General features: G+C 62.7%; 54 protein-coding genes, 1 tRNA gene and 2 pseudogenes (1 of these 57 only partly in view). 38 read left to right on the top strand and 19 right to left on the bottom strand.

Annotated elements, in window-relative coordinates; genetic code table 11:
* The 9 genes from LB535_RS20555 to LB535_RS20515 all read left to right on the top strand — a co-directional run.
* Positions 1-268, top strand: the final stretch of a protein-coding gene (locus tag LB535_RS20555) for a TetR/AcrR family transcriptional regulator (RefSeq protein ID WP_224633480.1). Its footprint begins 341 nt before the window's first position; only the last 268 of its 609 coding nucleotides appear in the window; the start codon falls outside the window, past its left edge; the stop codon is at positions 266-268.
* A gap of 43 nt (positions 269-311) precedes the next feature.
* Positions 312-902: a hypothetical protein gene (locus LB535_RS20550; protein WP_224633479.1), complete on the top strand. Its 591-nt coding sequence runs from the start codon at positions 312-314 to the stop codon at positions 900-902.
* A gap of 102 nt (positions 903-1,004) precedes the next feature.
* Entirely contained in the window at positions 1,005-3,080 is a 2,076-nt protein-coding gene (locus LB535_RS20545; RefSeq protein WP_224633478.1) for a 3-hydroxyacyl-CoA dehydrogenase NAD-binding domain-containing protein, read from the top strand.
* A 322-nt stretch (positions 3,081-3,402) separates the two neighbouring features.
* Complete coding sequence (locus tag LB535_RS20540) at positions 3,403-4,428, top strand: BMP family protein (RefSeq protein WP_224633477.1); 1,026 nt, start codon at positions 3,403-3,405, stop codon at positions 4,426-4,428.
* A gap of 264 nt (positions 4,429-4,692) precedes the next feature.
* The gene (locus LB535_RS20535; RefSeq protein ID WP_224633476.1) at positions 4,693-6,204 is read left to right on the top strand and encodes an ABC transporter ATP-binding protein; all 1,512 of its coding nucleotides are present in this window, start codon (positions 4,693-4,695) and stop codon (positions 6,202-6,204) included.
* Positions 6,204-7,259 (top strand): ABC transporter permease, encoded by a 1,056-nt coding sequence (locus LB535_RS20530; RefSeq protein ID WP_224633475.1) that lies wholly within the window; start codon positions 6,204-6,206, stop codon positions 7,257-7,259. The genes LB535_RS20535 and LB535_RS20530 overlap by 1 nt, the downstream gene beginning before the upstream one ends.
* On the top strand, positions 7,256-8,200 hold the full coding sequence (locus LB535_RS20525; protein WP_224633474.1) for an ABC transporter permease: 945 nt from the start codon (positions 7,256-7,258) through the stop codon (positions 8,198-8,200). The genes LB535_RS20530 and LB535_RS20525 overlap by 4 nt, the downstream gene beginning before the upstream one ends.
* A 365-nt stretch (positions 8,201-8,565) precedes the next feature.
* Positions 8,566-8,715, top strand: a complete 150-nt coding sequence (locus LB535_RS20520) for a hypothetical protein (RefSeq protein WP_140544253.1) — start codon at positions 8,566-8,568, stop codon at positions 8,713-8,715.
* A gap of 201 nt (positions 8,716-8,916) precedes the next feature.
* Positions 8,917-9,855 (top strand): LLM class flavin-dependent oxidoreductase, encoded by a 939-nt coding sequence (locus tag LB535_RS20515; RefSeq protein WP_224633473.1) that lies wholly within the window; start codon positions 8,917-8,919, stop codon positions 9,853-9,855.
* Position 9,856: 1 nt separating this feature from the next.
* Here the strand turns inward: LB535_RS20515 and LB535_RS20510 are convergent, their stop codons facing one another.
* The 3 genes from LB535_RS20510 to LB535_RS20495 all read right to left on the bottom strand — a co-directional run bounded on the left by LB535_RS20510 (position 9,857) and on the right by LB535_RS20495 (position 12,286).
* Complete coding sequence (locus LB535_RS20510) at positions 9,857-10,777, bottom strand: sigma-70 family RNA polymerase sigma factor (RefSeq protein WP_224633472.1); 921 nt, start codon at positions 10,775-10,777, stop codon at positions 9,857-9,859.
* 91 nt (positions 10,778-10,868) lie between these two features.
* The gene (locus LB535_RS20505; RefSeq protein WP_095770057.1) at positions 10,869-11,183 is read right to left on the bottom strand and encodes a putative quinol monooxygenase; all 315 of its coding nucleotides are present in this window, start codon (positions 11,181-11,183) and stop codon (positions 10,869-10,871) included.
* 428 nt (positions 11,184-11,611) lie between these two features.
* Positions 11,612-12,286 carry a cysteine hydrolase family protein gene (locus tag LB535_RS20495; protein WP_224633471.1) on the bottom strand — a complete coding sequence of 225 codons (675 nt, stop codon included), beginning with the start codon at positions 12,284-12,286 and terminating at the stop codon, positions 11,612-11,614.
* Between the two features lie 226 nt (positions 12,287-12,512).
* On the opposite strand from LB535_RS20495, the gene exbB reads away from it, so the two are divergent.
* The 15 genes and pseudogenes from exbB (at position 12,513) to LB535_RS20420 (ending at position 29,176) form a co-directional block, all read left to right on the top strand.
* Positions 12,513-13,439: a tonB-system energizer ExbB gene (gene exbB, locus LB535_RS20490; RefSeq protein WP_224633470.1), complete on the top strand. Its 927-nt coding sequence runs from the start codon at positions 12,513-12,515 to the stop codon at positions 13,437-13,439.
* 5 nt (positions 13,440-13,444) lie between these two features.
* Positions 13,445-13,951, top strand: coding sequence for a TonB system transport protein ExbD (exbD, locus tag LB535_RS20485; RefSeq protein ID WP_224633469.1), 507 nt, complete (start codon positions 13,445-13,447; stop codon positions 13,949-13,951).
* Entirely contained in the window at positions 13,948-14,940 is a 993-nt protein-coding gene (locus LB535_RS20480) for an energy transducer TonB (RefSeq protein ID WP_224633468.1), read from the top strand. The genes exbD and LB535_RS20480 overlap by 4 nt, the downstream gene beginning before the upstream one ends.
* A gap of 152 nt (positions 14,941-15,092) precedes the next feature.
* Positions 15,093-16,187, top strand: a complete 1,095-nt coding sequence (locus LB535_RS20475) for a transporter substrate-binding protein (RefSeq protein WP_224633467.1) — start codon at positions 15,093-15,095, stop codon at positions 16,185-16,187.
* Entirely contained in the window at positions 16,184-16,786 is a 603-nt protein-coding gene (locus LB535_RS20470; protein WP_224531974.1) for an ANTAR domain-containing response regulator, read from the top strand. Before LB535_RS20475 ends, LB535_RS20470 begins: the two co-directional genes overlap by 4 nt.
* Positions 16,787-16,805: 19 nt before the next feature.
* Positions 16,806-17,672 carry an ABC transporter permease gene (locus tag LB535_RS20465; RefSeq protein WP_224602406.1) on the top strand — a complete coding sequence of 289 codons (867 nt, stop codon included), beginning with the start codon at positions 16,806-16,808 and terminating at the stop codon, positions 17,670-17,672.
* A 13-nt stretch (positions 17,673-17,685) separates the two neighbouring features.
* Positions 17,686-18,606 carry an ABC transporter permease gene (locus LB535_RS20460; RefSeq protein WP_224531972.1) on the top strand — a complete coding sequence of 307 codons (921 nt, stop codon included), beginning with the start codon at positions 17,686-17,688 and terminating at the stop codon, positions 18,604-18,606.
* 33 nt (positions 18,607-18,639) lie between these two features.
* Positions 18,640-20,283: an ABC transporter substrate-binding protein gene (locus tag LB535_RS20455; RefSeq protein WP_224633466.1), complete on the top strand. Its 1,644-nt coding sequence runs from the start codon at positions 18,640-18,642 to the stop codon at positions 20,281-20,283.
* Positions 20,273-21,217: an acetamidase/formamidase family protein gene (locus LB535_RS20450; protein WP_224633465.1), complete on the top strand. Its 945-nt coding sequence runs from the start codon at positions 20,273-20,275 to the stop codon at positions 21,215-21,217. The genes LB535_RS20455 and LB535_RS20450 overlap by 11 nt, the downstream gene beginning before the upstream one ends.
* Positions 21,214-23,034, top strand: a complete 1,821-nt coding sequence (locus LB535_RS20445; RefSeq protein ID WP_411969593.1) for an ABC transporter ATP-binding protein — start codon at positions 21,214-21,216, stop codon at positions 23,032-23,034. Before LB535_RS20450 ends, LB535_RS20445 begins: the two co-directional genes overlap by 4 nt.
* An 88-nt stretch (positions 23,035-23,122) precedes the next feature.
* On the top strand, positions 23,123-24,517 hold the full coding sequence (locus tag LB535_RS20440; RefSeq protein WP_224633463.1) for a multicopper oxidase family protein: 1,395 nt from the start codon (positions 23,123-23,125) through the stop codon (positions 24,515-24,517).
* A gap of 106 nt (positions 24,518-24,623) precedes the next feature.
* Entirely contained in the window at positions 24,624-25,487 is an 864-nt protein-coding gene (locus tag LB535_RS20435; protein WP_224633462.1) for a hypothetical protein, read from the top strand.
* A gap of 144 nt (positions 25,488-25,631) precedes the next feature.
* Positions 25,632-25,913 (top strand): annotated as a pseudogene (locus LB535_RS29095) (AsmA family protein); the annotation flags it as partial.
* Positions 25,914-26,186: 273 nt separating this feature from the next.
* Entirely contained in the window at positions 26,187-28,667 is a 2,481-nt protein-coding gene (locus tag LB535_RS20425) for an AsmA family protein (RefSeq protein ID WP_224633603.1), read from the top strand.
* Between the two features lie 194 nt (positions 28,668-28,861).
* On the top strand, positions 28,862-29,176 hold the full coding sequence (locus LB535_RS20420) for a hypothetical protein (RefSeq protein ID WP_224633461.1): 315 nt from the start codon (positions 28,862-28,864) through the stop codon (positions 29,174-29,176).
* A gap of 205 nt (positions 29,177-29,381) precedes the next feature.
* On the opposite strand, the gene LB535_RS20415 is transcribed toward LB535_RS20420, so the two are convergent.
* The 3 genes from LB535_RS20415 to LB535_RS20405 form a co-directional block, all read right to left on the bottom strand.
* Positions 29,382-29,825 (bottom strand): hypothetical protein, encoded by a 444-nt coding sequence (locus LB535_RS20415; protein WP_224633460.1) that lies wholly within the window; start codon positions 29,823-29,825, stop codon positions 29,382-29,384.
* A 435-nt stretch (positions 29,826-30,260) separates the two neighbouring features.
* Positions 30,261-31,157 (bottom strand): hypothetical protein, encoded by an 897-nt coding sequence (locus LB535_RS20410; protein WP_224633459.1) that lies wholly within the window; start codon positions 31,155-31,157, stop codon positions 30,261-30,263.
* Positions 31,158-31,503: 346 nt separating this feature from the next.
* Positions 31,504-32,379, bottom strand: coding sequence for a hypothetical protein (locus LB535_RS20405; protein WP_224633458.1), 876 nt, complete (start codon positions 32,377-32,379; stop codon positions 31,504-31,506).
* 242 nt (positions 32,380-32,621) lie between these two features.
* Here LB535_RS20405 and LB535_RS29090 point away from each other — a divergent pair, with 242 nt between their 5' ends.
* The 5 genes from LB535_RS29090 (at position 32,622) to LB535_RS20380 (ending at position 37,551) form a co-directional block, all read left to right on the top strand.
* Complete coding sequence (locus LB535_RS29090; RefSeq protein ID WP_411969592.1) at positions 32,622-33,254, top strand: thermonuclease family protein; 633 nt, start codon at positions 32,622-32,624, stop codon at positions 33,252-33,254.
* A 57-nt stretch (positions 33,255-33,311) separates the two neighbouring features.
* Entirely contained in the window at positions 33,312-33,764 is a 453-nt protein-coding gene (locus tag LB535_RS20395; protein ID WP_224633457.1) for a hypothetical protein, read from the top strand.
* Between the two features lie 300 nt (positions 33,765-34,064).
* The gene (locus LB535_RS20390) at positions 34,065-34,895 is read left to right on the top strand and encodes a hypothetical protein (protein ID WP_224633456.1); all 831 of its coding nucleotides are present in this window, start codon (positions 34,065-34,067) and stop codon (positions 34,893-34,895) included.
* Between the two features lie 426 nt (positions 34,896-35,321).
* Positions 35,322-36,086 (top strand): HNH endonuclease, encoded by a 765-nt coding sequence (locus LB535_RS20385; protein ID WP_224633455.1) that lies wholly within the window; start codon positions 35,322-35,324, stop codon positions 36,084-36,086.
* A gap of 829 nt (positions 36,087-36,915) precedes the next feature.
* The gene (locus LB535_RS20380; RefSeq protein WP_224633454.1) at positions 36,916-37,551 is read left to right on the top strand and encodes a recombinase family protein; all 636 of its coding nucleotides are present in this window, start codon (positions 36,916-36,918) and stop codon (positions 37,549-37,551) included.
* A 112-nt stretch (positions 37,552-37,663) separates the two neighbouring features.
* On the opposite strand, the gene LB535_RS20375 is transcribed toward LB535_RS20380, so the two are convergent.
* Positions 37,664-38,254, bottom strand: a complete 591-nt coding sequence (locus tag LB535_RS20375) for a hypothetical protein (RefSeq protein ID WP_224633453.1) — start codon at positions 38,252-38,254, stop codon at positions 37,664-37,666.
* Positions 38,255-38,368: 114 nt separating this feature from the next.
* Here LB535_RS20375 and LB535_RS20370 point away from each other — a divergent pair, with 114 nt between their 5' ends.
* Positions 38,369-38,617, top strand: coding sequence for a helix-turn-helix transcriptional regulator (locus LB535_RS20370; protein WP_318012322.1), 249 nt, complete (start codon positions 38,369-38,371; stop codon positions 38,615-38,617).
* A 4-nt stretch (positions 38,618-38,621) separates the two neighbouring features.
* Here the strand turns inward: LB535_RS20370 and LB535_RS20365 are convergent, their stop codons facing one another.
* The 3 genes and pseudogenes from LB535_RS20365 to LB535_RS20360 form a co-directional block, all read right to left on the bottom strand.
* Complete coding sequence (locus LB535_RS20365; RefSeq protein ID WP_224633451.1) at positions 38,622-40,034, bottom strand: site-specific integrase; 1,413 nt, start codon at positions 40,032-40,034, stop codon at positions 38,622-38,624.
* A gap of 57 nt (positions 40,035-40,091) precedes the next feature.
* A pseudogene (locus tag LB535_RS29085) lies at positions 40,092-40,238 on the bottom strand (DUF6538 domain-containing protein); the annotation flags it as partial.
* 67 nt (positions 40,239-40,305) lie between these two features.
* Positions 40,306-40,381 (bottom strand) — tRNA-Ala (locus tag LB535_RS20360).
* A 218-nt stretch (positions 40,382-40,599) separates the two neighbouring features.
* Here LB535_RS20360 and LB535_RS20355 point away from each other — a divergent pair.
* Both LB535_RS20355 and LB535_RS20350 read left to right on the top strand, forming a co-directional pair.
* Positions 40,600-40,899, top strand: coding sequence for a YggT family protein (locus LB535_RS20355; RefSeq protein ID WP_095770068.1), 300 nt, complete (start codon positions 40,600-40,602; stop codon positions 40,897-40,899).
* Complete coding sequence (locus tag LB535_RS20350; RefSeq protein WP_224633450.1) at positions 40,899-41,222, top strand: DUF167 family protein; 324 nt, start codon at positions 40,899-40,901, stop codon at positions 41,220-41,222. The genes LB535_RS20355 and LB535_RS20350 overlap by 1 nt, the downstream gene beginning before the upstream one ends.
* Positions 41,223-41,618: 396 nt before the next feature.
* Here the strand turns inward: LB535_RS20350 and LB535_RS20345 are convergent, their stop codons facing one another.
* The 3 genes from LB535_RS20345 to LB535_RS20335 are packed head-to-tail and all read right to left on the bottom strand — an operon-like array spanning position 41,619 to position 44,350.
* Positions 41,619-42,500: a MurR/RpiR family transcriptional regulator gene (locus tag LB535_RS20345; protein WP_224601983.1), complete on the bottom strand. Its 882-nt coding sequence runs from the start codon at positions 42,498-42,500 to the stop codon at positions 41,619-41,621.
* Positions 42,501-42,509: 9 nt separating this feature from the next.
* Positions 42,510-43,577: an ABC transporter ATP-binding protein gene (locus tag LB535_RS20340; RefSeq protein WP_224633449.1), complete on the bottom strand. Its 1,068-nt coding sequence runs from the start codon at positions 43,575-43,577 to the stop codon at positions 42,510-42,512.
* 2 nt (positions 43,578-43,579) lie between these two features.
* Complete coding sequence (locus LB535_RS20335) at positions 43,580-44,350, bottom strand: SDR family NAD(P)-dependent oxidoreductase (protein WP_224531951.1); 771 nt, start codon at positions 44,348-44,350, stop codon at positions 43,580-43,582.
* Between the two features lie 172 nt (positions 44,351-44,522).
* Between LB535_RS20335 and LB535_RS20330 the strand changes: the two genes are divergently transcribed.
* The 4 genes from LB535_RS20330 to LB535_RS20315 all read left to right on the top strand — a co-directional run bounded on the left by LB535_RS20330 (position 44,523) and on the right by LB535_RS20315 (position 49,453).
* Positions 44,523-45,755 carry an ABC transporter substrate-binding protein gene (locus LB535_RS20330; RefSeq protein WP_140846457.1) on the top strand — a complete coding sequence of 411 codons (1,233 nt, stop codon included), beginning with the start codon at positions 44,523-44,525 and terminating at the stop codon, positions 45,753-45,755.
* Between the two features lie 405 nt (positions 45,756-46,160).
* Positions 46,161-47,030, top strand: a complete 870-nt coding sequence (locus tag LB535_RS20325) for a carbohydrate ABC transporter permease (protein ID WP_224633448.1) — start codon at positions 46,161-46,163, stop codon at positions 47,028-47,030.
* Positions 47,027-47,851, top strand: coding sequence for a carbohydrate ABC transporter permease (locus LB535_RS20320; RefSeq protein ID WP_224633447.1), 825 nt, complete (start codon positions 47,027-47,029; stop codon positions 47,849-47,851). Before LB535_RS20325 ends, LB535_RS20320 begins: the two co-directional genes overlap by 4 nt.
* A gap of 81 nt (positions 47,852-47,932) precedes the next feature.
* Positions 47,933-49,453: a M81 family metallopeptidase gene (locus tag LB535_RS20315; RefSeq protein ID WP_224633446.1), complete on the top strand. Its 1,521-nt coding sequence runs from the start codon at positions 47,933-47,935 to the stop codon at positions 49,451-49,453.
* A 109-nt stretch (positions 49,454-49,562) separates the two neighbouring features.
* On the opposite strand, the gene LB535_RS20310 is transcribed toward LB535_RS20315, so the two are convergent.
* The 6 genes from LB535_RS20310 to LB535_RS20285 form a co-directional block, all read right to left on the bottom strand.
* The gene (locus LB535_RS20310; protein ID WP_224633445.1) at positions 49,563-51,617 is read right to left on the bottom strand and encodes a M3 family metallopeptidase; all 2,055 of its coding nucleotides are present in this window, start codon (positions 51,615-51,617) and stop codon (positions 49,563-49,565) included.
* A gap of 76 nt (positions 51,618-51,693) precedes the next feature.
* A complete protein-coding gene (locus tag LB535_RS20305) occupies positions 51,694-52,065 on the bottom strand; it encodes a nuclear transport factor 2 family protein (protein ID WP_224633444.1) in 372 nt (123 codons plus the stop codon).
* A gap of 55 nt (positions 52,066-52,120) precedes the next feature.
* A complete protein-coding gene (locus tag LB535_RS20300) occupies positions 52,121-52,762 on the bottom strand; it encodes a carbonic anhydrase (RefSeq protein ID WP_095769607.1) in 642 nt (213 codons plus the stop codon).
* Positions 52,763-52,926: 164 nt separating this feature from the next.
* Positions 52,927-53,679: a DUF429 domain-containing protein gene (locus LB535_RS20295; protein WP_224633443.1), complete on the bottom strand. Its 753-nt coding sequence runs from the start codon at positions 53,677-53,679 to the stop codon at positions 52,927-52,929.
* Positions 53,676-54,560, bottom strand: coding sequence for a pyridoxal kinase PdxY (gene pdxY / locus LB535_RS20290; RefSeq protein ID WP_224633442.1), 885 nt, complete (start codon positions 54,558-54,560; stop codon positions 53,676-53,678). The genes LB535_RS20295 and pdxY overlap by 4 nt, the downstream gene beginning before the upstream one ends.
* A 12-nt stretch (positions 54,561-54,572) precedes the next feature.
* On the bottom strand, positions 54,573-54,824 hold the full coding sequence (locus LB535_RS20285; protein WP_224633441.1) for a hypothetical protein: 252 nt from the start codon (positions 54,822-54,824) through the stop codon (positions 54,573-54,575).
* 242 nt (positions 54,825-55,066) lie between these two features.
* Between LB535_RS20285 and LB535_RS20280 the strand changes: the two genes are divergently transcribed.
* Positions 55,067-55,711 carry a LemA family protein gene (locus LB535_RS20280; RefSeq protein WP_224611045.1) on the top strand — a complete coding sequence of 215 codons (645 nt, stop codon included), beginning with the start codon at positions 55,067-55,069 and terminating at the stop codon, positions 55,709-55,711.
* A gap of 162 nt (positions 55,712-55,873) precedes the next feature.
* On the top strand, positions 55,874-56,646 hold a 773-nt coding region (locus tag LB535_RS20275), incomplete at its 3' end, for a TPM domain-containing protein (protein ID WP_263490853.1).

The following is a 56,646-nucleotide window of genomic DNA, read 5'->3' as shown; positions in this document are numbered from 1 at the left end:
CTGCGGCATGACCAACGCTGCGGTGGAATATCCCGAGCGCGGCCATCCGGCGCGGGTAGTGAGCGAGAACAACAAAATCGAATTGCGCCGACGCCTGCGCGCCATGGCCGCCGCAATGGGCGCCGCCGATTCCGATACGCTGGGTGACGGCCTGCTGCTGCTCATCGAAGGCGCCTATATCAGCGGCCAGCTGTTTGGCTTGGGCGGACCGGCGGCGGCGGTTGCCCGCAACGCCGATCTCTTGATCGAAGCCAGCTTGAAGAAATAGCGATTGACGTTACGCTCGGGCAGCTCGAACGGAGTTGTCAGCGATGCGCGCTCTTCTGGTCCCGCTTGCCCTCGCCGGTTTCTGCCAGGCGGCCCAGGCCGGCGACATCTCCAGCGCCTATACCGAGCTCGACTGGAAGAAGGACTGCGTGACCTATGCGCAGGCCGCGGAAGGCGACGGCGACTGGGCGAGCCTCGCTTGCTCCGGCTATCGCGGCTACCCGGTGCTGATCGGCTACGACGACGCGCGCGAATCCGTCTATTACGGCTTTCCGTCCGACGACATGACTGCGGTCTGGGAGAGTTTTACCGCGTTCAACGGCTCCGGACCGAAAGTCGAATGGCGCATCGAGACCAATGGCGACGTCGCAATCCCCTTCGCCGCCATCCACCGCCGCTCCGTCAGCAACCCTGAGGACGAAAAGAAATCGACCGAGGTGCTGGTCGTCGCCAAGGTGGCGCAACCGGAAGAGCACCAAGGCTGCACGATCGGCCTGGTATTAGCCACTGGCAATCCGCAGGCCAACGACCAGGCGCGCAAGCTCGCCGATGACAAGGCAAAGACCTTCGCCTGCGGCAAGGACAAGCGCGAGGTGATCGGCGACGTGCCGCCCTTCGGCCGCGTGGACAACTAACCGGGCCTCGCCAACAATTGGGCCAGGGCCGGATCGGGTTCCCATTCACCTCGCTGCCTAGTAAACCCTTGCGCGGTTGCAGCCGGTCTCGGGAGGTTCCGCTTGTCCAGTTCTGTCAGTGTCACGAACGAGAACGGCGTGGCAGTGGTCACCATCGACAACCCGCCGGTCAATGCGCTGAGCTTTCATGTCCGCAAGCCGCTTTACGAGGTGCTCACCGCTTTGCGCGACGATCCCGCCGCGAGCGCGATCGTCATCGCCTGCGCCGGCCGCACCTTTGTCGCCGGCGCCGACATCACTGAATTCGGCAAGCCGGTCGAGCAACCGGAATTGCGCGCCATCGTTGCCTTGCTGGAAACCATCGCCAAGCCGACGGTGGCCGCCATCCATGGCACGGCGCTCGGCGGTGGGCTGGAACTGGCGTTGGGTTGCCATTTTCGCGTCGCGGACGCCGGCGCCAAGCTCGGCCTGCCGGAGGTAAAGCTCGGCCTGTTGCCGGGTGGCGGCGGGACCGTGCGTTTGCCACGCCTGATCGGCGCCGCGAAAGCGCTTGCCATGATCGTCTCGGGCACGCCGATCTCGGCCGGCGAGGCAAAGGCCGCCGGTCTTGCCGATGCGGTTGTTGATCGCGATCTATTGGCTGAGGCGGTTCGTTTCGCCCGCGAAATGGCTGATCGAGGCGGACCTTTCGTGTCCGTGCGTGAGCGCAATGACCGCCTTGCCGGGACCGATCTTGCTGCCTTCGACGGCCTAGCCGCCGATCTGACCAAAAAAACCCGCGGACTGGACGCGCCGCTGGCCTGCGCCGAAGCCGTGCGCAACGCGATTACCTTGCCGTTTGACGCGGCCCTTGCGGCCGAGCGGCAAATTTTCCTGAAACTCGTTTCCGGCGATCAGTCGCGCGCGCAGCGGCATTTGTTCTTTGCCGAGCGCGAGGCGGCGAAGCTGCCCGGCAAGGATCTGCGGAAACGCCGGATCGAACGCGTCGGCATCATCGGCGCCGGCACGATGGGCGGCGGCATCGCCATGGCCTTCGCCAATGGCGGTCTCCCGGTGACCTTGCTCGAGGCCAGCGAGGAAGTGCTGCGCCGCGGCCTGGCGACGATCGAGAAGAACTATGCCGTCTCCGTCAGCCGCGGCTCGTTGAGCGAAGAGGCGAAGCAGCAGCGGCTCGGACTTTTCAAGGGCAGCACCGACTATGCCGACCTCGCCGATTGCGATTTGATCATCGAGGCCGTGTTCGAGGACATGGCGGTGAAGAAGGAGGTGTTCGGCAAGGTCGACGCCATCGCCAGGCCCGGCGCCATCCTCGCCACCAACACCTCCTATCTGGACGTGAACGAAATCGCCGCCTCGACTTCGCGTCCGGGGGACGTGCTCGGCATGCATTTCTTTTCGCCGGCAAACGTCATGAAACTCCTGGAGATCGTGCGCGCCGAGAAGACCGCGCCCGAAGTGCTGGCGACGATCACCGACCTCGCCCGGCGCATCGGCAAGGTGGCGGTCGTCGTCGGCGTCTGCCACGGTTTCGTCGGCAACCGGATGCTTTCGGCGCGAGGCGCCGAGAACGAGGCGCTGTTGCTGGAAGGCGCGACGCCGAGCCAGGTCGACAAGGCGTTCACCGATTTCGGCTGGCCGATGGGGCCGTTCCAGATGGGCGACCTCGCCGGCCTCGACATTGGCTGGCGCAACCGCAAGGCGCGGGGCCAGAAGGCTGTGATCGCCGATACGCTGTGCGAGCAGGGCCATTTCGGCCAGAAGACCGGGCGCGGCTGGTACCACTATGAGGCTGGCTCACGTGAGCCGATTCCCGATCCGGAAATCGAGGCGCTGATCCGGGCGAAGGCGGCGGAGCTTGGAATTGCGCGGCGCGAGATCGGCGCCGAAGAGATTCTCGAACGCACGCTTTATCCCTTGGTCAACGAGGGTGCGAAGATACTCGAGGAAGGCATCGCCGCGCGCGCGTCCGATATCGATGTCGTCTGGGTCAATGGCTACGGCTTCCCGATCGGCAAGGGTGGGCCGATGTTCTGGGTCGGCCTTGCGGGCGCTGCGAAGATCGTCGAGCGGCTGGAGCATTGGCACCGGCAGACCGGCCGGCCGATATTCGAGCCGGCGCCGGCGTTGAGGCGGTTTGCCGAGACGGGATCGTGGGAAGGTGCGGGCGGCGCCCCATAACTTCGTCATTCCAGGGCGAAGCGAAGCGTAGACCCTGGAATCCATGCCGTTCCATCAGACAAAGAATGCAACGGTGCAGAACGAGCGATGGCACAGCCGTCGATTATTCTGCACCGTCGCCGCGCTCAGACGTCGCGGCATGGATCCTCGGGTCTGCGCTGCGTCGCTACGCTCCTTGCTCCGCCCGTGGATGACGAACGCGGAGGCGACAACACCCAAATTTGACCATGTGGACAAATCTCAGGCGCCGTTCCATAGTCCCGGGTGTCTGACATTTTGGAACGGCCGGCTCGACACGGCTGTCGAACAGAGGGGCACTTCAATGGAAAACGAACGTAGCAAAACGCAACGCGCCGGCCTGTCGCGGCGCAGCGTGCTGGAACTCGGCGCGCTCGGCCTAGCGGCGGCTGCACTGCCCGGCGCGGCCTTCGCCAAGGACAAGAAGCTGAAGGTGGCGGCGATCTTCGCCACGCCGATCGAGGAGCCGTGGGACAACCAGATCCACGTCGCCCTGCAGAAGGCCGAGAAGGAGCTGGGCATCGAATACAAATGGTCGGAAAAGGTGCAGACCGCCGACTTCAGCCGCGTGATGCGCGAATATGCTCAAGGGGGCTACGAGCTGGTGCTGGGCGACGCCTTCGCCGCCGAGCGCGAGTCGCGCCGCACGGCCAAACAATTCCCGAAGACCGCGTGGCTGTTCGGCTCCGGCGCCGGTCCGGCCGAGCCCAATTTCGGTGTCTTCGACAACTGGATTCACGAGCCCGCCTATCTCTCCGGCATGATCGCCGGAAAGATGTCGAAATCGGGCACGGTCGGCGCCGTCGCGGCGATGGGCATCCCGGAAGTGAACCGGCTGGTCAACGCTTTCTTCGCCGGCGCCAAGGAGGTCAACCCGAACGTCAAGAAGAAGGTCGCCTTCATCGGCTCCTTCTTCGATCCGCCCAAGGCCAAGGAAGCGGCCGTGGCACAGATTGATGCCGGCGTCGATGTCATCTATGCCGAGCGCTTCGGCGTCATCGAAGCGGCGGTCGAGAAGAAGATTTTTGCCATCTCCAACATGTCCGACCAGTCCAGCCTCGGGCCGGATACCGTCATCACCGGCCCGGTGTGGGACATGTACCCGACGGTCGAGCAGGCGATCAAGCTGGTCAAGGCCGGCGTCTTCACCGCGCAGGACTATGGCGATTTCTCGCGCATGGCCAAGGGCGGCTCGTATCTGGCGCCCTTCCACAAGTTCGACAAGACGCTGCCGGCGGACGTCAAGGACCTGGTCGAGAAGAAGAAGGCCGAGATCCTCGAAGGCAATTTCCGCGTCGACGTCGACGAGAACACGCCGGTTTCGGATTGACGCCAGGGGCGGCGCGGCCCCCTCCCTGTCCTGCCCATCCTTCGCAGCAGCTGCGCTGGAGCTCCGGAGGGTGGACCGGATATCTCCCCCTCAAGGGGGGAGATTGGCAGTTCCGTCGACGGTGTTCGATGCTTTCAACGTTGAAAGTTGGCGAAGGCCGCCGTGACATCTGATCTCCCCCCTAGAGGGGGAGATGGCCGGCAGGCCAGAGGGGGGTGCGCCGGGCACGCCCTTTCAAGTTAAGCCAATCCTGCAGGAGCATCCTTGTCCGCCCCACTCATCGAAATGCGCGGCATCACCAAGAGCTTCGGCGCCGTCAAGGCGAACGAGGCCGTCGACCTCAGCGTGGCCCCTGGCGAGATCCTCGGCCTGCTCGGCGAGAACGGCGCCGGCAAGACGACGCTGATGAACGTGCTGTTCGGCGCCTATGCGCCGGATGCAGGCGAGATCCTGGTCGAGGGCAGGCCCGTTGCTATCCACAACTCCGCCGACGCCCTGGCCGCCGGCATCGGGATGGTGCACCAACATTTTCACCTAGCGCCGCGCCTCACGGTGCTGGAGAACCTCCTGATCGGCATTCCCGGCAAGTCCGGCCGCATCGACCGTGCTCGCGGGCTTGCCCGCCTGGACGAAATCAGCCGGCAATATGGCTTGAGCCTCGACCCGAACCTGCCGGTCTCGGCGTTGTCGGTCGGCGAGCAGCAGCGGCTGGAAATCATCAAGGCGCTGTTTCGCGGCGCCAGGCTTTTGATCCTCGATGAGCCGACGGCGGTGCTGGCGCCGAGCGAAGTCGACGGCCTGTTCGCCGCCCTGCGCTCGATGGCGGCGCAAGGGCTCGGCATCATCTTCATCTCGCACAAGCTCAACGAAGTGCGGGCCCTCACCCATCGCTGCGTCGTGCTGCGCCACGGCAAGGTCGCCGGCCGCGTCGACCATCCGGCAAGCACCACGTCGGCGGAAATGGCCAAGCTGATGTGCGGCCACGAGATCGTGCCGCCGGTCAAGCAGGCTTCGACGCCCGGCGCTGCCGTGCTGACGCTCGACGGCATATCCACTTCCGCTCATGCCGGCACGCCGCTGCGCGAGGTTTCGCTTTTCGTCCGTGCGGGCGAGATCCTCGGCATCGCCGGCGTTTCCGGCAACGGCCAGCGTGCGCTCGCCGACGTCATTTCCGGCATGCTGCCGCCGAAGGCTGGCACCATGATGATAGCCGGCAAAGCGGTGATGCAATTTTCGCCGCGCGAGCTGCAGGCGCTCGGCCTCGGCCGCATCCCGGAAGACCGGATGACCACCGGCCTCGTCACAAACCTGCCTTTAGCCGATTCCATGGTGCTGCCGCGTATCGGCACCGAGGCCTTCAGCCGCAAGGGCCTGCTCAACCCGGCCGCCATCCGCGCCTTCGCCGAGCAACAGATCAAGGCCTATGACATCCGCTGCCCCGGACCGATGGTGCGCGCCGGAGCGTTGTCCGGCGGCAATCTGCAGAAGGCGCTTCTTGCGCGCGAGCTCGCCTTCGACCCCAAGGTGCTGATCGTCTCGCAGCCGACGCGCGGCCTCGACATCGGCGCTGCCCGCTTCGTCCACGAGAAATTCCTCGCCATGCGCGCCAAGGGCTGCGGCATCATCGTCATCGGCGAGGACCTCGAGGAATTGCTGATGCTCTCGGACCGCATAGCCGTGATGTATGAGGGCCGCATCGCAGGCACGCTTCCCAGCGCGGATGCCACCGTCGCAAGGCTCGGCCTGATGATGACCGGCGCGGAGGGGCACGCCTGATGTTCCGCCTCGAAGCCCGCACGTCAACGCCCGCCTGGTTCAACCTCGCGCTGCCGCTGGTCGCCATCGCCGCCACACTGATCCTGTGCAGCGGCCTGATCGCGATTGCAGGCGCCGGCGTGATCGAGGCCTATGGCGTGATGCTGTCTGCATCGCTCGGCGACAGCTACGCCATCACCGAGACGCTGGTGCGCGCCGCCCCGATGATCTTCACCGGCCTTGCGGTGGCAATCGCCTTCCGCGCCAAATTCTGGAACATCGGCGCCGAGGGCCAGCTGCTCGCCGGCGCGGTGGCAAGCTGCTTCATCGGCGCCATCCCGATGCCGGGCTATCTCGCCATGCTGCTGATGGCGCTTGTAGGCGCGGCTGCGGGCGCTCTCGTCGCGCTGGTGCCGGCGACATTGCGCGTCAAATTCAAGGTCGACGACGTGGTCAGCTCGCTGCTGCTCAACTCGGTCATCTATTACGCGCTGATGGCACTGATCGAAGGGCCGTGGAAGGACACCTTCTCCGGCTACCCGATCTCCCCGCCGATCGAGGACTCGGCCAATTTCCCGGTGCTGATCGAGGGCACAAGGCTGCATCTCGGCGTGGTCGTGGCGCTGATCGCCGCACCCCTTTGCTGGTTCCTGATCGCGCGCACCACGCTCGGCTTTAGGATCCGTGTCACCGGCGAGAACCCGGAAGCCGCCCGCTATGGCGGCATCAACGTCCAGCGCGTGCTGCTTTCCACTGCGCTGCTCTCCGGCGCGCTGGCCGGGCTGGCCGGCGTCGGCGAGGTCGGCGGCGTGCACTTCCAGGTGATGAGCGACATCTCGCCGGGCTATGGTTATTCGGGCATCGTCGTCGCCATGCTCGCCCGGCTCAACCCGCTCGGCGTGGTACCGGCGGCGATCTTCCTGGCCGCCGTCATGACCGGCGCCGAGGCGATGTCGCGCGCGACCGGCGTGCCGGCTTTCTTAAGCGACGTCATTCAGGGCACGGCGCTGCTGGCCATGCTGGTGGCGCTGCTGTTCACCGCCTACCGCGTCCGCCGCGTGGGAGCGCAGACATGAGCGCGGTGTTCGAGCAGATCTTCCAGGTCGGCTTTCTCGCCGCCATCATCCGCATCGCCACGCCGCTCGCCTTCGCCACCCTTGGCGAAATGTTCTCCGAGCGCGCCGGCGTGCTCAATCTCGGCATCGAAGGCATCATGCTGCTGTCGGCGATGGCCGGATTCACCGCCGCGAGCCTTAGCGGCAGCCTGTGGCTGGGCGTACTGGTGGCCGTGCTGGTCGGGGCGCTGATGGGCGCGCTGCATGCGCTGTTCACCGTGGCGCTGGGCCTCAGCCAGCATGTCTGCGGCATCGGCGTGACGCTGTTCTCATCCGGCCTTGCCTATTTCCTCTACCGGCTGATTTTCGGCCAGCAATCGGTGCCGCCGAGCATCGATGGCTTCAAGACGGTGCCGATTCCGCTGCTTTCGGATATCCCGATCCTCGGCCCGGCGGTGTTCAACCAGTTCACGCTGGTCTATCTGGCGATCATCGCCATCCCGCTCGCCGCCTTCGTGCTCTACCGCACGCCCTGGGGGCTGTCGGTGCGCATGGTCGGCGAGAATCCGCGCGCGGCGGACTCGGCCGGCGTCAGCGTGATTGCCACGCGCTTCCAGGCGGTGATCCTCGGCGGCGCGCTGATGGGCCTTGCCGGAGCCTTCCTCACCATGGCGCAGTTCAACGCCTTCACCTTCGGCGTCGTATCCGGGCGCGGCTGGGTGGCGATCGCGCTGGTCGTGTTCGGCCGCTGGGATCCCTGGCGCTCGGCGGGCGCGGCGCTGCTCTTTGCCTTCGTCGATGCGCTGCAACTCAGGATGCAGGCGAGCGGCCTCGGCCACATCCCCTACGAAGCCTTCCTGATGCTGCCCTTCATCTTCACCATCGTCGCCATGGCCTTCATGTCGCGCAACGCGGTCGCGCCTTCGGCCCTGCTGAAGCCGTTCCGCCGGGAGGAGCGGTAGGCGGGTGGCGCCCTTTCCTCTCCCTCCGGAGGGGAGAGGTGGCGCTGCGAAGCAGCGGCGGAGTGGGGGAACCACCTCGCTACCGCCGCGAGACTCGGCGCACGAATCTCCTTGCACCGCGCCAAGGGTCGACCCCCACTCCGTCGAGCTGCGCTCGACACGTCTCCCCCGATCGACGGGGTAGAGGAAACGCGCCAAGCCGTTCCGGGGCGAAGAACCTGGAACCGGCTACAACCGCAACGGGACGAGAATGAAAAACCACAGATTGCATCCTCCCCAAAAATTTGTTCCAGAAACCGCCCAAAAATAACAATCGACAAAGTCTACTAGTTTTATAGATTAATGGTCGCGACGGAGGATCGACCATGTCCTACATTCAGAACGCCCAACGCAAAGGCCAGAGGCTTGCCGCCGACCAGAGCTGGAGGCCCGCCTATGGCGGCACGTTCGCCTACCTCGTCTTTGCGCTTGCCTTCGTGTTCACCGGCGCCGTCGTTTTCGGGATCATCCCCTGACTGAGCCGGGGGCCAGAGCAATTCCAGGAAAGTGCGATCTGTTTTCCGTCCGGAATTGCGTAAAAACAAAGGCCCCGCCGTCCAAAAATCTGAGTTGTGTAATCGGAGCCGAAGAAGGCCGGCGCGCTGTCGCGCGCCGACGAGATGGATTTGACTCGGGGGTTCGGAGCGGGGCGGCCCAACGTGATGGAGGAGATGGCAATGCCAATCGAGTTCACGCATGTTCCAGACAAGCCTGCCAATGGCAGCTTTTTCTATGATTTCGCCGAGACGGCGACCAAATTGTCGCTGATCGAGGATTCCGGTTTCCGCAAGCTGGTGGTGGACGATCCGGCCGGCCTGCTCACCAACATGGACATCGCCGCGCTGACGCTCGACCGCACCGGCTCGCTGGAGGTGGTGCTGACGCATTGGGCCGGCGTTATCGAGCCGACGGTGGCGGCAGGGCAGCTCGCAGCGCTCGACCGCAGAGGCGGGGGGCGTCTGTCGCTTCGCATGCTGAGCGAGCCGCTTGAAGACAGCGATGCCGAGGCGCGGCCGGTCGGCCACAGCGTCGTGTGGCAGCGCATCGACGAATATCTGGTGCTGCTGAAGCGGCTGTGGTCGAACGACAGGGCGTTCGACCATGAGGGCGCCTTCTACAGCGTGCGCGACGGCTTCGTGCCCCGCAAGGGTCCGCACGGCGCCGATCTCGTCATCCGGCTCGGCGGTCAGTCGGGCACCGCGCTGAAGGTCGCCGGCAAGCATGCCGATGTCTTCGAGCTGGCCGCCGGTTCGCCCGACGAGGTGAGGCAATTGATGGAGCGCGCGCGCAGCGCCGCCGCCGAGCACGGCCGCGGCGGCAGGCTGCGCTTCGCGCTTCCGGTGCGCATCCGCCCGGACGGCTGGACGGGCGCCTCGGATCACAAGGCGGTCGAGATTGCCGGGCCGCCGGCGCGGCTCGCCTTGGCGCTGTTGCCCTATGCGGCGCTGGGCGTCGAGGAGTTCATGATCGGCGGCATCGACCGCCTGGGCGAGATCGCCCGCATCGGGCGCGAGACGATCGCGCTGGTCGCGAATTCGCTGGCGCGACGCGAGACGGAGGTCCCGCAGCCGGGCGCGTTTGCCTCGCACCCTTTTCCGCAACGCTGCGCGTCCTAGACTAAGGTCGCTCCGCGTCGGAATAGTCCAGGCCGTCCATCACGTAATCCGCGAACAGGAAGTCGCGGATGCCGGCGATCCGGCCGTTCTCCCAATCGATGAGGATGAAATAGCGCGGCGGTCCGTCCGGACGCTCCGGGCTGGTGACCAGGATGGCGGGCCGGCCTTCGACGAGGCCGGCCGTGAAATGCCAATGCGTCTCGTCGGCATAGCGGCCGAAATAATTGCCGACATATTCCTTGCCGTCGGCGCGCAGGCGGTTGACCAGCTCCAGCTTGACGTCCTCGGCCAACAGGCCGCGCAAGGTATCGAAGTCCCTGGCGTTGAAGGCGGCCACATAATCGCCGAGGCGCCGCATGTCGTGTTGGTCGAGCGCCGGGCGGGGCGGCGCGATGCGCGGCGCGGCCGCCAGCTTGCGCAGGCTCTCGCGACCCCGCTGCAGCGCGCCCTTGATCGCGGTCTCGGAAGTTTCGAGGATTTCGCCGATCTCTTCCAGGCTGTGTCCAAGCACATCCTTCAGCACGACCGTGCATCGTTGCGCCGGCGGCAGTTGCATCAGTTCGGCCAGGCTCGCCTCGGCGGCAATGCGAGCATCCAGCGCCGAGTTCTGGTCGGCGATCGTGTCGAGCTCGACTTCGCTTTCGCGCCCCCGCAGGCGGGCGCGCTTGCGCAGGAAATCGAGGGCAGAGTTATGCGCGATGCGAAACAACCAAGGCTCGGTCTTGTCGGGCATGTCGCCATTCCTGATCGCCACGAAGCCTTTTGCCAAAGCCTCCTGGACGATGTCTTCGCCATCGATGACCGATCCGACCATGCGCGACGCGTAGCGGTGCAGCTTGGCTCTCAGCAAGGCGGCATCGCGCTCGAAGGCGCGAAGCCTGGTTTCGGCCGCCGCAACGGACTGATCGTGCGAACCGGTCACGCGTGCTCTACCTCTTTGTTTGACGCAATTCCGGACAGAAGGTCGGCGAAGGCGCCGAACCTAACCGTTTCACACTTTTCCTGGAATTGCTTCAGTTCTCCACCCCGCCCGTGTGGGAATAAGTCGTGTGGCCCATCATGGTCTCGCCGGAGGCGAGCTCGACGATGCTCTTCATGTATTCGCCGAAGCGGGGATCGCCGCGGAAGGCCGCGATGTCGTCCGCCGAACGCCATTGCGAGATGTTGGCCACCTTACTGCCGTCGACGCCGATCACCACGGATGACGACAGCGAGCCAGGCTGCCTGCTGAAGAAACTCCTCGTGCCCTCCGCAAGCGTGTTGGCGAGTTCCTGCTGCTTGCCCGGCTTGGCGGTGAAGACGTTGATCAAGGTCACTGTGGTCGACATGGCTTGGCTCCGTTTGTCCTGAGGGCGGAGGCCGTCTTGGCTCTCGCACCCATTACGACCCTCAAGACGAAGCCTGAACCGAAAACGGAACGGTACACGCAAAAGTTTTTCGGCAATCAATCAAGTTCGCGATCCGGACGCTGCCATGGACCTATATCGAGCGGCCGCCGTGCCGTGAGTTCAGAAAAATTTATCCTCGCGTTCCAAAAGCCATCCGCGTTTCGTCTTGGTGAGTGCCGGGTTGCCATCCCGGCATCAACCAAGGGAGAAGCAAACGTCGATCCTGTCATCCATCGCTCGCATCGCGGCCGAATACACCGCGACCCGTGCACGCTATCGGGCAGCGCGGACGCTTTATCTGCTGCCACTCGACATCCGCAAGGATATCGGCTGGCCGGAACCCGGCGATCCGCGCAATCCCGAAATCCTCAGCTCGCCACACCCGCGAGCCGTGATAGCGCGCTGATGACGGCCGCCGAGTCCGCCAGCGCGCCGAAGACGCCGTCCTCGACCGTCACCATATGCAGCGCGGCTTCATGGGCATATTGGTCGCCGCTGGCGCAGGCGTCCGAAATCGTCAGGCATTGGAAGTTGCGGTCGCAGGCCTCGCGCAGCGTGGTGTGCACGCACACATCCGTCGTGCAGCCGGTGAACATCAGATGCGTGATGCCGCGCGCCCGAAGAATGAGCTCGAGATCCGTGTGGGTGAAGGCGCTGTTGCAGGTCTTGTCGATGATGATGTCCCTAGGCGCTACCTCGATGTCGGAAACGATCTGGAAACCTGGGCCGGAGCGCAGCAGGACATCGGTGCCGTCGAGCCCTGCCCGCTTGCGGCGCCATCTTTCGTAAGGCGTCATATCGGCCATGTCGGCGCGATAGCCTTGCCTGGTGTGGATGATGGTGAGGCCGGCGGCGCGGGCCGCGGCAATCAGCCGGTTGACCGCCGGCAGGATGGCTCGCAGCGGCGACGGATCGTAGCCCTTCCTGGCGAAGTAGCCGGTCGGCGACAGGAAATCCACCTGCAGGTCGATCGCCAGCAGCGCCGTGTGCTGCGGCTCCAGCCTGCCGTCATAGGGAAAGTCGAAGGGTATCGCCTTGATCATCGGCCGCCTGCTCTTCTTGCTCCATGCGCATCGTGCCCGGCAACCGCCTTGCGGTCCAGGCCCGCAGCGTGCTCAGGCGGGCATAGGCACATTATGAATTGTGGAGCAGCATAGTCATCTTTATAGTTGACTCGGAAACTCATGTTTCATAGTCAACCGGCACGGCTCGCCCTGCGCCTGTCTGTATGGCGGCCGCCGCATTGCAACGATGAAGCGAGGACGAGCCTTGTCCCGAAACAGCCTCCTGGCGGCGCTGGCCGCGTCGCTCATTCTTTCGGCGGGTGTCGCCGCGGCGCAGGGACGATCGCCTGCGCCGGTCGAGCAGGCGCCGGCCGCTCCAACCCTGCAGACGCCCCCGGCGCAGGCGCCCGCCGCCACGTCGGTGGGGCCAGGCATTCGGCCGGCTGCGAACGGCGCCACGAGCGAAGAGCCTTCCATCTCGCTGACGCTGCCGCATGACCTGTCGCCCTGGGGTATGTTCATCAATGCCGACATCGTCGTAAAGGCGGTGATGGTCGGGCTGGCCTTCGCTTCCCTCGTCACTTGGACGATCTGGCTCGCCAAGTCGCTGGAGGTCCTGGGCGGTAAGCTGAGGGCCCGCCGCGCCGCCGATGCGATCGGCAACGCCGCGACATTGATGCAGGCCGGCCGGGAGCTTGGCCACAGCGGCGGCCCGGGCGCGCTGCTGGTGCGGGCGGCGGAAGAGGAACGGGCGCTGTCGGCCGGCGCGCTCGACCATGCCTCCGGCGACGGCCTGAAGGAACGCGTCGCCTCCAGGCTTGCGCGCATCGAGGCGGCGGCGGCGCGGCGCATGTCGCGCGGTACCGGCCTGCTCGCCACCATCGGCTCGACGGCGCCCTTCGTCGGCCTGTTCGGCACCGTCTGGGGCATTATGAACGCTTTTATCGGCATCTCGCAGGCGCAGACCACCAACCTCGCCGTCGTCGCGCCCGGCATCGCCGAGGCATTGCTTGCCACCGCCATGGGCCTCGTCGCAGCCATTCCGGCGGTCGTCATCTACAACGTCTTCGCGCGCTCGATAGCCGGCTACAGGCAGATCCTCGCCGACGCTTCCGCCGGCGTCGAGCGGCTGGTCAGCCGCGACCTCGATTTCCGCACCGTGCCGCCGGCAACGGCGATCGCGGCGGAGTAGCGGCGATGGCGGCGCGGATTCGCGAGGCCTCCGGCGACGATCTCGAGGAAAGCTACGACATCAACGTCACGCCGTTTATCGACGTCATCCTGGTGCTCCTGATCATCTTCATGGTCGCCGCACCTCTCGCCACGGTCGACGTCAATGTCGACCTGCCCGGATCGACGGCTACGCCGGCGCCGCGGCCCGAGACACCGCTGTTCCTCACGCTGAAAAGCGATCTGACGCTCGCGGTCGGCAATGACAGCCTGCCCCGCCCGGCCTTTGCCGCTGTGCTCGACAGCCGCACCAAGGGCGACAAGCAGACGCGCATCTTCCTGCGCGCCGACAGGACGGTCGGCTATGGCGACCTGATGGAGGTGATGAACCTGCTGCGTGGCGCCGGCTATCTCAAGGTCGCGCTGGTGGGGCTCGAAACTACGTCGGGCAGTGCTGGCGGACCGGCCGAGTCTGGAACTCCGGCAACTGGTGTAAACTCGGCGTCGGCTCCGGGTGACGGTTCTGCGCCATGACGGTCACCGCGCTTTCCCGCATTTCGCAGCCGCGCTTCGGCGCGCGTGAGGCCGGCCTGTGGACGAGCGCCGCCGCGATCATTCTGGCCGCGCATGTGGCGGTTGCCTATGCGGTGCAGAATCTGAGCTTCGCCGAGATGCAGGATGGCAGTCCGCCGCCGGCGCTGGCGGTCGAGATGGCGCCGCAGGCGATCGCCCCCGCCGTGCCGGAAGAGACGGCAATGCCGGACACGGTGACACCGGAGCCGCCCGATGCGGCGGAGGAGACGGAAAAGCCCATCGACGCGAAATCGGTGATCGACCCGGCGCCGGTGGCCGAGCGGACCGAGCCCGTCGCTGAACAGCCCCTCGGTACCGACGACACGCAGGAGGCCAAACAGGCCGCTCCCGCCGAACAGGCCGTTGCCGCGCTGAACGAGCAGCCGCCGCTGGACGAGGTCGTGCCCGACCTTGTCGAGGCGATTGCGCCGGACGTCGTCATTCCGCTGCCGGTACCGAAACCTGCGGAAGCGGAGATGAAGGCGCAGAGACCGGTCGAAGCCAGGAAAAAGGCCGAGAAAAAACTGGTCGAGAAGCCGAAAGAACGCGTGAAAAAGGAAAAGGCGCCACCGCCAAAGGCGACGACCACCGCCAGCATCGACGCCAAGGCGGCGGCGAAGGCGGCAGCACCGCAGTCCTCGAATGCGGCGCCGCGCTCCAGCATCGGCCCGTCGCGCTGGAATTCCAGCCTGGCGGCGTGGATCAGGCGGCACACCCGCTATCCGAGCGCGGCGCGCTCCAGGCGGGTCGAGGGCACGCCGAGCGTGACCTTCACGGTCGACACCTCCGGCAGGGTGGTCTCGGCCCGGCTGGCGCGATCCTCGGGTGACGGCGATCTCGACCGTGCGGCGCTCGGCGCGCTGCGGGGCGCCTCGGTACCGGCGCCGCCGGCGGAGCTCGGCGCCCGCATCACCCGCACCGCGCCCTTCGTCTTCAGCCTGCGCGACTAGATGGCCATTCAACTTTCAGGCTTGACTGGCGGACGGTACGGAATAGGGTAGCCCGCGAAAATACCGGCTTTGGTCGCCGGGCGGCAAGAATGCCTCGTATGCCTCGCCCGTCCGGCGCTGGCTGCGAGGCTTTTTCATTTCTGGGGCCTTGCTTGAAGCGACGTATCGAGATCGGCATCCTCTATTCGCGGTCAGGCAGCTATCAGCTCGTCTCCGACGCCTGCCGGCTGGGCGCAATGCGGGCGATCGCCGACATCAACGCCGACCGCGCCCAAAGCATCGAGCTCGTTCCGGTCGAACGCGATCCGCAAAGCAACGCCGACCGCTACGCGACGCTCTGCGAGGACATCTTCCGCACCAGCAGCACCCGCCATGTCGTCGGCTGCATCACCTCCTGGAGCCGCAAGGAGACAATCCCCGTGCTGGAGAAGGCAGGCGGAATGCTCTGGTATGCCTGCCCGTACGAAGGCTTCGAGGCCAATGAGCATGTTGTCTACATGCATGCCTGCCCGAATCAGCATCTGGTGCCGTTGATGGCTCATGTCGCGCCGCGTTTCGGCGCCAACGGCTTCCTGCTCGGCTCGAACTACATATGGGGCTGGGAGATGAACCGCGTCGCGCGCGACCTGATCGCCGACGCCGGCGGCAAGGTGCTGGGCGAACGCTATCTGCGCATCGGCGAGACCGAGGTTTCGCGCCTGATCGACGAAATCCGCGTCACGCAGCCGGATTTCATCCTCAACAACCTGATCGGCACCTCGTCCTATGCTTTTCTCGCCGCCTATCGCGAGCTGGGACGCGAGGATGCGGCCTTCAAGCCTGACGCCTGCCCGGTAATCTCCTGCAATCTCACGGAGGCCGAACTGTCGGCGATCGGCGAAACGGGCAAGGGCCATTTGTCGGCCGGACCCTATTTCGCGCCGCGTCCGGCCGCCTTCGCCTCGTCCTTCGAGGCCTCCGCCTATGCCTCGGTGCAGGTGATGGCGGACGTGCTTTCCAGCAACCCGGACGCCGGCCCGGCGGAATTCTCCAAAGCCTTCGCCGAGCGCCGCTTCGCGACCCGCCTGGGGCCGATCGCTATCGATCCTCACACCCAGCATGCGACGCTGCCGGTGATCATCGGGCGTATTGCCGACGGCTTCTTCGAGGTGGTGAGCCGCGAGGAAGAGGTGGTGCCCGATCCCTATCTTTCGCGCTACGATCCGGCCAAGACCTTCGGCCGTCCGCGGCTCAGGGTGGTGTCGTGAGCCGCGCGGCGCGCATCCCCAATCTCGGCGGCGCCAAGGCCTTCGTGCTGCATCGTCCGCACATGACGGTGCAGGCGATCACCAGGCAATTGTCGGCGATCGGCCTCGAAGCGGTCGAATGCTGGCCGCATCTGCCGGCGGAGGCGCTGGCGGCGGATTTCGTCTTCTTCGACGCCGACCTCGGCTTCGACGAGCAGTTTCCCTGGAAGCCCGGCGAGGCGCCGATGCCGCTGGTGGCGCTGATCGGCTCGGAAGCGCCGGGCCGCATCGAATGGGCGCTGTCGCACAAGGCCGATGCGCAATTGTTGAAACCGGTGGGCACCGCCGGCGTCTATAGCGCGCTGCTCATCGCCAGGCAGAGTTTCGAAGCGCGCAAGCGGCTCGCCGATGAGATCGAGTCGCTGCGCCAGCGGGTCGGCGAACGCCAGACCATCGTGCGCGCGGTCGCGGCTCTGTCGAAAGGCAGCGACGACGACCGGGCCTATGCGCAGCTGCGCTCGCTGGCGATGAGCTGGCAAATCAGCGTCGAGGAAGCGGCTCGGCGCATCGTGGCGATGACGCAAGCGGAGGGCGGCGATGACCAATCCCATCGCGCCTGATCTTCCGGCGGCGGGCCGGATGCCGGCAAAGCCGCGCGCCGGCGTCTGGCGCCGGCTGGTCAAGCGACCGCTGGCGCTACTCGGGCTATTCATCGTCGCCATCGTGCTCGCCGGCGCCATCCTCGCGCCATGGCTGACCGGCTACGACCCCAACGAGCAGATGTTCGACGGCCTGACACTCGAAGGCTCGCCTTTGCCGCCGGACGCCAAGTTCTGGCTGGGCACCGACCTGCTCGGGCGCGACCTGTTGACCCGCATCCTGTTCGGCGCTCGCACCTCGCTGATCATCGGCATCGTCGCCAATGGCGTCGCGCTTTTGATCGGCACGCTGGTCGGTGTCACGGCGGGTTATTTCCGCGGCTGGATCGGCAGCGCGCTGATGCGCTTCACCGATCTGATGATGGCCTTTCCCGCGCTGCTTTTAGCCATCTGCCTGGCCGCGGTGTTCGAGCCGAGCCTGTGGATCGTCGCCATGGTGATCGCGCTGGTCAACTGGGTGCAGACCGCGCGCGTCATCTACACCGAAACCTCGTCACTGTCTGAGCGCGAATTCATCGACGCCGAGCGCACGATAGGCGCGAGCGCGCCGCGCATACTGTTGCGCCACATCCTGCCGCATCTCCTGCCGACGATCATCGTCTGGGGCACGCTGGGCATCTCGACGACAGTGCTGCTCGAAGCCACGCTCAGCTATCTCGGCATCGGCGTGCAGCCGCCGACCGCGTCGTGGGGCAACATTATCTTCGAGAACCAGACGTATTTCCAGGCGGCGCCCTGGCTGGTGTTCTTCCCGGGCGCCGCGATCCTGGCGCTGGCGCTCGCCTTCAACCTGATCGGCGACGCGCTGCGCGACATCCTCGACCCGACGCAGAGAGGGCGGGAATAATGGGAGGCCGGTCATGATCGCCTATCTCGGCCGCCGGCTCATCCAGTCGCTGCTCATCCTGCTCGGCGTCTCGCTGATCACCTTCGCGCTGCTCTATCTTTTGCCCGCCGATCCGGTGCGCCAGATCGCCGGCCGCAGCGCCACGCCGGAAACGGTGGAGAACATCCGCCGTCAGCTCGGCCTCGACCAGCCCTTCATCGTCCAGTACTGGCACTATCTCACAAGGCTGCTCGGCGGCGATCTCGGCCGCTCCTACATCCAGCGCTCGGAGGTCACTGAGCTCATCGTTTCGCGGCTGCCGGCGAGCCTGCTTCTGATGGTCGGCGCCATCCTGTGCGAGCTGGCGATTGGCCTCACCATGGGGCTGATCGCTGCCGTCAAGCGTGGAAGTGTAACCGACCAGACTTTGATGGTCGCCTCCTTCGTCGGCGTCTCGGCGCCGCAATTCGTCGTTGGCCTGCTCTTGCTCTACGTCTTCGCCGTCAGGCTCGGTTGGTTTCCGATCGGCGGTTACGGCAGCTGGCGCCACCTCGTGCTGCCGTCGCTGACCATGGGCATACTCGGCGCTGGGTGGTACGCGCGCATGATGCGCTCGTCGATGATCGATGTGCTGCGCCAGGACTATATGCGCACTGCCCGCGCCAAGGGGCTGGCGCGCGGCGCCATCCTGTTTCGCCATGCGCTGCCCAACGCCATCCTTCCGGTCGTCGCCATGATCGGCATCGACATCGGCATCTTCATGGGCGGCATCGTGGTGGTCGAAAGCGTGTTCGGCTGGCCGGGCATCGGCCAGCTCGCCTGGCAGGCCATCCAGCGCGTCGACATTCCGATCATCATGGGGGTCACCCTGGTCTCGGCCTTCGCCATCGTGCTCGGCAATCTGCTGGCCGACATCATCGCGCCCTTCATCGACCCCCGCATCAAACTGAGATGACAACGACAACAACCAAAGAAAGGGAACACTGACATGAGACGATTTCTGGCATCCACAGTAGCCGCGTCGGCACTTGCGCTGATGCTCGGCATGGCCAGCGCGCGCGCCGACGACACCGTCGACCCGAACGTCAAGCAAGGCGGCGCCATCACCATCACCTACAAGGATGATGTCGCGACCCTCGACCCGGCGATCGGCTACGACTGGCAGAACTGGTCGATGATCAAGAGCCTGTTCGACGGGTTGATGGACTATGAGCCGGGCACCACCAAGCTCAAGCCCGACCTCGCCGAAAGCTACGAGATCTCGCCGGACGGCAAGACCTTCACCTTCAAACTGCGCCACGGCGTCAAGTTCCACAACGGCCGCGAGATGACCGCCGACGACGTCAAATACTCGCTCGACCGCGTCACCAACCCGAAGACCCAGAGCCCGGGCGCCGGCTTCTTCGGCTCCATCAAGGGCCATGAGGATGTCGCCGCCGGCAAGGCCGACAGCCTCTCCGGCGTCACCGTGGTCGATCCCTACACGATCAAGTTCGAGCTGACCCGGCCGGACGCCACCTTCCTGCATGTCATGGCGATCAACTTCTCGCATGTCGTGCCGAAGGAGGAGGTCGAGAAATACGGCGCCGACTTCGGCAAGCATCCGGTCGGCACCGGCGCCTTCAAGCTCGCCGAATGGACGCTCGGCCAGCGCATCGTCTTCGAGCGCAATCCCGACTACTGGCACAAGGGCCTGCCGCATCTCGACAAGATCACCTTCGAGATCGGCCAGGAGCCGATCGTGGCCCTGCTGCGCTTGCAGAAGGGGGAGATCGACGTGCCCGGCGACGGCATTCCGCCGGCCAAGTTCCAGGAGGTGATGAACGACCCTGAACAGAAGGCGCGCGTCGTGGTGGGCGGGCAGCTGCACACCGGCTACATCACCATGAACACCACCATGGCGCCCTTCGACAATGTGAAGGTGCGCCAGGCCGTGAACATGGCGATCAACAAGGACCGCATCGTCCAGATGATCAACAACCGCGCGGTGCCGGCAAACCAGCCGCTGCCGCCCTCGATGCCCGGCTACGACAAGGCGTTCAAGGGGTATCCGTATGATGTCGCCAAGGCCAAGGCGCTGCTGGCCGAGGCCGGCCACCCGGATGGCTTCGAGACCCAGCTCTTCGCCATGAACACCGATCCCAATCCGCGCATCGCACAGGCGATCCAGCAGGATTTGGCGGCCATCGGCATCAAGGCCAGCATCCAGTCGCTCGCCCAGGCCAACGTCATTGCCGCCGGCGGCGACAAGGCCGGCGCGCCGATGATCTGGTCGGGCGGCATGGCCTGGATCGCCGACTTCCCGGATCCGTCCAACTTCTACGGGCCGATCCTAGGCTGCGCCGGCGCGGTGCCCGGCGGCTGGAACTGGTCGTGGTACTGCAACAAGGACCTCGACGCCAAGGCGGCCGAGGCCGACTCCGTAGTCGATCCGGCCAAGTCCGGGGAACGCGAAAAGATGTGGAGCGCGATCTACGACAAGATCATGGAGGACGCGCCCTGGGCGCCGGTCTTCAACGAGCAGCGCTTCACGCTGAAATCAGCCCGCATGGGCGGCGCCGACAATCTCTATGTCGACCCGGTCCATATCCCGATCAACTACGACAATGTGTATGTGAAAGATGTGCAGTAACTGCGACTACACCATCCACGGGCGCCATCACCATTTCGGCTGGGACAATTCCTTCGTCCCGGCCGAACGGGTGGTGCCCGGCTCGACGATCGAGTTCCAGTGCCTGGACTCGTCCGGCGGGCAACTCAAGGCAGACAGCACCGTCGACGACATCGCTAAGCTCGACTTCGATCAAATCAACCCGGTGACCGGGCCGATCTTCGTCGACGGCGCCGAGCCCGGCGATGCGCTGAAGGTGACGATCGAGATGTTCAAACCGTCCGGCTTCGGCTGGACGGCGAACATTCCGGGTTTCGGCCTGCTCGCCGACGACTTCAAGGAACCGGCGCTCAACATCTGGAAATACGACGCCGCCTCGCTCGAGCCTGCGCTCTTCGGCAGACAAGGCCGCGTGCCGCTGAAGCCGTTCGCCGGCACGATCGGCAACGCGCCGGGCGAGAACGGCCACCATTCGGTGGTGCCGCCGCGGCGCGTCGGCGGCAATCTCGACATCCGCGATCTTGCTGCCGGCACCACGCTCTATCTGCCGGTGGAAGTGCCGGGCGCACTGTTCTCGGTCGGCGACACGCATGCCGCGCAGGGCGACGGCGAGGTATGCGGCACGGCGATCGAAAGCCCGATGGACGTCGTGCTGAAACTCGACTTGGTGAAGGATGCGCGGCTGAAGACGCCGCGTTTCACCACGCCCGGCCCCGTGACGCGCCACCTCGACGCCAAGGGCTATGAGGTGACGACCGGCATCGGGCCCGACCTGATGACCGGGGCCAAAGAGGCCGTCAGCCAGATGGTCGACCTGCTTGCCGGCCGCTATAAACTCAAGCCGGTCGAGGCCTATATGCTCGTCTCGGTCTGCGGCGATCTCAGGATCAGCGAGATCGTCGACATGCCGAACTGGGTGGTGTCGTTCTATTTCCCGCGCTGCGTGTTCGAATGAGCGCAGGCGTGGTCGATGAACACGCTGACGCCGCCGCAAAAGTGGCCGCGGGGCCGGTGCTCGAAATCACCGGTCTCTCCGTCGGTGTGCGTGGCGAGGATGGCGAGCGCGAGGTGGTGTCCGGCCTGTCGCTGTCGCTCAAACGCGGCGAGACGCTGTGCATCGCCGGCGAATCCGGTTCCGGCAAGTCGATGACGGCGCTGGCGGTCATGCAGCTCCTGCCGCAGCCGGCCGGCCGCATCGCTTCGGGAAAGATCCGGCTGTTTGATAAGGATGGCGGTGCCGTCGAGTTGACGGCGCTCGACGAGCGGCGCATGCGCGACATTCGCGGCGACCGCATCGCCATGATCTTCCAGGAGCCGATGACCTCGCTCAATCCGGTGCTGTCGATCGGCCGCCAGCTCACCGAATCGATCGAGGTCCATACCGGTCTCTCGCACGCCGAGGCGCAACAGCGCGCCGTCGAGGCGCTGAAGGCGGTTCGCATTTCCGAAGCCGAAAGCCGGCTGAAACAGTTTCCGCATGAATTGTCGGGCGGCATGCGCCAGCGGGTGATGATCGCCATGGCGCTGGCGCTCGAGCCCGACGTGCTGATCGCCGACGAGCCGACGACGGCGCTGGACGTCACCGTACAGGGCGAGGTTCTGGAGCTGCTGCGCGACCTGCAGCGCCAGCACGGCACCAGCGTCATCCTGATCACCCACGACATGGGCGTCGTCGCCGAGATGGCCGATCGCGTTATCGTCATGCGCAATGGCCGCATGGTCGAGGAAGGGGCCACCGCCGATATTTTCGCTAGGCCGCAGGCCGCCTACACGCAAGAGCTCCTCGCGGCGGTTCCGCGCATCGGCTCGGGCGTCGGACGGCGGAATCCGGGCGAGGCCACCAGCACGGCCGGACAGGACAAGGTGGCGGTGGTGGACGACCTCCATGTCCGTTTCGACCTGCGCGGCGGCTTTTTCGGCCGCGTCAACCGGCGGGTGCACGCCGTCGAAGGCGTCAGCTTCTCGATCGCGTCCAACGAGACGCTGGCGCTGGTCGGCGAATCCGGCTGCGGCAAGTCCACCACTGCCAAGGCTCTGGCCGGCCTTGTGCCCTATGCCGGCGGCGTGACGATCGGCGGCCGCGAGCTCTCCGGGCTTGGCGGCGACGAGCGCAAGGCGGTACGGCGCGACGTGCAGATGGTCTTCCAGGATCCATACGCCTCGCTCGACCCGCGCATGCGCGTCGGCGATCTGGTGGCCGAGCCGCTGCTCATCCATGGCATTGGCTCAAGGCAGGAGCGCCGCGAACGCGTGGCCGCCCTGTTCGAGCGGGTCGGCTTGTCGGCAGGGCAGATGGAGCTCTATCCGCATGAATTCTCGGGCGGCCAGCGCCAGCGCATCTGTATCGCCCGGGCGCTGGCGCTCCGGCCGAAGCTGATCATCGCCGACGAGAGCGTGTCGGCGCTCGATGTCTCGGTGCAGGCGCGCGTGCTCGATCTTTTGAAGGAGCTGCAACGCGAATTCGGCGTCGCTTATCTCTTCATCTCGCATGACATGGCGGTGGTCGAGAACATCTCCGACCGCGTCGCCGTCATGTATCTCGGCCAGATCGTCGAGATCGGCAGCCGCGATCAGGTCTTTTCCAATCCGCGCCATCCCTATACGCGGCGGCTTATCGAGGCGGTGCCGGTTCCCGATCCGTCACGGCGCCGGACACGCTTTGCACGTCTGGACCGCGAAATTCCAAGCGCGACGCGCCGGATCGGCGAGAGCGTGCCGAAACTGCTGCTCAAGGATTTCGGCGGCGGACATCTCGCCGCGGTCGCGGATTGACAGGCACCCGGAGCGGCGATCTGTCCGTTTCGGAAACTGCGCGAATGGTGATAAAGCCTGACAGTTACTCATCTATTTCGGGATTCCAATGTCGGCCCTCACACGCCGCAAACTCCTGCAGGGCGCCGCGGCGGCGGGCACGGCCGGTATCGGCCTCTCCGCCGCCGGCAAGTTTGCCGGCTGGGCAGCACCGAAGCCCGAGCCGCTGATCCTGAAGACCGCCACCATCGAGGCGCGGCTGATGGAGGGTGCGCCGACGAAGAATGTGCTGACCTATGGGGAAGCAGGTCCGCCGCCGGTCGTCAGGATGAGGAAGGGTGAGCCGTTTTCCGCACGCCTGATCAACGGCATCGATGATCCGACGACCATCCACTGGCATGGCATCCGCGTTCCCAACAAGATGGATGGCGTGCCGTTCCTGGTGCAGCCCTATGTCTATCAGGGCGACCGTTTCGACTATGCCTTCACGCCGCCCGACGCCGGCACGTTCTGGTACCACCCGCATTGCAACACGCTGATCCAGATGGGCCGCGGCCTGACCGGCGTGATCGTGGTCGAGAACCCGAACGATCCGGTCTTCGATGTCGAGATGGTCGTCAACCTGCGCGACTGGCGGCTCGGCGACGACGGCCAGTTCATCGAACCGTTCCGGCCGCGCGACGCGGCCAGGACCGGTACTTTCGGCACGGTGCGCACCGCCAATTGGCAGGGCCAGCCGCAATTCGACGCGCCGGCCGGCGGGCTGGTGCGGCTGCGCGCCGCCATCACTGATGTCACCCGCATCTATGCCTTTCGCGTCGACGGCGCCGAAGCTGCGGTCATCGCGCTCGACGGCAATCCGGTGCCGCAGCGGTTTACGCCGGATGCCTTGCAGCTGGGGCCCGGCCAGCGGCTGGAGCTTGCCATCCGCATGCCCGACGAGGAGGGCGCGATCGTCAGCCTGCGCGACGTCAGAGGCACCAAGCCGAAAATCCTGGCGACGCTGCGTTCGGTCGGCAGATCGCTGAAGCACGATCTGCGCGATCTCGGCCCGCTCGAAGCCAATCCGGTGGCGGAGGCGGATTTTGCCGGCGCCAAACGTATTCCGCTGGCGCTGAGCGCCACGGCTGAAAACGTCGTGGCCGACGGCATTTGCGGCTCGCTCGGCTACAGTTTCTGGGCGATCAACAAGGTGCCGTGGCCCGGCGACACGCCCGACCCGACGGCGCCGCTCGCCGAACTGAAGCTCGGCCAGAGCTACATCATCGACATGGCGAACCTGACCCCGCACGCGCACCCCATCCATTTGCACGGCATGAGCTTCAAGGTGCTGTCGTCCTCGACCAGGGCAGTGCAGCCGCTTATCTCCGACACCTATCTGATCCAGCCCGACGAGAAGGTGCAGCTGGGCTTCGTCGCCGACAATCCCGGCGACTGGCTGCTGCATTGCCACATCATCGAGCACCAGAAGACCGGCATGACGAGCTACTTCCGGGTGGTATAAGCGCATTGGCGCGGAAATGCGCCGGCATTCCGCGGGTTGACGCGTTTGACCGATTGCCTAGGTAGGCAGGAGGGCGCTGGGGCGGCACACAACTCCGACCGACGGCATGACATCCTTGCATATTCGAAAACTTGCCTTTGTTGCGGCAGGTATCTCCATCCTGTCGTCCTGCGTCATCCCCGACGATACGTCGAGCATCGCCAAGGTCGACGCCACCACGGCCGCTGCCCGCAAGGAGATGGTCGGTCTCAGCGAGGCCGATGTCCGCATGTGCGCCGGCTTTCCGACCGCGACGGCCGACACGGGGCCTTCCGGTCAGATTTGGACCTACCAGCGCACCGTGCAACGCGGCAATCTCAGTATCGCGGTGCCGACGATGGCCGTGGGCGCGATTCCCGCGGTCGGAGGGTCGGTCAACGTCGCCCCCGGCGGCTATTGCAATACGCAAATACGCATGCTCAACGGCCACGTCGCAGAGGTAGCCTATGCCGGCGACAATAACTTGCCGAACAGCCGTGACGCGCTATGCGTCAGCACCGTGGACGCCTGCGTGGCCTATGCGCGCCACGCAATCACAAAGCAACACCAGTCTCCAGGTGAGTGGGAGAGGCCGGTCCGAGGCTCCGTTTTTTGTCAGCGTCCTCCGGGGTGTATGGCGCCAGGCTCCTTTTTGGAGGCGTCGGGCGAAACATGCCGGCCCATGTCTCTGCCGGTTTCGGGCGGCGGGACATCCATCAGGTTTCTGACCTTGGCGTTGTTGTGCGCGTGGATGATGGCGCGGCTCAAAACGAAGCAGGGTTCCGAGCGCAGACATTGGCACGTCCTCCATTTGAAATGGCTGATATGTCGGCGGCGGGTGCCGGAAAAATGCGCCCGGTCTGTTTCACGCGAATGGCTCGGAAACCGGCTGACCGTTTCCAAACCCTTTCGTCTGGAAACACTTGCGTGCAAATGGCTGCGACCGCGATAGACCTCGACGAAAGAGCCGACGGGCTCCGCGGAACAGTCCGAAATTCGTCCGGCGCGGGGCCCATGTTTCGGCAGGATTCAGTCGCGCGCCAGAAGCATGTATGTTTGACGATACTGATTCTTCCGATCTTTTTGGCTGGTCGATGTGAGAAAAATCGTCGCTGCACTCACCGTAGCCGTCGTTCTTGTCGTCGGGCTGCTTTTCCTTCTGCCCGCGCTTGTTTCAACCGACTGGGTTCGTGCCGAACTGAGCCGGCAACTGTCAGCCGCAACCGGAATGACAATTCGGCTGGACGGACCTGTCAGACTATCGCTGCTGCCCAAGCTGGCGGTGGTCGCGGACGATATCTCGCTTTCGACCGGCACGGGCGATATCGCGATATCCGCTCCGCGGTTCTCGACTTCGATAACGCTGTCGTCCCTATGGTCGAAAAAGCTTGAGATACAGTCCGTCGCGCTGGCGGATCCGGTAATCGCGCTCAAGGCTTCGGCAAACGTGGCGTCAGCTCCGGAACCGAAGGATGTACAGGCCGATCCGTTCGCGGCGATTGTCGAGACGCTCGAGCGGCTGGCGATCAATCAACTGACGATAACGAACGGCACCCTTGCCTCAGGCGCGTCGGCCGGCAATTCCGCTAAGGTGACGGCAATCGACGCCGATCTGAGGGCTCCGGACCTCGACCGAGAGGTCTCGTTTTCGTTGGCCGGCACCAGCGGCGGCCGTCGCGTTGAAATGAGCGGGAGCCTTTCCGCCTTGAGGCCGATCCTGAAACGGCTGCCGGCCCAGATCGCCATCGAGGCGCGTCTCGATCCGGCGCCGGTTGCCAAATTCTCTTCATTGCATGCGAGTGGAGAGATCCAGCTCAACGGGAACGGCAGTTATCAGATCAAGGGCGGAAAGTTCGATGTCGGCGACCAGAGCTTCCAGATGGACGCGCTCTTTCAGCCCGGGGCGCGGCATCGCTTCTTCGCCGACCTGGCGGCAAAGCGCGTCGATATCGACGCCTTGAGCGATATTGGAAAGGGTGGTTCCAGCGCGGGCAAGGTTTCGGCCGGCTCCGGCGAGCCCGACCTCGCGATGCTCTCTGCGTTCGATGCCGATATCAGCGTTGCCATCGATGAATTGGTCGGCGGCAAGATACGGGCTTCCGATGTCCAGGTCGCCGCCACGCTGCGCGATGGACATATCGAGGCAAAGCTGGAGCACTTCGGCCTTGATGCGGGAAACCTCACAGCGACAGCCTCGACGAATGTCGGTGAAACGCCTCCGACCATACGGGGCAATTTTGCCAGTTCAGGGCTGGATATCGGCTCGATAGCGAAGCTGGCCGGACAATCCGTGCCGTTGTCCGGAAAGCTGACCGCCGATATGGGGTTCGCTTTTCGCGGACTCACCGCGGAGCGCATACGCAGCAGCGTCAATCTGCAGGGAACGGTCGGAATTCGGGAAGGCAAGCTTCCGCTCGCAGCACTTGCCGAGGCCCGGACGGCCGACGACATCACCGGGCTCAATCTTGACGCGAAGGTTCACGATGTCGGCAAGCCGGTCGATTTGACGGGCAAGCTCGTTTGGCGGAGACAGGCCGTGACGTTCAAGTCCCAGCTCGCGCCTGCATCCTTTCTGGCCAGCGGCTCCGTTGCCGATGCGTCCGGGCCGATCAGCCTTTCGGTTTCCTCCAAATACCTCGAAGGCAGCATAAGCGGCGCTGCCGGGGGTGGCGGCACGTTCAAGGGTCAGGTTTCGGTCACATCGGCCTCGGTCGACAAGCTCATGCAATGGCTGGGGCAGAGTGCTTCCCACGGTCTGCGAGACTTTGCCTTCAAAGGTGACGTGGACGCCGGGCGAGGACAGCTTTCCTTTCAGAAAGCCGCTGTTGCCTTGAACGGCGTCAAGGCGTCGGGCCAAGGCTCGATGAAACTTGGGGCGCCCCTCAACATCCGGACGTCGCTCAATTTCGCGAAGCTTGACTTCGCGGCGTTCGCCGGCGGCGGCGAGCCTGCCACGGGCGGAAAGCAGAAGCCGAACGGCGCCACCGACGCGCCGATCGATCTCTCCTTCCTCAAGGGAATTGACGCCAAGGTGGACATCCAGGCCGACAAGCTCGGCTATGGAAAGGTCTTCGCCGGGCCGGTGGCCACCACTCTGGTGGTTGCTGATGGCAAGGCGCGCCTGAACGTGCCGCAAAGTCCCTTCTACGGTGGCACGATTGCCGCGGAGATGACAGCCGACGGCTCAAACGACGCCGCTTCCCTGAAGCTGAACACTGCGATCGCCGGCGCGGCCGCGGCTCCCTTGCTCCATGACGCGGCGGATTTCGACCGCATCGAAGGAACGCTCAATGCGACCGTCGCGGTTTCAGGCTCGGGAAAGACTACGAAATCGCTTGCCCGCTCCCTTGGCGGCAAGGCGGCGGCAAAATTCGGCGACGGCGCCTTCCGGGGCATCGACATAGCCGAGGTCTACAACAACCTGGTGGGGCTGCTTTCCAGCGGCTTCAAGCAGGATCAGACCAAGAAGACGACGTTCACCGAACTCGGCGCCTCTTTTGCCATCGAGAACGGCGTCGCGCAGACGACGGACATCAGCCTGCTGGGTCCGCTGGTGCGAATGGACGGCTCGGGCAAGATAGACTTCGCCGACCAGACGCTCGACGTCCGTCTCAACCCCCGCGTCGTTGCCTCGCTTGCCGGGCAGGGAGGCGGCATTGTCGTGAAGGGCATCGGGGTGCCGATCGTGGTCCAAGGCCCGCTGTTTGCGCCTCGGGCCTATCCGGACCTGAGCGCATTGGCCAAAGACCCGCAGGGCGCGCTGGACATGTTGGGCCGCCTTGGGCTACCAACCGGGAAGGTGAATCTCGACAAGCTGATCCCGGGCCAAACGGGCTCGAACGGCGACGGTTCCGGCAAGGGAGCGGCGGATCTGATCGGCGATCTTCTGCGCAACGCCGCGCCCCGGCCCAAAGCCCTGCCCGCGGCTCCGGAACCCGCCGTGGCGCCAGACACCGGCAATACGGATAGTGCGGCGCCGCCGCCAGGTTCGAACGCCGGTGGCGAGGCCGAAGCAGAGACAACCGCGCCGGCGGCCGAACCCGCTTCCGCCGGCCCGCAGGCCGCCCCTGCTTCGCCCGAAGCGCCAAAGAAAGGGGAAATCGACACGCTTCTCGATCAGTTGGCCAATTAGCAGTGCAGGGTGGCCTCCGCTCGCGGGATGATGTGAAAGAAAGCGGCCGCTATGGTTGCGTCAGCCTGACGCCGGCGCAATACATGATCTAACGCTCATATGTGCGGCCGCAAATCAAAGTGATCTCGGCCGCCGCAAATCGTCCCCAATCAGGACGTTCTTCCGGCCTTAATCTGCACAGATTGGAGAGGCCGATGAAATTGTCTGTTCTTGCCCTTGCGATGCCAGCGGTCCATGCGGCGCCGATGATTGGCATGCCGGCCAGGAATGGCCTGGTCCAGCAGGCGCATGTCACATGCGCCTACCTGACCGAGGACGGCTACTGCGTGCGGCCGCACAAGAAGCACAAATACTGGAAGCGCCACCACTACGACCGGCCTGCCTATCGCACCTATGAGCGTCAGCTACCGGACGAGGATTATTGGCGCTATCAGCGTCCGCGGCCGATCATCCGGGTCGTTCCCGACTATCCGCAGGACGAAGACAATTGGGATGACTGGGACGATTGAGGCGAGCCGCCCTTCATTGGCAAGCGGGATGCCTGCAGGCCCGCTATTCATCAGAGCGGACACCCCCGCCATTGGTCTGGCAGGTCGGCGGAGAGGTCGATGAAACTCGCCGTCTGGCCTGCCCGGCGCGACCTTGTCGTTGACATTGCGCGCCCGGGCACGCCTGAACCGGCCCATCCGGGAATAACGGATGGAGTTGGGGCTCCTACCTCTTCAGCGCGATGCTCATGCCGCTGAGGTCGGCGTTGACCTGCAGGCCCACCTGCCGGCCGGTGAGCTCGAGCTGGGCGCCCTTGTCATTGGTCATGACGATCACCTGGGCGCCTCTGCCGAGCGCGCCGCCGCCGCCGGCCGCGCCGTAGACGCCCGTCACGTCGCTGGCGCGCCGGATATGGCGCACCCTGCCCTGAAAATAGGTCTTGGACGCGCCGAAGGCGAGGCCGCCCGATACGCCGCCGACCGAGATCGGATACCGTTTGCCGTGGAAGGTCAGCGTGCCTTCCCCGCCGGAGCCGCCGATGAAGAAGGCCGCCTTGTAGACGGAGAAGCGGATCGTGCCGCTATCGGCATGCGCGGCGCTGGCAATGCTGACGCTGGCGGCAGCAATGGCCGCAACCGCGACTGAACGGAACCTGGACGAAATCTTCATGATGGGGACCTCCTCAAGCATCGCCGCTTACCCAGCCGGCTGGGGAATATCAGCTTCAAAAGTATAGCTGAACCGTCTTGCCCCACCATTGGTTCCAAGCACGCGGCCCGAAATCCGGCTGTCACAAAATGCTGAGCGAGGAAAGCAAAAGCCGATGAGAAGTATATGCGTGTGCTGGCTGGTGGAGCTGAGGGGGGCGTCCACCAAGGTTTGCAAAGCCTTGAGCACTAAGGGTCCCTAGCGGGAAGCGGGACGGAATGTCCCACCTATGTGTCTCACCTTGTGGCAACAGAATGACTTTTGCAAGATATGGGTCAAGACAGGCCCGACATCTGGGCATACCGGCTATGCTTCGATCTTACAGCACTGGCGGGCACGACAAGGCCACCCAACCGTGGTCTCAAAGCTCAGCTCACCGGTCCGCATTTAGACGGATCAACGCCTTGATCGTCGAATTGACTGTTCGATTGCCGAAATTTCGCTATTGGTCAGGTGGGTCTGTACGAGTGATTGGATAGCCTCTGTCCGGACCAAGCCAGAAAATGTTTTCGCTGTCACCGTGCGTTGCACGATAGCATCGCTTTCCATCAATAGCTGTTCCACGCCTCCTACGGCGCTCATTGCATCAGACCAGCTACCCCCAGTCTGAGTGAAGAATCCTGCAGCGAACTTTACGAGGGGACGAACTAGGCGCTGTACCGAGACGATCCTCCTCTGAAACCGTTGTGCACCAGAGAGACGTGACTCGGGCAGGATTGCATCGAAGGATGCGGAGATGCTAGCGACCCGCGCTTCGATCTCGGCATTAGATGTCGATTGAGTTACGATCTCATTGAACTCCAGCAGCTCCTTTCGAACAGGAGCGAGTTCAGCGCGCAGGGACATTACTGCGTCCTTCAAGTCTTGGCGGCTTGTCATCTGGTTAAGTGTGATGGCCAACAAGGGAGGCAAGTTAAATGTGCAAACTACGGGTGGCAAGCCACCTGTGCTCTTGTCCCAAGAGGTCTTCAGTTGATGATAAAACTTCTTTGGGAAGCCATCACCAGACCGAGGTATGATCAGTTCAGGGTCAGTCAGATACGCTGGGACACCGTACATTTCCACAGCTACGTTTATGGCCTCCGCAACCTCCGGGCTCCAATAGCCGCTGGCTATCACTTCATCCCCGGTACGTCCTACCAGAGGACTATTGCGGAAGGTGGCGCTGACAACCTTGCCGTCCTGCATCGTTGCGAACTCAGGAGCTATAATCCAATCACGTGAACTTGCTACCGCAAATAGATCATAGGCAAACTGAGTCCGTTTGCTCTCGTCTTGACGTAAATAAGACATCAGCCCTGTGCCGAAATCGACCTTTGGAGCAGGCACCAGAACATGAACTATGTTGTGGAGCAAAAGTGCTTGAGAGCTGTCTCGGCCGCTTCCAAATCAGCGTAACTGCCTACGTTGCCCTCTGCGATCTTTGATAGCGCCGATGCCGCTGTTATGTCCGTGAACGCAACCCCGATCTGCTGGAGATTGCTCGACCTGATGCCGACTATCCGATATTGATCTACCGCTGTTGCGCCCGCTCCGTACGTGGGGATCGGTGACGGGACAAACGAACCGGCTTCCATCATTTCGTCTTGTCGAGCCGCCCAGTATGCTACCTGGTCATCAACCACCCACTGTGTCCCCCCTACGGTGGTGGAGCATTGCTGACCACTCGCCGTTCAAGATTTGCGAAAGAACTGACGCGATTCTTCGTCTCCGCATAATAGTCCAGTGTTTCCTGCAAGATCGGGTATTCATCAACCACGTTGCCGCCCTCATAGGCCACAGCTGAAGCACCTATCGTCTTTCCGTCGCTCGATTCCGCGCGGTACTTGTCCAGCGCCCAGCGTACCGGTTGCTCTGCTTCCCGTATGTCATTGGCAGTCTCTGTGCGAAACAGGGCTTGGACCTCACTTATTGCACGCATGTACTCTCGGACATGAGGGTTCAAGTCGACGCTTTTGAGGTGGACGATTTCATCTAGTACGCTTCGCTTGAATGAACCACTCTCGGAGAGACGCACGGGCGAGACGTTGGGCTGCACCCAGTGGTGAGCACGGTGCTTTATGTCGTCACCCTTTGCAACCCATCTGCGTCCGAGTGCTAGGCCATGGACGCCGAAACCTCGGTGCTGCACAAAGTTCCTCAGGGCTTCCATGAGGCGGTAGGATAGTGACCGATCATACCACGCGCTGGCCAGCTCTCTTATCCGGTCATCAGCCCCCGTAGATTTCGTGCAAACTCTATCGGCCAGCGTCTGTATTTGGTCTAAGTAGGCACGGCATGAAGTCAGAAAATTGGCGAGCCGTTGGTGTGTTCGTCCTATAATTGATAGAAATTCCGAATGCTGATCTTTGCTAAAGATCATGTCGTCTAATGCAGACGTCAGTAGATGTCGTTCGTAATCTTCATAGTTGTAAACGCAAACAAGATACAACTCTTCTGCGTCAGTTGCCGATATGATGCGCTGGATTGCATCTTTGATCTGATCGTACTGGCTTTTCCCGATAGGGATGTCCACCGATCCGCCTATGTACGATGAGACTATAGCATACTCCATCGTTGACCTACCTTGGACTAGGGGGGGTATCCGTCCGATCTAGAATGCCCGTTAGTGTCGCATCTGCCGGAATTCCGCATCGATAGCAAGGCGGCTCCATAAGACGGATTGTTGCTGAGTTGCTAACGATTGTAACCTTACAAAGATAGGGCTTGCGATAACCTATGGGCATATAGCGGGGGTGAGCAATTGCACACGGCAACATGCGAGAACAGGGTTCGGGTGCCTATGAGCCGCTTTCGATGAATCGTGTTGCGGTAGTGGCGTTCTGCGCGCCCCTGGCGCTGGCAGTTGCCCTGATGGCCTTGCACGGGCGTCCGACTGCACTAGAGAGTGCCAGCGGGGCTGCGCCTGTCAGCATGGTCCCACGTAACAGCGTGGCCGTGCCGGGTGGTGGTCCGCAGACCGTCGCAACGGAAGAGTCGATCGCAGGTCAGGCTTCCGTAGTTGATGGCGATACGCTTGAAATTCATGGCATTCGTATCCGCCTGAATGGCATAGACGCGCCTGAGGCTTCGCAAAAGTGTGACGCAAATGGAACGTCCTACCGTTGCGGACAGAAGGCCGCGTTTGCACTTGACGAGATTCTTGCTGACAAGGCTGTGGTATGTGTCAAACTAGACACGGACAGGTACGGGCGAACCATAGCGAAGTGTACTGTCGCGCAGATTGACGTCAGCGCTGAAATGGTTCGTAGGGGGTGGGCTATAGCATACAGAAAATATTCTCTGGAGTACGTACCGCTTGAAGACGCGGCACGAACTAAGGGCGTTGGCCTATGGGCCGGCTCATTCGAGAATCCTGCGGAGTACCGTCGAACCGGGAAGAAGAATTGAGACGGACGTAACGTGTGGGGTTCTACAGACTGCAATTCTCAAAGGTAGGGGCGTGTGATGGCAGACAAGAACGAATCGAAGAGCCTTACAACGAATACGGAACCGTTGGGGCAAGTTCCAACCACCATTCCGCTAGGTCAGAGCACTCAGATCGATCTTTCGTGGATGCCAGAAGACCAACGTAGGGCCCTACTAACCGACTACGCCAAGGGCGCTCTGGACGTCAGCAAGCGAGCACAGGAGTTGGGCATCGAAGTATCGGTCCTTCGCAGTACACTTGGCACCCTGGGAGAGACAACGAAACAGGTCGCACAAGACGGCAACTCAGTAACGCTCACTCATGTCCAGAACAGCCAGTTTGGCCGTACCGAAGTGATTATGGGCAATACCGACGCCGCCACGGCTGGGAAGCTTTCACGTTCTCAGACGGGAGAACGAGATTGGACCCCCTACTATGTCATTGCGGGGATAGTCGCTTTGATCGTGATAGCGATCGCCTTAGGTCGCTGACGTGTACAGATCAACTCTGGAGCTATCTGACGATGGAGACATCGAGGGCAAGCTAGTTGCCCTGCATAGAGAGGGCACTAGGGCGGGTCTCTCAGATTCGACAGTCGCGGAAATGATGGGTCAGGTACGGGCGGTCCTTCGCGTGGTGACCGAGCAAGGGTCGAACCTTGCGGCGCAAGGCAGCCGGATGTCGCTTTCCCGACAGATAAAGGGTGAAGGGTACGAGTTGCAGCTCCTCTATGGAGCAGGCACCCCAAAGTCCTGGCTGAGCCGCGTTGCGCGTAGCCTGTTGGGTGGATAATGCCGAGATATGATCGCCGCTACGCAAAGCGCACCTACGGTCGTGACTATGGGCGCGAAAGAGCACTTCAGCATATCGAAGATGCGAAACGTCTAAGCCATGAGCTGGGTGGCACGGACGAGGACGTGAAGCGATATTTTTTTTCGCTTCCAGGTTCAGACCTGACTATCATTTTAGCCGAGTACGGACGCCAATACGGATCTCAGGCTCGAGAATATGCGTCAGATACAATGCACAAGTGGCGCACTGGACAGACGAAGATGAGCGGGACTGTTGCAGAACGACTGTTCAATTTGTTGCCTCCGCGCATGCCTTTGTCAGAGAAGTACAAGCTCACCGAAGGCCTCTGGCATCACTTCGGCCCAAGCTCGAAACGTGTCATGCGAGTCGGGCTCGACGCTGACCTTGAACAGGTTATCGAGCTTGCGCGTCGGCACATAGACGAGGTGGTAACCCAGTATCGGATACCCGAGCAGATAGAGCGCAGATTCAATTGGCTCGCCGCCGGTGATGTTGGTGTGAAGCAGGAACTGCTCAACCATCTTAGGTCGATGGAACGCACAATGGTAGTAGAGGCGGCTCGCGCTCAAATGCCGGTTCTTCTAGAGCACATAAAGGGGCAGCATGGAGGACACACTTCTCGGCTTGCTCAGGTCGTAAAGGTCGGCAAGCACGAGCTTGAACTTCTCATCGATAAGGGCGTATCCGGTGTACGGCTGGAAGCACCTGGCTATCGCATGCCCTCAGCTGCAAACAGTGGCGGGGGCGGGAAACTGGCTTTGATTGTCATCGCCGGGTTGGTTGTTCTCTTCTTCTTGCTTCACAAATGAAGCTTTATTCACATAGGACTCCGTAGTCCGAACTGCACCCAGATGGATGGTCGCGCGGAACTCTGTTGCGTTTGTTGTTGAGGGGCACAGAAGGTGCAGGAATATATACGAAAGGCCCTAGAAGTAGCGCATAAACAGGGTGGCCCAGACGCATTTCTGACCTTTGTTAACCGCCAATCATATAGGCAGGGGAAGCCCAGGTTTGCTAAAGCTCAGGCGTACTCAGTGGTATGGCGTGGGGCAAAGTACCCATCCAAAGCGATACTGTCTTACGCCTATCATTTGCGGTATCTGGAAACCCATGAAGAGCCTGACGCTCACAAGCCTGGTTGGGACTATACCCGCAGTGGAGTTGCGAACTTCCTTTACGAAAGTGGCGCAAGGATCACAGGGCGTGGTACTCCACCGAATGAGATACTTCCGGAGATGGATCATAAGTCGCCGCCACCGACTCGTAACCCCAACTGGGTTAGAGACGAACTGATTCTGGCGCTCGATATGTACATGCAAAATCCACGATCGCCGCCAGGCAAGTCCAGTCCGGAAGTTCGTGAACTGTCAAACCAGCTCAATCAGTTGAATGCGATGTTGGGACGTACGGGAGGGCAGGACTTCCGAAACCCCAATGGCGTTTACATGAAGGTGATGAATTTCCGTCGCTTCGATCCATCGTTTGCTTCATTAGGTAAGTCCGGATTGAGGCATGGTGGCGCTGAGGAGGAAGACGTTTGGAATGAGTTTGCATCTGATCCAAAACAACTAGCGGCGACCGCCCAAGCGATCAGGTCTGCCTTGTCGCAGAGTGCGCAAATAGTCGTGAGCGCAGAATTTGACGATGTGGAGGAAGCTCAAGAAGGAAGGCTCTTGGCTGTTCTCCACTATCGGAGGGAACGCAGTCGGAAGCTGGTCAAGGCACGCATAAAAAGAGCGATCGAAGAGACAGGTGAACTTAGATGTGAAGCCTGTGATATGTCCTTCTCAGAGCGGTACGGTGAATGGGGTGATCGGTTCATGGAGGTGCACCACACGCGCCCGCTTCACACATTGGAGGAAGGTCGCGTTACGCCCTTAGCTGAGCTTGCGCTGGTCTGCTCCAACTGCCATCGTATGATCCATCGTCGTAGGCAGTGGCTTACGGTCGCGGAATTGGTCAGCATCATTACGCAGGCGAAACGCCAAGCCAAAATCTGAAAACGCCGAAATTTTTCGCGGGGATGTCAATACAACCAAGGACGCACATTCCCCCCATGGGGTGCATGTCTATGTCGCTCTCAATCCTGCTCCTCAGCTGGGACCCAATGAGACAGTCAGCCATGGATGGAAAGCTGGCATATGGGGCCGGTACCCCTGTGTGAACTAAGAGCCGGTGGCTTGTGCTCCCTATGTGGAACAAAAAGCCGAATGTAATTGATAGGGTAAGACACTGGACTATGGTCCAGTACTAAGTCTGTCCGGTATCAGTTCATGGCTGGAGCCAGAGATCGAAGAGAACGAAGCGACCCATGTGTTGCAGCAAGTTGACTACCTTATATATAGATATAATATATGAGATAATTGGATTAGCTAATACATGGAATATATGATTGTATCATGTAATTGGTATATAATATTCGCTGTATAATAGCTATTATACTATATTACGATAATCCATACTCATTGTGTTCGAAAATGTTGGTTTCTAGATAAATAGCATATTATTAATCCATGCTGCCTGTCCACTTCGCCTTGTGGCTACGCTACCAGTCAGAACATGGTGGGCAGCTAACACGCCTAGCTCCGGATACCAGATAGAGCCATGGAGCATGGATTAGAACCATGGATTAACAAGGCCATGGACTTCAAGCGGTATGCTATTGCGGCAGAACCAGAGATCGCTTGCTCATAGCAATCGGCTTGGTCCGTTGGGGTATACCCTAGCGTACATACGATCCGGCTGAGAATTAGATGTACGTTAGGGTTGACATGAGTCAACGTACAGAACTATCTACGGACACTACCCTATCGTACATTGGAGATAGTGATGTCCGTTATCCTTTATGCCCGAGTCTCGACAACAGACCAGACCATAGAGCATCAGGAGGCCCAGGCCAGGAAGGCCGGCTTTCAGATCGACACAGTTGTTTCTGACCAAGGAGCATCCGGCTTGAGCACAAAGCTCGCGGATCGCTCAGAAGGCAGGCGCCTATATGACATGCTCCGCAGGGGCGATACGCTGGTAGTGCGATGGGTAGACCGGCTCGGGCGAAACTACCAGGATGTCTGTGATGTGATCAGGGAGTTCATGCGCAGAGGCGTTACCATCAGAACGGTCATCAACAACATGACGTTCGATGGGGCAACTACAGACCCGATCCAGCAAGCGGTACGTGATGCCCTGATTGCCTTCATGGCTGCAACCGCTCAAGCGCAAGCAGAGGCGACGAAGGAAGCGCAGAAGGCTGGCATAGCCCACGCACAGACGAAGGACACGAAATATCGCGGTCGCAAGCCAACTTATGACCGGCATCAGTATCAGCTTGTCAGGGAGATGCTTGCTAATGGTGCCGGCGCGTCGGCCATCGCCAAGGCAACGGGTTTGACGCGGCAAACGGTAATCCGCATCGAAGATAAAGCACCCGATCAGGCCGAAGCAAACTTGCTGGCTTGGGGGCTTTAGAGATTAGGCCCCAAATCGAACAGGGAAGGCCGCTGACAGGGGTTAGGGCGTTTCCGCGCCAATCCCCCGCGACGAGGGAACAAACGAGTCCTGCGGGCTTCCCCTGGCGCAGCTAGCTCACTCGCCACGGAGGCGGCGGCCCAACCTTCAAGATTTCGGCAGCGAGCCATTTGGGGTCTATCCCATCCTTGTAAGCACGCTTTGTGCCTTCATCGTCAGTCAGCTCGATCCAATGCAAGTCAGTGCTGGCTTTGCCGTCCAGGCGCTTGGCCTCTGCCACCAGAGCTTGCTTATAATCATCGTAACTTGTCGGCCGGTTTCCGGTCTGCGGAGCCGTGCTATTTGCGTCCGGTCGCTTCGCCCTGCCATGCTCCGGGGCAGAGGAATGAAGCATGTCTATCAGGACTTGATTCCACATTGCGAGCTTAGGCTTCATACCCTTTCGATACGCTTCCGCGATCATGGGCAACTGCTTGCCACCGTAGAACACCCGTACGTGGTCCATGGCATTGTGGATCATTGAGGCCGGCATGTGTTCCGCATCCATGCTAGCCACGAGATTGGCCTCAGCAACCGTGTGGCCAGACTCCAAGCCGGTCAAAAATATCGAGGCTCTTACGGTCTCGGCACCTCTCCGGGAATTGCCTTTGAGGAAATAGAACACTGCTGCTCCGAGTACGACCAGCCCTAGCAAAATATCCATCTGTAGCCCCTGTCTGATCCACCAAACTGCCACGAACTCAAAGGCAAAATATCTGATTTTTGGATAATCTGATTTTCGGATTACCCGCCCGTCTGACCTCTCGTCAACGGGCCCATGCCGAAGTCTCTGCACTCAGAACGTCATGTGATGATCGCCAAAGCGTTGGCGGATCAGAGGCGTTTGAAAGGCCTGACCCAGACCCAAGTCGCAAAAGCGATGGGACGACACCAGCCGTTCATAGCGAACATCGAAAGTGGCGAACGCAGAATTGACCTTGTGGAGCTTCTGGACATAGGCGCTATCATCGACCTAGACGTTGAGGCTCTGGTTCGTAGACTGCGGAAACCACTTTCGGAGAAATAGCTCGCTAAAACACCTTCTCCAATGCTGCGAGCAACTGTGCAGGAGGGAACCCATTCCGATTGTAGGTACTGAGGGTGGTCGTTCCCGGCTCATGTCCTACGATTGCCATGATATGAGCCTGACTGACGTCACCCTTAATTAGCTGTCTAACGACAGAATGCCGTAGGCTGTGAAAGGTCAGTTGCTTCGTCTTCAGTTTCAGGTCTGGCAGGAAGGTCTCATTGAACCATCTGCCCAGGTTGCGGCCATAGCCGTCCGATTCTGTGTACGTCAGTTGCGGAAAGAGGCGGACGTTTCCCGGTTTGGAGCGCACTGCATCTATATATTCGAGTAGACCGTATTCGATAAGACCCGGATGGATCGGAACGACACGCTTGGAGGAGGCGTTCTTGAGCTTCTTCGTTGGACCAGACCCATTGATGTCGAAGCAGTGGATACCGTCCACGACCCTGATATCGTCCAAATGAAGCTGAGCGACCTCGTTCAACCGTGCACCTGAGTGCATGGCTATGAGCGTTCCCCACTTGTGATGCTCTTGCAGATTTCTGCTCTTATCCAAAAGGGCATTGCGTAGTGTTTCCAGCTCAGAGTCAGAGAACGGAAGACGGGGAGCCTCATCGTTGGTGCGTTTGTTTCCCAACGACAGACCGGAAAACGGGTTCTCTGCACAATAGCCGTTCTGTTTGGCCCAATTAAATAGACCCTTGTAGGTTTGCAGGTACTTGTTGATCGTCAGGCGATGCAGGGTTGTTAGCCCCGTCATCCCTAGTATCTCATCCAGCGTCTTACCTCTGGTTAGTTTGCCTTTGTTTCGGTTCACAGGATATGACGCGAGGACTTCCCTTACTTTGCGTGCCTTCGGATGGTCGATTGTCCGCGCGTCCAGGTCTTTGCCCAATATCTCGTAAAGCAGGTCTATGTGTTCCTGCTTCTCACCCTCGGTCTTGGGTGTCCAACGTTCCTCTAGCCTTGCGTATTTCCAGAACTCCGTCACCAGTTGCGACAAGGACGTGAAGTCGGAGGACTTTTGGGAAGAAGGCAAAGGGACCGTGGCCTGATTGTCAGTCTCGAAATCGTAGCTGCCAAACGCGCTATCGAAATCGAGCACGGCTTGGCAGTAGGCACCATTTGCGCGCCGGTACTCTTTAAGGAGCATTTGCCGCATCCCATTCGGCAAATCCGTTGATCGACCAACCTCCACAAGAATCCGATCCATCATGAAGTTGTCGATAAAATTCCTATCCGCTGCTTCTTTGAGGCTCTGGACGTTCGGGACGCGTGCATCAGCAACAGCCTGCTCGAAAGCCGATATCACAACCGGGGACAGGTGCCCGTTCTCTCTGATGGATTGTTTGTGAGCCTTTAAGGCCTCCTTAAAATAAGCAGAAAACATGCCGTGAACGTCAGCATAATCCATCTGATTTTTTACCCTGCCATGCCCTACCACAGAGGCTACGTACCTGAGGCTATACGCTAGTAGCAATGCCTCTCGACGATCCCTTGTACCGAGAGATATTCGAATGGTTGTCGCAGCTCCCTTAGGGTGCAAGGGTCTGGGCAGGGGGTGCCGATAGTAGAAAATTCCGTGCCGAGAACGTGACAGGTAGGCGGGAATGCGCATAGCAAATGGCTCACTTGGTTGTCCCACCAGCGAAAACCCATTGCTAAGACTTTGATTTTAAATCCGCTGGTGGAGCTGAGGGGGATCGAACCCCTGACCTCATCATTGCGAACGATGCGCTCTCCCAGCTGAGCTACAGCCCCGTTCCAGCGGATGGGCTTGTATCGGTCGCGGCCGTTTGATGTCAAGGCGAAAGACCGGGCCGGCACAGGCGCCGTGGCGGGGCAGGCCTTGCCCGCACGCCAAGCCCACGGGCCTTGCCCGCACGCCAAGCCCACGGGCCTTGCCCGCTCGCCAAGCCCGCGGGCTTGCCCGCACGCCGAGCAATGGCTACATGTCGGCGACAATTTTGGAGACCGGCATGATCGCCCTTATTCAGACCATCGTCATGGCGCTTGATATCTACTGGTGGATCATCATCGCCTCGGCGATCTTTTCCTGGCTCTACGCCTTCAATGTCGTCAACTCGCGCAACCAGTTCGTCGGCAGCGTGGGCAATATGCTCTACCGGCTGACCGATCCGGCATTGCGCCCGATACGCCGCTTCATGCCCGATCTCGGCGGCATCGACATTTCGCCGATCATCCTGCTTCTGATCATCTTCTTCATCCGGCAGTTCCTGGTCACTACCGTCTGGTCCTGGGTCGTGGCCGGCGGCTGATGAGCACGCCGTTTCGGCTGCGCGAGAACGGCATCGACCTCTTCGTGCGTCTGACGCCGAAAGCGGCGCTCGACCGGATCGACGGCGTCGAGACCGCCGCCGACGCGCGCAATCATCTCAAGGCGCGCGTGCGCGCCGTGCCGGAGAACGGCGCCGCCAATACAGCGCTGGAACGGCTGATGGCGAAGGCGCTGGGTGTTCCAGTATCGGCCGTTTCGGTGGTTGCCGGCGGGACATCGCGACTGAAGACGCTGCGGGTCGTGGGTAATGGGGCCGAGCTGGCGAAAAGCGTCGAGGCTCTTTCTAAGCAATCGAAGATCTGAGACGCAGGCGGGACGGCGCCCCCCTCTGTCCTGCCGGACATCTCCCTCGCTTGGCTACGCTATGCACACATCTTCTGTGACTGTCGTGACTGATCAGGCCGAGGCTTGATTGCCACGTGGTTCCCCCAATCCGTCGCTGCTTCGCAGCGCCACCTTTCCCCCCTCCGGAGGGAAAGGAAGGGAGCGTTGCTGGACGAGCATTGACGGCAAAAGGCTTGGCGCCTTTCCTCTACCCCGTCGATCGGGGGAGAGGTGGCTCGGCGAAGCCGAGACGGAGTGGGGGGTCGACCAGCGCTACATGAGGGGCGCGGAAGCTGCCAATCGGGAAGATGCCCGGCAGGCCAGAGGAGGGCGCGAGCGATCGCCAGCGCTGACGGCGCAAGCCGCTGCGACCGCTCAATCGCCCAGCGGCAGTCTCGGATCGTCCACCTTCAGCGTGTTCACGCTCTGCTTTATGCGGCGCAGATTCTCCAGCACTTTCGGCCCGCGCGCTTCCGCCACCGTGGTGGCGATCATGTCGAGGATGGCAAGCAGCGCGTAGCGCGACGAGGTCGGCTTGTAGATGTTTCCGTCCTCGACGGACTGCAGAAGGATGACCGTGTCGGCGACCTTGGCCAGGGCCGAATCCGGCGCGGTGATGGCAACGGTCGCCGCACCATATTGCTGCGCAACCTCGACCGCCTCGATCACCGAGCGCGCATAGCCCGAGACGGAGAAGGCAAGCAGCGTCGTCTCGGGCGTCGCGACGGCGGCATACATGCGCTGCAGCTGGCCGTCGGTCTGGGCGAGCGCCGACAAGCCGAGCCGGAACAGCCGGTTCTGCATCTCGGTCGCCATCATCGAGGAGATGCCGCCTGAGCCGATGCACAGCACATTGCCGGAAGCCGCGATGCGGGCGGCGACGTCCATCACCGTCGTCATGTCGAGGTTTTCGCTGGCGCGCTGGATGGCGGCGATCGCCGCCTCGGTGATTGCCGACGCGATGCGCTGCTCGCGCGCGTCGCGGCTGAGCGGCTCCGGCGACAGATACTGGCCGCCGATGGCGATCGCCTGCGCCAGGTAGAACTTGAAATCGCGCAGACCCTCGCAGCCGAGATTGCGGCAGAAGCGGGTGACGGTCGGCTCGCTGACGCCGACGCGCGCGGCGATCTCCGAGATCGCGGCCTTCGAGGCGAAATCAAGATCGGAAAGCACCAGCCCGGCCAGCCGGCGGTCCGACTTGGTGCCGTCCTGCGATATCAATTGCAGGCGGGTGATGATGTCGGCCGGGGTCTTCATGTCATCATCTCACAGCGGCAGGCCCGTCGCCTTGTCGAAGAGGTGGATGTTGCGCGGGTCGACGCTCACCGGCAGCCGGTCGCCGGGCTTCACCTGCAGCCGGTCGCGGAACACCGCGCGCACCGTGTCGTCGCCGACCGAGCCATAGACATGCGTTTCCGAACCGGTCGGCTCGACGACATCGACCTTGATGGCGATCGCATCGTCGCCGGCGCCGACGAGGAAGTGCTCGGGCCGGATGCCGGCCTCGACCGTGTCCCTGCCGGACGCGGCCTTGCCCGGGAGCGCCAGACGGCCGCCGCCCGTCGTCTCGAACCAGGACTCGGCTCCGGCGGTCTTCAGCGCGCCGGAGACGAAGCTCATCGAAGGCGAGCCGATGAAGGCGGCGACGAATTTGTTGGCCGGCCGGTCGTAGAGCTCCAGCGGCTGCCCAACCTGCTGGATGCGGCCGCGATCCATCACCACGATGCGGTCGGCCATGGTCATCGCCTCGATCTGGTCGTGGGTGACGTAGACGATGGTCGATTTCAGCCGCTGGTGCAGCGCCTTGATCTCGGTGCGCATCTGCACGCGCAGCTGCGCGTCGAGATTTGAAAGCGGCTCGTCGAACAGGAAGACCGAAGGCTCGCGCACGATGGCGCGGCCCATGGCGACGCGCTGGCGCTGGCCGCCCGACAATTGCCTTGGATAGCGGTCGAGATAGGAAAAGAGGTTGAGCACGCCCGACGCCTTCTTGACCTTGTCCTCGATCGCCGCGCGCGTCTCGCCGCGGATCTTCGGGCCGAAGCCGATATTCTCCGACGCCTTCAAATGCGGGAACAGCGCGTAAGACTGGAACACCATGGCGATGTTGCGTTTCTGCGGCGGCAGCTCGTTGGCGCGCATGCCACCGATGACGAGATCGCCGGAGGTGATCGTCTCCAGCCCTGCCAGCATGCGCAGCAAAGTGGACTTGCCGCAGCCGGACGGGCCGACCAGCACGACGAACTCACCGGTCCGGATGTCGAGATTGATATCTTCGAGGATTTTGTGCTGGCCGAAGGATTTCGACAGGTTGCGGAACTGGACGTCGGTCATGGTCACGCTCCCAAAATGTCGTCGATGAAAGGCAGGTAGCCGGCTGTCAGTCCCGCGTCCACGGGGACCACGGCACCTGTTATGCCGGAAGCGCGCTCGGAGGCAAGGAAGGCGACGGCCTCCGCCACTTCCGACGCATTGACGATGCGGCCGAGCGGATAGAGCCGCTTCAGCCGGCCTAAGATCTCGGGGTCCTTGGCCAGGCGATGGTCCCAGGCGGCGGTGCGGATCGAGCCCGGACAGACGACATTGGCCCGCAACCCGCTGCGGCCGAGCTCGACGGCGATGGATTTGGCGTAGGCGTTGATGCCGGCTTTGGCCGCCGCATAGGCCGGATTGCCGAAATGCGAAATCGCGTTGACGGAGGAGATGAAGACGACGCTGCCCGACCCGCGCTTGGACATCGCCTTGATGAGCGGATCGGCGAAGGTCATCACACCGGTCAAATTGAGGCCGAGCTCCTCTTCGATCTTGTCCGCCGTCAGCGCCTTCAAGGTCTCGGCGCGCGTCCAGCCGGCATTGTTGATCAGGATGTCGGGAACGCCGTCCTTGTCGAGCAGCGCGGGTATCGCCGCTTCGATAGAGGCCCGGTCGAGCAGGTTGAAGACATGGCGCGACGCGATATGCGGGCTGGCCAGAGCTTCCACCGACTGGTCGCAGCCGACGACGCGCGCGCCGCGCTCGGCTATGAGCTCGACGATCGCCGAACCGAGGCCGCCGCCGGCGCCGGTGACGACAACGGTTCTGCCCTCGAAATCGGCCTTTGATACCACGATGCGCGCTCCTCCGCCGTGCCAGACAGCGAGGGAACGCTATCCAACAAAATGTAATTTAGCAACATGATAAACTGCTTGCATTGGGCATAACCCTCGATAATGTAGGAAAGTAACATAAATCCTGTGCCTCTAAGGCCGGGCGCGAATGCGCATCAATGGGAGAGATCAGATGAGCCTTGCGAAATGGACTGTCGGCCTGTTGGCCGGAATGAGCATGCTGGCTTTTGCGGCACCTGCCGGTGCCGGCGAGGTGCGCGTCACTGTCGCCGAATACAGCGCCAAGACCGGCCCCTATTTCGAAGAGGTCAAGAAGGAGTTCGAGGCGGCCAATCCCGGCATCACCATCAAGTATGAAGTGGTGCCGTGGGACGTGCTCCTGCAGAAGCTCACTACCGACATCACCGCCGGCACCAATGCCGACCTTTCGATCATCGGCACGCGCTGGCTGATCGACTTCGTGCAGCAGGATGTCGCCGAGCCGCTCGACAGCTACATCAAGCCGGAGTTCAAGGACCGCTTCATCGACACCTTCCTGCAGCCCTCGATCATGGACGGCCACACCTACGGCCTGCCGATCGCGGCTTCCGCCCGTGCCATGTATTACAACAAGGAGCTGTTCGAGAAGGCAGGCATCGCCAAGCCACCGGCCACCTGGAGCGAGCTGCAGGAGGATGCGCGCAAGATCAAGGCGCAAGGCGCCTTCGGCTACGGCCTGCAGGGCAAGGAGATCGAGACCGACGTCTATTACTACTACGCGATGTGGTCCTTCGGCACCGAAATCCTCAACAAGGACGGCACCTCCGGTCTGAGCACGCCCGGCGCGCTCGAGGCCGCCAAGCTTTACAAGTCGATGATCGACGAGGGCCTGACCGAACCGGGTGTGACCTCCAACAACCGCGAGGACGTGCAGAACCTGTTCAAACAGGGCAAGGTCGGCATGATGATCACCGCGCCGTTCCTGTCCAACCAGATCAAGGAAGAGGCGCCGAAGCTGAAATACGGCGTCGCCGCCATCCCCGCCGGCCCGACCGGTGCGCGCGGCACCTATGGCGTCACAGACTCCATCATCATGTTCAAGAACTCCAAGAACAAGGACGAGGCCTGGAAGCTGCTCGACTTCCTGTTCACCAAGGAGCAGCGCGCCAAGTTCACGCAAGGCGAGGGCTTCCTGCCGGTGAACAAGGAAGAGGCGAAGATGGAATATTACGTCAACAACGCCGACCTCGCCGCCTTCACCGCGCTTCTGCCCGACGCCCGCTTCGCGCCGGTCATCCCGGGCTGGGAAGAGATCGCCCAGATCACGTCGGACGCCATGCAGAAGATCTATCTCGGCAGCGCCACGCCGGAAGCGGCCTTGAAGGAGGCCGCCGACAAGGCCAACGCCGTCCTGACGAAGAAATAGGGCGTATCTCCCTGCGCCCGTGGCGCGCTCCACCCCGTCGGAGCGCGCCACATCTATTTCCTCTCCCTCCGGAGGGGGGAGAGGTGGCTCGGCGAAGCCGAGACGGAGTGGGGGAACCACCTGGCCACCGCCGCGAGCGGGCTTACGAAAGACACTCCGCGCAAGCATCGCCTCGCCTTACGCCAAGGGTCGACCCCCACTCCGTCGAGCTTCGCTCGACACCTCTCCCCCGATCGACGGGGGAGAGGAAGGGCTCTCTTCCGCATCCGCCGCGGAGGACGGGCGCACAGGTGAGGAACAGCGCCACCACTTGCAAGGAATCCGGAAGCGACGTCCTGAGAAGAAGGAGGCAAGTCAATCTGTTAAGCCAGCCTCATCCATCCGCAACGCGACACAAACCAGCCGATGCAAAATCGTTTCCTGCCCTATCTCCTGACGCTGCCCAGCCTGTTCCTGGCGGGGGTGGTGATCTTCTGGCCAGTCTGGGATCTGATCCAGATCTCGACGCATGACGTCAACCGCTTCGGTCAGTTGCGCGAGTTCAGCGGTCTGGCCAATTTCGCGGCGCTCGCCGCCGATCCCGATTTTGTCGCCGCGCTCTGGCGCACCGCGTTGTGGACGGTGCTGGTCGTCGGCGGCGCGCTGCTTTTGTCGATCCCGGTGGCGATCATCCTCAATACGGACTTCTACGGCCGCGGCCTCGCCCGCGTCATCATCATGCTGCCCTGGGCGGTGTCGCTGACCATGACCGCGGTGGTCTGGCGCTGGGCGCTCAACGGCGAGAGCGGCATGCTGAATTCGGCGCTGATGAAGCTCGGCCTGATCAGCCAGAACATCCAGTGGCTGGCCAGCGCCGAAACCGCCTTCCCGATGCAGGTGCTGATCGGCATATTGGTGACGGTGCCGTTCACCACAACGATCTTCCTCGGCGGCCTGTCCTCGATCCCCGACGATCTCTACGAGGCGGCGGCACTCGAGGGCGCGACGCCCTTGCAGCAGTTCCGCGAGATCACCTTTCCGCTGCTGAAGCCGTTCATCAACATCGCGATCGTGCTCAACACCATCTATGTCTTCAACTCCTTCCCGATCATCTGGGTGATGACACAAGGGGGGCCGGCAAACTCGACCGACATATTGGTCACCCATCTCTACAAGCTCGCCTTCCGCATCGGCAAGCTGGGCGAGGCATCAGCCGTGTCGCTGGTGATGTTCGCGATCCTGCTCGTCTTCACCATGATTTATGTCCGCCTCGCCATGCGGGAGCAGCGCGCATGAACGGCAAGTTGAAACGCACCATCATCGCCTGGCTGCTGCTTGCACCGTTGGTCGCGGTGACGATCTTCCCCTTCGCCGTGATGTTCCTGACCGCCGTCAAGCCACGCACCGAGGTGCTGACGCCCACCTGGTGGCCGAGCGAATTCCGCTGGTCGAATTTCGCCGACATGTGGGTGGCGACCGGCTTCGGCCAGGCGCTGCTCAACTCGCTCTATGTCTCGGCGCTGGCGACCATCGGCGCGATCCTGATCTCGGTGCCGGCCGCCTACGCCATGTCGCGCTTCCGCTTCGGCGGCTATGGCGCCTTTCGCCAGTTCCTTTTGATCTCGCAGATGATCTCGCCGATCGTGCTGGTGCTCGGCCTGTTCCGGTTGATGGCGGCCTGGGGCTTGGTGGAGAGCACCACCGCGCTCGGCTTCATCTACATGGCCTTCAACGTCGCCTTCACGGTCTGGATGCTGCAGAGCTATTTCGACACCATCCCGCGCGACCTCGAGGAGGCGGCCTGGATGGAAGGCGCCGGCCGTTGGTTGACGCTGCGCAAGGTATTCCTGCCGCTCTGCCTGCCGGCGATCGCGGTGACGGCGATCTTCACCTTCATTAATGCCTGGAACGAGTTCGTCGTGGCGCTCACCATGCTGCGCAGCCAGGAAAGCTACACGCTGCCGATCCAGGTTTTCTCGCTGGTCGCCGGCCGCTATACGATCGAATGGCACCATGTCATGGCCGCCACCCTGCTGGCGACACTGCCGGTGGCGATCCTCTTCATCTGGCTGCAGCGCTACCTCGTCCGCGGATTGGCGCTCGGCGCGGTCAAATAGCTATCCCCGCGATTCCAGGAAAAGTGCGCAGCGGTTTTCCGTCCGGAATTGCGAAAAACAAAAGGTCATCACGGAGCCTTCATGCGCATCTTCACCGCCTCGCTGGCGACGGAAACCAACACCTTCTCGCCGGTGCCGACCGACCGGGCTTCCTTCGAGATGGCCTTCTATGCCGGCCCCGGAAAACATCCGGAGACGCCGACGCTCTGCTCCTCGCCGATCGTGGCGCTGCGCAAGCGCGCCGCGAAGGAAGGGCTGACCGTCATCGAAGGCACCGCCACCTGGGCGGAGCCCGGCGGCCTGGTGCAGCGGCAGACCTATGAAGCGCTGCGCGACGAGATCCTCGATCAGCTCAAGACCGCCTTGCCGGTCCATGCGGTGATCCTGGGATTGCATGGCGCCATGGTGGCGCAAGGTTATGACGATTGCGAAGGCGATCTCTTGGAGCGCGTGCGCGCCATCGTCGGCCCGAAAGTGGTGATCGCATCGGAATTCGATCCGCACAGCCATTTGACCCCGAAACGCGTCGCGGCCTGCAATGTCATGGCCTATTTCCTGGAATTCCCGCACACCGATTTCTACGAGCGCGGCGAGCATGTGGTCGAGCTCGGCCTCGCCGCGGCGCGCGGCGAGATCAAGCCGGTGATCTCGACCTTCGACTGCCGCATGATCCAGGTGCTGCCGACCAGCCGCGAGCCGATGCGCTCCTTCGTCGACAGGATCAAGGCCCTGCACGGCAAGGACGGCGTGTTGTCGGTCTCGGTCATCCACGGCTTCATGGCCGCCGACGTGCCCGAAATGGGCACGCGCATCCTGGTCGTGACCGACAATGACAAGGAAAAGGGCGACAAGCTCGCCGAAACGCTCGGGCGCGAGCTCTACGCCTTGCGTGAGAAGACCGCCATGACAATGCTGTCTGCATCCGCAGGCATCCAGCAGGCGCTAGCCGTGCGCGCCGAGCGCAAGGACAAACCCGTCGTGATCGCCGACATCTGGGACAATCCCGGCGGCGGCGTGCCGGGCGACGGCACCATCGTGCTGCGCGACCTGCTTTCGCGCGGCGTGGGCAAGGTCGGCGTTGCGACGATCTGGGACCCGATCGCCGTGACCTTCTGCCATGCGGCCGGCGAGGGCGCGGTCATCGACCTGCGCTTCGGCGGCAAGGCCGGCCCTCAGGCCGGCGAGCCGATCGATGCCCGCGTCAGGGTGCTGAAGACAACCAACGAAGGTTGGCAGAGTTTCGGACCAAGCCGGGTGACGCTGGGGCCGTCGGCGGTGGTTCGCATCGAAGGTACCGAGGTCGACGTCATCTTGAACACCAACCGCACCCAGACTTTCGAGCCGGATATCTTTTCCAACATCGGCATCGATCCGCTGTCGAAGGATGTCCTCCTGATCAAGTCGACGAACCATTTCTACGCCGGCTTCGCGCCGATCGCTGCCGAGATCATCTATGTGGCTGCGCCGAGTTCCTATCCGAGCAATCCGGCGGTGACGGATTACAAGAAACTGACGCGGCCGATCTGGCCGAGAGTGGCTGATCCGTGGCGCGCTTCCCCTTCTCCCCTTGTGGGAGAAGGTGGCCGCGAAGCGGCCGGATGAGGGGTGTTCCAGCGGAGTGAGGCGCTGGCGTTCCCTGGAGCACCCCTCATCCGTCTCGGCGCTGCGCGCCGATCCACCTTCTCCCACGGGGGGAGAAGGGAAAGATGCGTCACACCAATCCCCGCTTCACCATCATCGCCTCAGGCGACGGCATCTTCCCGCGGAAGGTCGTATAAAGCTCCTCCGGATCCTTCGACCCACCCGCGGCATAGATGTTCTTCCGCAGCCGCTCGGCGAGTTCCGGATTGAAGGCATCGCCCGTCTCCTCGAAAGCCGAGAAGGCGTCGGCGTCGAGCACTTCCGACCACATATAGGAATAATAGCCGGCTGAATATCCGTCGCCGGCGAAGACATGGCCGAAATGCGGGGTGCGGTGTCGCATCGCGATCGTGTCGGGCATATGCAGCTTTTCCAGCGTTTCAGCCTCGTATCGAAGCGGCTCGGCGGGCGCGTCAGGTCGCGCATGATAGGCCATGTCGATCAGCGCCGAAGCGGTGAACTCGACCGTGGCGAAACCGGCGCCGAAGGTGCGGGCAGCGAGCATCTTGTCGAGCAATGCCTTCGGCATCGGCTTGCCGGTCTTGACGTGCAGCGCATGCTTTTCCAGCACCGCCGGCACCGTCAGCCAATGCTCGTAAAGCTGCGAGGGCAGTTCGACGAAGTCGCGGCTGACCGAAGTGCCGGAGACCGACGGCCAGGTGACGTCGGTCAGCATGCCGTGCAGCGCATGGCCGAACTCGTGGAACAGCGTCTTCGCCTCGTCGACCGACAGAAGCGCCGCCTCGCCGGCCGGCGGCTTGGCGAAGTTCATGATGTTGTAGATCACCGGCTTGGCGCCCGGGCAAAGCTTATAGCCCGACCGCAGCGCGCTCATCCAGGCGCCGGAGCGTTTTGACGGCCGCGCGAAATAATCGGCGAGGAACAGGCCGCGCTCGCTGCCGTCGGCATTCTTCACCACGAAGACGCGCGCGTCGGGATGCCAGGCTGTTATGCCCTTCTTTTCCTCGAAAGTGATGCCGAACAGGCGTGTCGCGACATCGAAGCAGGCTTCGATGACGCGTTCGAGCTGCAGGTAAGGCTTCAGCTCCGCTTCGTCGAAGGCGAATTTCTCGGCGCGCAGCTTCTCCTGGTAGAAGCGCCAGTCCCAGGCCGCGAACTTCTCATTGCTGCCGGCTTCCGCCGCCAGCCGCTCCAGCTCCTTCTGGTCGGCGGCCGCTTTTTCCAGGGCTTTCTCCCACACGGGATCGAGCAGCTCGTGCACGGCCTTCGGCGTCTTCGCCATCGTGTCGTCGAGCTTCAGCGCCGCGAAGGATTCGTAGCCCAGAAGCTTCGCTTTCTCGGCGCGCAGCTTCAGCATGTCGCGCACGACATCGGTGTTGTCGGAGGCGCCGCCATTCTGGCCGCGCATGATGAAGGCTTTGAACGCGATCTCGCGCAGGTCGCGGCGCTCCGAGAAGGTCGAGAACGGCTCGTAGATCGAGCGCGACAGCGTCACCGCGTAGCGGCCCTTCTGGCCGCGCATCTCGGCCGCTTCCGCCATCGCGCTCTTCAAGAAGTCCGGCAGGCCGGCAAGGTCGGCCTCGTCGAGGAACAGCGCCCAGTCACGCTCGTCGGCCAGCACGTTCTGGCCGAATTTGGTGCCGAGCGAGGAGAGTTCCTCGTTGATTGCCGCGAGCCGCTTCTTGCCGTCGGCATCGAGCTTGGCGCCCGAACGGACAAAGCCCTTCCAGGTCTTTTCCAGGACGCGCAGCGTCTCGGCATCAAGCTTGAGGCTGTCGCGCCGCTGGTAGAGATCGTCGATGCGGGCAAACAGTTTTTCGTTCATCGAGATCGCCGAGAAATGCCGCGACATCTTTGGCGAAACCTCGCGCTCCATCGCCTGGATCGTGTCGTTGGTATGAGCGCCGGCGCGGCACCAGAAGATCGACGAGACACGGTCGAGCGCCTCGCCGGCAAGCTCGAGCGCGGCAAGCGTGTTCTCGACGGTCGGCATCTCGCTGTTGCCGGCGATCGCGTCGATCTCGGCCTGATGCGCCGCCAGCGCCGCGTCGAAGACCGGCCCGAAATCATTGTCGCCGATTCGCGAGAAATTCGGCAGGCCTAGCGGCCCTTGCCAGACGGTCAGCGGATGGGCGGCGAGATCGACGGTTTTTGAAGATGACATGTGCATTCCGGTGAGTGGATGGAGGCGGGTGCCTCCGATGTAGGGCGACGTCCCACACCGCGCAACACGGCGGAGTTCAATAGCCGCTGCAATCCTGCGCCACCGCCGTCTGCGTGCTGACGACGATGCGCCCGCCAGCGATGGTAAAAGTCTCGCGCATCAGCATGTCGTTGCTGGGGAAGTCGTAGCAGGCGAGCACCGTGGTCTCGCCATTCTCGCTCTTTTCAATGCGATGACGGATCGTGGCGCCCGTCACCGCGCCCTGCCATTCGTCGATCGAGGCGATGAAATCCTGCTTGGTCTGCACGACGCCGATGTCGTCCAGCTTCATGCGCACGTCGTCGGCAAGCAATTCGGACAATTCGGTCCTGTCGGCGGCCAGCAGCGCCGAATACCAGCGATCGATGATGGCGCCGTCATCGGCGCTGGCGCGGGCGACCGTGGACATGAACAGCGCCGCCGCGAGAAAGAACCTCCACCGGCTCCGGTGCATTATCCCTCCGTCACAACTCAGGCCGCTCGAAATCGCCGGTTTCCTTGTTCATCACCCACAGCTCCCCGGTCGAGATGTCGAACCATGCGCCGTAGAGCGAGAGCTTGCCCTTGCCTTCGAGGATCGAGACGCAGGGAAAGGTCCTGAGATTGGCGATCGAATAGCGGACTGAAATACGCTCCAGCGCCGTCTGACGCTCGGTCGCCGTCATCATGGTACTGGAGGCCACGGTCTCGGCGGCCGGCGCGATCAGGCTCATCCATTTGCCGATGAAGTCGCCGGGCGACAGGGGCGAGGAATTGGTGTCGAGCGCGGCACGGATGCCGCCGCAGCGGCCGTGGCCCATCACCACGATGTTCCTCACCTTCAGGCTCTGCACGGCGAATTCGAGCGCGGCCGATGTCGAGTGATATTCGCCGTCCGGCTCATAGGGCGGCACCAGATTGGCGACATTGCGCAGCACGAAGAGCTCGCCCGGCCCGGCGTCGAAGATCGCCTCCGGGGCTGAGCGGGAATCGCAGCAGGCGACGATCATCGTTTCCGGCGCCTGGCCTTCGCGCGCCAGAGAGCGATAGCGGTCGCTTTCCGAGGGATAGCGGCCGGCCATGAAGTTGCGATAGCCGGCGAGGAGGTGCTCAGGGAGGTGAGGCATGGGCGGCGTCTGGGCCCTTTCCGGGTTGGATGCGGCACGAATGTGGGTGTTCGAGCGATGTCTGCCTGAAGTCTGGGAAAGCCTCTAGCGGCAAAAGTCGGTCGCGAGCAATGCCGAATTGCGGATGAGCCCGTCGCAATCGCGATGCGGCATTCATGGCTTCGTCACACCCAGATGGCAACGGGAATGCCGAAACGATCGGTCAATGGCGGATCTGGAGAAGGTTTTGCCTCGCCGCTGGCGATGCGCCCGGCAATCAGCATCATGGCCGCCGCATCGAGGAAGTCGTCGCTCGCCGCGCCACGTGGCGGCGCCTGGTCGAGAAAGGTTTTGCTGTAGCCATGCCGACAAAGCAGCGCCTTGCGCTCCTCCATGCCGGCCGGGTTGACCGCTCCCTTGATCTTCTTCGGCAGCGCCATCGCCGTGCCGCCATTCAACCGGCAGAATGCCACTTCCGGGTGCGATTCGAAGATACGGCTGCGCAAATCGGGGCGCGCGATCAGCAGGGCGTCGATCTCGCGGATCTTCGAAAAGATGCCGAAAGCCTGGATGGAAACGCCGCGCGGCGGGTCGGAGGTCTCCATCGCCACCGCGCTTGCCCTTCGATGCGCCGCATACCAGGCTTCGACCGTGGTGAAGTCGCTGGTGTCGGCATAGAGCGCCGCCCGCGAAGGGATGGCGAACACGCTGGATTGCCGCGCCCCGAGCAGCGGCCGCACCAGCGCTTCCGGCCCGCGACCTCCCTTGCGCGAAAAATCCGGCAGGCCGATCGGCATGTCGACGGCGAACGTGGCATCCGGCAGCGCGTCGAGCAGCGCCTGGAAGCTTGGGAAGACCGAGACCGATGGCGCGGCGTCCGCTTGGCGGTGGACGGCGATCCAGCCGGCCTTGCAGCCGTCGACGCCTGCGAGCTTCACGCCCGCTTGTCCCGCCCGGGATGCAGGAGATGGCGCAACTGCACCATGGCCATGGGGTGCGACAGGCTCTGCGCGTCGGTTTCGAGTTGCAGCTCGTCGCCGCCGCGTTTCGCTGTGCGAGCGAGGATCTCGTAGACGGCGGCGGTGGTCGATTGCAGCGCCTTGACCGGCGGCTGGCCGGACAGAACGCGCGCCAGATAGACGGCCGCAGTCAGGTCGCCCAACCCGTTCGGCGGCTTCTCGATCACGCGGTGCTCGGCAAGCAGCGCCTGGCTGCCGTCGAGCAGGAAATTGCCGGTGCTGCCCGCCATCATCGCGGGCGCCGAGGTCACCAGCATGGTCGAAGGGCCGGCGTGAAGTGCCGCCGCCGTCACCGCCTTGATGTCGGGCAGCGGCGCGCCCGCCATCCATTCCAGCTCATAGCGGTTGGGCGTGGCGATATCCGCGATCGGCATCAATTTGTCGCGCATGGCGATGGCCGTCGGCTCGGGCACGTAGAGCCCGCCCGAATCGCCCATCACCGGGTCGCAGATGTAAAGCGCGTTCGGCGTCTTTTCCTTGACGGCGGCGACAAGCGAGGCGACCGCGTCAGCCTGGCCGGCCTCGCCGAGATAGCCCGACAACACGGCCCTCACCTCGCCCAACCAGGGCGCGCGCTCGAGATCGGCCATCAGCGCCTTGAACTGATCGAGCGGCGGCACGATGCGCGTGGCCCGGCTGTGGCCCGGATGCCAGGGCAGGATGACGGTCGGCACCGCCCAGACCGGGAAGCCCAGCGTCTCCAGCGCGAAGACGGCGGCGCGGTTGCCGACCGAGCCGCGGGCGACATGGCTGGAGATGACGATGACCGCGCGCGGCGCGTCGATTTTTTCTGCATTCATGGAAATCTGTTCCTAGCCGCCACGCGTTGCGGCATACACCAGCCAGGCCAATAGCCCAATGGCAATGAGGAAGCCGAGCGTTCGGCCAATGCGGGTTCCCCAATATTCGATGGGATCGGTGCGGTCGGTGTCGGCGGCGGTCACGCGGTCACGCGCGTCCTTCGCCGTGCCGACGATGAACGACGCGCCGCCCGGCGCTGTCTCGCGCGCCACGCGTTCGAGGATGCGGCGCGATTCGGTCTCGTCATCCTGGCGCTCGGCCATGGCAATTGCCCTTTCCTGCCCGGACCTTAGAGCAATTCCAGGAAAAGTGCGAAGCGTTTAGGCTCGGCGACTTCGCCGTAGCCTTCCGGCCGGAATGGCGTCAAACAAGACGATGAAATCCTGTTCGCTCGACTATTCACAGGGGCTCGCGCCCGAGCCGGAGCAGGCGTCATCGGCCGGACATTTTCTTACGCGTGGATTGTGGTAATGCTTCGCGCGCAACTTCTGTCGAGGGACCAATCATGATTGCCGAGCGCCTCTCACTAGCCTCCCCCTTCCGCAGCCTTGCCGCCTTCCTGATGATGGCTTTCGTGCTGCCGCTGCTTGCCGGCTGCGGTTACAACACCATCCCGACGGCGGAAGAGAACGCGCATGCGGCCTGGAGCGAGGTGCTCAACCAATATCAGCGTCGTTCCGACCTGATCCCGAACCTGGTCGAGACGGTGAAGGGCTATGCCTCGCATGAAAAAGATACGCTCGACGCAGTCGTCCAGGCGCGCGCCAAGGCGACGCAGATCACGGTGACACCGGATACGCTGAAGGATCCCGAGGCGCTGAAGAAGTTCCAGGATGCCCAGGCCGGGCTGACCAGCGCGCTGTCGCGGCTGATCGCGGTGTCGGAAGCCTATCCCGACCTTAAGGCGAACCAGAATTTTCTCGCGCTGCAAGCGCAGCTGGAAGGCACCGAGAACCGCATCGCCGTGGCGCGGCGCGACTACATCCAGGCGGTCAGGGACTATAATCTGACGCTGAAGACCTTCCCGTCCGTGCTGTGGGCGACCTTCTGGTTCCGCGGCAACGAGCCGTTCGCGAACTTCACCGTCGAGGAAGACAAGATGCAGGTGCCGAAGGTCGATTTCGGCACGAGCACGAAGCAGGGCGGGTGAGCGGCGATTTAATCGAGCCTGTCAGCTTTGCGTTCCTTCGCGCCCCCCTCTGTCCTGCCGGACATCTCCCCCTCTTGGGGGGAGATTGGACGTCACGCCGGCCTTCGCCAATCTTCAGCGTCGAAGAAAGGGCGAGGTTGTCGAAACTGCCAATCTCCCCCCTTGAGGGGGAGATGTCCGGCAGGACAGAGGGGGGCGCGACAGAACGCCGGCATCGCCTTTCTTGGCTTGCTTTTTTGTCTCCTCCTCCCCCTCGCCGCCCTCGCCGCCGACCTTCCCGCCCTCACCGGCCGCGTCGTCGACAATGCCGGCATCATCGATGCTGGCACGCGCGCGTCCCTCACGCAAAAACTCGCCGACTTCGAAACCAAGGGCTCGGACCAGATCGTCGTCGCCACCATACCCAGCCTCGGCGGCGAGGAGATCGAGCCTTACGCCAACCGGCTGTTCCGCTTCTGGAAGCTCGGCCAGGCCAAGGAAAATAACGGCGTGCTGCTCTTGGTCGCGCCCAACGACCGCAAGATGCGCATCGAGGTCGGCTACGGGCTGGAAGGCACGCTGACCGACCTGCACACCAAGCTGATCATCGAGAACGACATGGTGCCGGCCTTCCGCGCCGGCGATTTCTCTGGCGGCATCACCAAGGCCGTCGACGACATGATCATGGTCCTGGAGGGCAATCCGGAGGAGCTGGAAGCGCGCGGCAAGCGCAACGAACAGGCGCCGTTCAATTCAGACGACCTGTTCTTCGCCATCTTCATCACCATCTGGGCGCTTATCTTCTTTGGCGGCATCGCGATGACGGTGCTGCCGCCGATCTTCGGCCAGAAGATCGGACCGGGCCGCTATCGCTGGCTGGGCATGACCTTCGATCAGAACCGGCGCTCTTCCTCGGGCGGCTGGTCGTCTGGGGGCGGAGGCTGGTCGTCGGGCGG

Origin of the sequence: Mesorhizobium sp. CA10 (assembly GCF_020165285.1) — a bacterium.
GTDB lineage: Bacteria > Pseudomonadota > Alphaproteobacteria > Rhizobiales > Rhizobiaceae > Mesorhizobium.
This window is presented reverse-complemented; position numbering and strand designations above follow the sequence as displayed.

What these genes read in the sequence shown, in the direction of transcription:
- LB535_RS20550 (WP_224633479.1), top strand. Translation starts at nt 312, where the DNA reads ATGCGCGCTCTTCTGGTCCCGCTTGCCCTCGCCGGTTTCTGCCAGGCG.
- LB535_RS20540 (WP_224633477.1), top strand. Translation starts at nt 3,403, where the DNA reads ATGGAAAACGAACGTAGCAAAACGCAACGCGCCGGCCTGTCGCGGCGC.
- LB535_RS20530 (WP_224633475.1), top strand. Translation starts at nt 6,204, where the DNA reads ATGTTCCGCCTCGAAGCCCGCACGTCAACGCCCGCCTGGTTCAACCTC.
- LB535_RS20525 (WP_224633474.1), top strand. Translation starts at nt 7,256, where the DNA reads ATGAGCGCGGTGTTCGAGCAGATCTTCCAGGTCGGCTTTCTCGCCGCC.
- LB535_RS20520 (WP_140544253.1), top strand. Translation starts at nt 8,566, where the DNA reads ATGTCCTACATTCAGAACGCCCAACGCAAAGGCCAGAGGCTTGCCGCC.
- LB535_RS20515 (WP_224633473.1), top strand. Translation starts at nt 8,917, where the DNA reads ATGCCAATCGAGTTCACGCATGTTCCAGACAAGCCTGCCAATGGCAGC.
- LB535_RS20505 (WP_095770057.1), bottom strand. Translation starts at nt 11,183, where the DNA reads ATGTCGACCACAGTGACCTTGATCAACGTCTTCACCGCCAAGCCGGGC.
- LB535_RS20495 (WP_224633471.1), bottom strand. Translation starts at nt 12,286, where the DNA reads ATGATCAAGGCGATACCCTTCGACTTTCCCTATGACGGCAGGCTGGAG.
- exbD (WP_224633469.1), top strand. Translation starts at nt 13,445, where the DNA reads ATGGCGGCGCGGATTCGCGAGGCCTCCGGCGACGATCTCGAGGAAAGC.
- LB535_RS20480 (WP_224633468.1), top strand. Translation starts at nt 13,948, where the DNA reads ATGACGGTCACCGCGCTTTCCCGCATTTCGCAGCCGCGCTTCGGCGCG.
- LB535_RS20465 (WP_224602406.1), top strand. Translation starts at nt 16,806, where the DNA reads ATGCCGGCAAAGCCGCGCGCCGGCGTCTGGCGCCGGCTGGTCAAGCGA.
- LB535_RS20460 (WP_224531972.1), top strand. Translation starts at nt 17,686, where the DNA reads ATGATCGCCTATCTCGGCCGCCGGCTCATCCAGTCGCTGCTCATCCTG.
- LB535_RS20455 (WP_224633466.1), top strand. Translation starts at nt 18,640, where the DNA reads ATGAGACGATTTCTGGCATCCACAGTAGCCGCGTCGGCACTTGCGCTG.
- LB535_RS20450 (WP_224633465.1), top strand. Translation starts at nt 20,273, where the DNA reads ATGTGCAGTAACTGCGACTACACCATCCACGGGCGCCATCACCATTTC.
- LB535_RS20445 (WP_411969593.1), top strand. Translation starts at nt 21,214, where the DNA reads ATGAGCGCAGGCGTGGTCGATGAACACGCTGACGCCGCCGCAAAAGTG.
- LB535_RS20440 (WP_224633463.1), top strand. Translation starts at nt 23,123, where the DNA reads ATGTCGGCCCTCACACGCCGCAAACTCCTGCAGGGCGCCGCGGCGGCG.
- LB535_RS20435 (WP_224633462.1), top strand. Translation starts at nt 24,624, where the DNA reads ATGACATCCTTGCATATTCGAAAACTTGCCTTTGTTGCGGCAGGTATC.
- LB535_RS20420 (WP_224633461.1), top strand. Translation starts at nt 28,862, where the DNA reads ATGAAATTGTCTGTTCTTGCCCTTGCGATGCCAGCGGTCCATGCGGCG.
- LB535_RS20415 (WP_224633460.1), bottom strand. Translation starts at nt 29,825, where the DNA reads ATGAAGATTTCGTCCAGGTTCCGTTCAGTCGCGGTTGCGGCCATTGCT.
- LB535_RS20410 (WP_224633459.1), bottom strand. Translation starts at nt 31,157, where the DNA reads ATGTCTTATTTACGTCAAGACGAGAGCAAACGGACTCAGTTTGCCTAT.
- LB535_RS29090 (WP_411969592.1), top strand. Translation starts at nt 32,622, where the DNA reads ATGCGAGAACAGGGTTCGGGTGCCTATGAGCCGCTTTCGATGAATCGT.
- LB535_RS20395 (WP_224633457.1), top strand. Translation starts at nt 33,312, where the DNA reads ATGGCAGACAAGAACGAATCGAAGAGCCTTACAACGAATACGGAACCG.
- LB535_RS20390 (WP_224633456.1), top strand. Translation starts at nt 34,065, where the DNA reads ATGCCGAGATATGATCGCCGCTACGCAAAGCGCACCTACGGTCGTGAC.
- LB535_RS20385 (WP_224633455.1), top strand. Translation starts at nt 35,322, where the DNA reads ATGGATCATAAGTCGCCGCCACCGACTCGTAACCCCAACTGGGTTAGA.
- LB535_RS20380 (WP_224633454.1), top strand. Translation starts at nt 36,916, where the DNA reads ATGTCCGTTATCCTTTATGCCCGAGTCTCGACAACAGACCAGACCATA.
- LB535_RS20375 (WP_224633453.1), bottom strand. Translation starts at nt 38,254, where the DNA reads ATGGATATTTTGCTAGGGCTGGTCGTACTCGGAGCAGCAGTGTTCTAT.
- LB535_RS20370 (WP_318012322.1), top strand. Translation starts at nt 38,369, where the DNA reads ATGCCGAAGTCTCTGCACTCAGAACGTCATGTGATGATCGCCAAAGCG.
- LB535_RS20365 (WP_224633451.1), bottom strand. Translation starts at nt 40,034, where the DNA reads ATGGATTATGCTGACGTTCACGGCATGTTTTCTGCTTATTTTAAGGAG.
- LB535_RS20355 (WP_095770068.1), top strand. Translation starts at nt 40,600, where the DNA reads ATGATCGCCCTTATTCAGACCATCGTCATGGCGCTTGATATCTACTGG.
- LB535_RS20350 (WP_224633450.1), top strand. Translation starts at nt 40,899, where the DNA reads ATGAGCACGCCGTTTCGGCTGCGCGAGAACGGCATCGACCTCTTCGTG.
- LB535_RS20345 (WP_224601983.1), bottom strand. Translation starts at nt 42,500, where the DNA reads ATGAAGACCCCGGCCGACATCATCACCCGCCTGCAATTGATATCGCAG.
- LB535_RS20340 (WP_224633449.1), bottom strand. Translation starts at nt 43,577, where the DNA reads ATGACCGACGTCCAGTTCCGCAACCTGTCGAAATCCTTCGGCCAGCAC.
- LB535_RS20330 (WP_140846457.1), top strand. Translation starts at nt 44,523, where the DNA reads ATGAGCCTTGCGAAATGGACTGTCGGCCTGTTGGCCGGAATGAGCATG.
- LB535_RS20325 (WP_224633448.1), top strand. Translation starts at nt 46,161, where the DNA reads ATGCAAAATCGTTTCCTGCCCTATCTCCTGACGCTGCCCAGCCTGTTC.
- LB535_RS20320 (WP_224633447.1), top strand. Translation starts at nt 47,027, where the DNA reads ATGAACGGCAAGTTGAAACGCACCATCATCGCCTGGCTGCTGCTTGCA.
- LB535_RS20315 (WP_224633446.1), top strand. Translation starts at nt 47,933, where the DNA reads ATGCGCATCTTCACCGCCTCGCTGGCGACGGAAACCAACACCTTCTCG.
- LB535_RS20310 (WP_224633445.1), bottom strand. Translation starts at nt 51,617, where the DNA reads ATGTCATCTTCAAAAACCGTCGATCTCGCCGCCCATCCGCTGACCGTC.
- LB535_RS20305 (WP_224633444.1), bottom strand. Translation starts at nt 52,065, where the DNA reads ATGTCCACGGTCGCCCGCGCCAGCGCCGATGACGGCGCCATCATCGAT.
- LB535_RS20300 (WP_095769607.1), bottom strand. Translation starts at nt 52,762, where the DNA reads ATGCCTCACCTCCCTGAGCACCTCCTCGCCGGCTATCGCAACTTCATG.
- pdxY (WP_224633442.1), bottom strand. Translation starts at nt 54,560, where the DNA reads ATGAATGCAGAAAAAATCGACGCGCCGCGCGCGGTCATCGTCATCTCC.
- LB535_RS20285 (WP_224633441.1), bottom strand. Translation starts at nt 54,824, where the DNA reads ATGGCCGAGCGCCAGGATGACGAGACCGAATCGCGCCGCATCCTCGAA.
- LB535_RS20280 (WP_224611045.1), top strand. Translation starts at nt 55,067, where the DNA reads ATGATTGCCGAGCGCCTCTCACTAGCCTCCCCCTTCCGCAGCCTTGCC.